This window comes from Arcobacter sp. F155 (assembly GCF_004116455.1).
Taxonomy (GTDB): domain Bacteria; phylum Campylobacterota; class Campylobacteria; order Campylobacterales; family Arcobacteraceae; genus Halarcobacter.
Window position 1 is genome coordinate 346,028 of record NZ_PDJU01000001.1, and the last position, 57,384, is coordinate 403,411.

The window sequence follows — 57,384 nt, forward strand, 5'->3', positions numbered from 1 at the left end:
CAGCTAAGTTAAATGATCCACTAGAGTGTAGAATTGGAGAAATTCCAGCTAAATGGGAAGAAGAAACTATTCGTACGCTTGAAAAGGCTCAGTTAATGGGTGTGTTAATGCAACATCACTCACTTAGACCACCTAAGTGTTTATTTTCACTTAGTGAGAAAGAAACTAAGCGATGGATTAAACGCTTTACTAAAATGGATCATTCAAAAAAAGTTAAAGCAATGAGAAAACTATACTCTGACCATGGAATAATACTGTCAAGACCAGAGAATATTATTAAAGATATGCGAGACCGTATATCTAATGTTGGTATTTTTAGTTTGAGTGAAGACCATTCAAATGAATTAATGTGGGCTCATTATGGGGCAAATCATGAAGGTATTGCTCTAGGATTTAGTACTTTAAGTGACTGTAAACTTTCAAATCAAAGGCATTGTTTACCCGTTATTTACTCTCCCGTAAAGCCAACATTTAAAGCAGGCTTTAAAAATGAGGTACAAATTATGGCACCAGGTTCTGGACAGGCAAATATACAACGTGTCTCATTTGAAGATGAAGTATTTCGTTCCACTATCAGTACAAAAACACCAGTATGGAACTATGAAAAAGAATGGAGATATGTTGAAGAAAATTATGGGCTATTTGATTTTCCTGGCATATTAACTCAAGTAGTTTTTGGTTCACAAATGAAACAAGAGAGAAAAAATTACTACAAAAAGCTAGTTTCAGAAAATATAAGTAATCATGTTGACTTTTATGAGATTGTAGAGAGTAAAGGTTTAAGTACATACATAATTACCAAAATCTAAATTGAAAATTATCTGATTTTCACCATATTTAAAGAAAAAGGATTCCATGTTGAAAAGTAAAATTTCATTATCAAATCCAATATGGACAATTGCAATCTTTAAATAAAAATTTTTATTATAGATAATGGACATAATCTATAATTTAAAAAGGTAGTTTAATAGGTATTTTATACTTTGTCCATTTTCTTAAATATTTTCGTATAATAGGGAACACGTAATTCCTGCTGAAAACTTTGGAAGACAATTTACTTGCTGGAGAGAGGGAAATGAAGCTTGTGTTAAAAAGAGTGGTAAAGAGTACAAAGGAAGAAGATGTTGTACAAAAGTAAATAAACAATATCGATTGATGCAAGCAGATATGCATAATTTAGTTCCAGCAATTGGGGAATTAAATGCAGATAGATCAAACTTTAGATATGGCTTCATTGATGGAGAAAAAAGATTTTATGGTGAGACAATTGATTTTGAAGTAGATTTTAAAAGAAGAGTTGCAGAACCAGCAGATAATATAAAAGGAAATATTGCTAGAACATATTTTTATTTTGAAAAGCAGTATGGAATGAAAATTTCTAAAAAAGATAAAAAACTATTTATAGCTTGGGATAAACTTGACCCAGTAAATAATTGGGAAAGAAAAAGAAATAATCTTATTTCTAAATATCAAGGTAATAAAAATCCCTTTGTAAAATAAAATATTTAGACACAAAAGTGTCTAAATATTAGAATCCTGCAGAGTAACCTCTACTTGAGTGACTCTTAATTAAACCATAATAAGTTTTATCTCTTATTTGTTTAATCATATTTCTTAATGTAAAGATAGAAGTATTTTTATCTTTCCAAGCATTCTTTTTAATTGTTTCTACATCAACAATTGTTCCTTGGCTTTTTAAGATAGTATGGAAAATGTTCATTTGTGTTTTAGTAAGACCCACATCAACATTTTTTCTATCAAAAACTTTTTTAAGAACTTTATCATAGTAGAAACCTTTTCCAAGATCAATTCTACTATCAACTTGTTGGCTTAAAATCTCTTTTAAAGTCTCTTCAAGAGGTAAGTTAAACTCTCTTGCTTTACTCTTTAGAAATCTTTCCATTTCTTTCGTTAAATCTATTGTAATATTGCTGCTCATAATGACACCTCATATTTTTATTTTAATTATAACACATATAATTATAGGAAAGCTTAAAATTGAGACAATTGTGAGACAATTCTTTCCAAAATTTTAAAAATGTGACAAATATAATAAGAAAGTGTCTTATTTATTTTTATTCCAGAGTTCTAGAAACTCTTTTCTATTATAAATTTTTGCACCTAAATCAGTCTTGTATTGTAGCTGTGGATGCCCTAAATTCCACATTTTATAATTATTACTTTTCAAATAATCATTTAATAGAACCAATTGTAATTTTCCCCAATTGTTATATTTTTTATTTTTTGTAGTAAATCCAGATAATGATGTATAAATTGAGCCAATTTGGTAGCCAATCTCTCCAGAAATGAGTTTTTTGTCATTTTTTTCGTATAATTCTATGCTAAATAAATTAAAGTTATCATATAAGCTAGAATTAATTTTAATGTTATTTAATATGTTTATATACTCTTGTGTTAACCATGAATTGGGGTGGTAAGCATTTATTTTGTCTAAAACTTTTTCAAGATTTTGACTTATATCAAGAATATAGTTATTTTCCTTTATCAATTTTTTTACTTTTCTAGGGACTTTAATATCATCAAAATGTAGTACAGCATAGTCAAATTGTATTTCAGGGAGTAAAACAAACTCTTCTTTATCATACATAGAAGTAGTAATGAATCCTTTTTTAGCAGCTTCAATATAGAACTCACAAGATAAGTCATCACTCCAGTAGTAGTTCTCTTTCATATTAGGATAAATATGCTTATTTAATATTTCTTCATCTTGTAAATCTTCTAAAGTTAAATAGTAAATAATAACTTATCCTTTATATTAATTGTTTTTTTACAAAATCTAAATAATGACCTTCTTCCTCTTCTAGTTCATCATGGGTTCCACTTTGAACTAGTTCTCCATCATTTAAAACATAGATTTTATTTGCATTTTTTACAGTACTTAATCTATGGGCAATTGTTATAACAGTTTTATCTTTTAAAAATTCTTTTAAATCATTAAATAGTTTTGCTTCTGTATGTACATCAAGTGCAGAGGTAGATTCATCAAAAATAACTACGCTAGGGTTTGCAATAATCATTCTAGCAATAGATAGCCTTTGTCTTTGTCCTCCACTAAGTCTAATACCATGTCTTCCAACAATAGTATCTAAACCATTTTGCATACTTAAAACAGTATGTTTTAATTGGGCTACTTCTAAAGCTTTAAAAATCATCTCTTCACTAATGTTTTCATTTCCCATTGTTATATTAAATCTAAGGGTGTTATTAAATAGTATGGGCATTTGTAAAACTAAGAATATAGACTCTCGTAACGATTTTTTGTCAATGTTATCACTACTAATACCATTGTATTTTATATCTCCAGAGTCTTTTTCGTAAAAACCAGCAATAATCTGACTTAAGGTAGTTTTACCACTTCCACTTGCACCAATAAGGGCTATTTTGTCTTTAGGTTTAATTTCAAAAGAGATATCTTGTAAAGTTTTTTTATCTTTATTATATGAAAAGTTTAGATTTTCTATTTTTATATGTATATTTGCATCTTTTTCTAATACTTCTTTTCCTGTGTGTTCTTTTTTTAGAGTAAATATTTTATTTATTCTTTTCATAGCAGCACTTGCAGTAGTATATGAGTACTGCATTGAAAGAATATCTTGAACTGGTGTCATAATAAACCAGATATATCCAAACATTGCAAACATCATACCAATACTAAGGTCACTATATGCAACCATAAGTAGTCCTGAGGCTCTAAGGATTTCAAAAGAGGCTAAAAAAACAGTAAATGAAAATCTTTCATAAGCAACACTTTTATAGTTATATTCATTTGAAGTATTTTTTATATTGTTAGCTTTTGTTATTGAGTTTTCAAAAAAGTAGTTTTCTTTATTGCTTGCTTTTATTTGTCCAAATAGTTCTAGGGTTTCTCCAATATCATTTTGAAACTCTTCAATTGCTTGGTTCTCTTCTTTTTTTAGAACACCAACTTTTTTCGCTATTTTCTTTGAAATAAGCATTATGATTGGTTGAATTAACAAAATCATCAATCCTAATACCGGATGAATAGCTATCATTACAATAGATACAGCAATAAGTGTTAAAACTGAAGCTACAAATTTACTAGCTCCTTTTATAATAAAGTCATCTAAAGTATTTACATCAGTTACTAAGTTTGCTGCAATAGAACCACTTCCTAAGCCTTCATACTCATTCATGCATACTTTTTCAAGATGTTTAATCGCTTTTTTTCTTATTTCAAAGGTTATGTATTTTGAGATTTTAGTAAAGATTTTAGTTGTAATGACATTAAAAATAAAGTGTAAAAACCTTAATAGTATAACGGCTATAGTTACAATAGCAATATAATAAAAGGCATTTCCAGCTCCAATATTAGAGTTGATTGTATTTAAAAAAAAGTCCGGCTTATTTAAAAGTACTTCATCTACTAAAGCAGGTAGCATTAATGGAATAGGAACACTAATAGCAATAGCAATGATTGTTACTACTTGACCAAGAATAAGTGCTTTCTTGTTTTCAAGTAGTAGTTTAAAAAGGTATTTTAGATTTATTTCTTGCATTTAAGAGTTTATTTGCTAAGTTTTTCGCAAATATCTAATTTCATTCCCTCGTGGTATTCACAGTTTAATCCACATTGATAAGTACCTCTTGTACTTAACTCTAGTCTGTCTAACTCTTTTTTAGATTCAACTTGACATTGTTCTAAAGTTTTGTAAACTCCATGCTTTTTACTTCTTTTTTCATTTGCTTTATCTGGGTAAATTAATGATGTCCATGTCTCTTCTTTTTGTTGTCCACCAAAGCATCCTGACAAAATAACTGATGCAAAAATAGAAAGTAGTAGTGTTTTTTTCATATATCTCTCTTTTTTATGTTTTATAATAGTTCGTTTACGATTTTTCTACAATTAATATGTTATCATATCAAAAATTATTTAAGAGAATAGTATATGAGAAAACACTTAAGTATTTTAATTATTGCACTTTTCGCTACATTTGCACATGCAGAGAACTTTTCTGAGATGAGTACTCAAGAACTTATTTCAATCATGGGTTATGTTGATAATAAAAATAAAAAGAAATTTGAAAATGAATTAAGAAGTAGAATTTCAACTATGACTCCCAAAGAAAAAACTATGTATCAAAAGAACTTAAAAAAGATGAAAAGATAATGAAAACTAAACTATTACTTCTTGAAGATGACTTAACACTTAGCGAGACTATAGTTGAGTATTTTGAAGAGCAGGGTTTTAATGTAGTGCCTGCTTATGATGGTGATGAAGCAAATGAACTTATCTATGAGCAAAACTTTGATCTTTTCTTACTTGATGTAAATGTTCCTTCAATGAACGGCTTTGAACTTTTAAAGCAAGTTCGAAGTGAAGGAAATAAAACACCAGCAATATTTATTACATCTTTAAACTCTATGGACTCATTAGAAGAAGGTTTTGAAAGTGGTTGTGATGATTATATTAGAAAGCCTTTTGAATTAAAAGAATTGCTATTGAGGGTTCAAACAATTATAAAAAGAGAGTATTCTCAAAAACAAGAGTTACTTGATATTACTGAAAATGTAAAGTTTAATACTCAAACAAATGAATTACTTAAAGACAATGAAATTATTCCTTTAAATTTTAAAGAGCTTAGATTACTAAAGTTCTTTTTACAAAATAGTGATGAACTACTTATTCATGAACGAATACTTGAGAATGTTTGGGATTATGATGAGGAACCAAGTGATAACTCACTTCGAACATATATTAAAAACTTACGAAAAATAGTAGGAAAAGATAAAATTGTTAGTCTTAAAAAGCTTGGATATAGATTTAACTCAAAGTGAGAAGAAGACACTTTTAGGCTTCTTAACTTTATACTCTTTTTTTACAATAGTTATATTACTATTTATTTCATTTTTGTATTACTCCTTTCAAAAAGACTTGATGCTTCAACAAAAAAGAGCTTCAATGCAAGATTATTCTAGTGAATTAATATTTAGATTAAAAGATTTACATATCAACTTTGATAAATATAAGTTTTATCCAAGGGATGAAAATTTTAATTCTGCTATTTATGATAGTGATAGAAAACTTATTTTCTCAACTTTAGAGTCTCAAAATGTAGATTTTAATAGTGAAGTTTATACAACTGATTCTAAAATACACTTTGTTGAGCAACCTGAATCATACTATTTAGGAGCAAAATATGTGGTCTTAGAAATCAAAGATGATTTACTTTGGTTTGAGAACTTAAAAAAAGAGATTGCACTATTTATTTTAATAGCTTTCGCTTTTATGGTTTTTTTTGGGTATTTTTTATTAAAGCTATTTTTAAAACCAATGAGAGATGCATTACACTTGCTTGATAGATTTATCAAAGATACAACCCATGAATTAAATACTCCTGTTTCTGCTGTAATTACAAATGTAGAGATGATAGATATTGAATCTTTAGATGAAAAGTTAGCTAGAAAAATAAAAAGAATAGATACAGGAGCTAAAACTATTTCTAATATCTATGAAGACTTAACCTATCTTACATTAAATAATAAAATCATTTCTCAAGATGAGAATATAAATCTTTCAAAAATAGTAAGACAAAGGGTTGATTATTTTAAAACCCTTGCTGATGTTAAAAAAATAGAGATAAGAACTTCTATAAAAGAAGATATATTTATTTTTTGTGATAATAAAAAAATATCAAAACTAATAGATAATCTTCTTTCAAATGCAATAAAATATAATAAGGTAAAAGGGCAAATAAAAGTCTCTTTACAAGAGAATAGCTTAATAATTGAAGATAGTGGAAAAGGAATGAGCCAAACTCAAGTTGAGCAACTATTTGAGAGGTATACACGATTTGATAAGAGTGTAGGGGGCTTTGGAATAGGCTTAAATATTGTCTCAATGATAGCAAAAGAGTATAATCTTAAAATAAATGTTCAATCTCAAGAGAAAATTGGAACAAAAATGGAAGTAACATGGCAAAAATAGTTTTTACTCTTTTTTCTTTAGCCTTATTTTTAAATGCAAATGATATTTACGAAAACAATTGTGTATCTTGTCATAAAAGTTTGCCTGTATCAATTGATAAATACTTTTATAGATATCTTTTAAAATATAGTAGTGAACGTAGTGTAAAAGAGGCTATGACTACTTATTTAAATAATCCGACTAAAGAGACTACTATTATGCCAGAAGCTTTTATAAAGAGGTTTGGAGTAAAAAAAGCTACAAAATTAAATGAAGAACAACTTGATAAAGCTTTAGATATTTATTGGGATAAATATAAAGTATTTGGGAAACTAAAATAGTAAAATAAAATCTTCACAATCACTTCACGATTAACTTTTATACTTCTTCTATAAAAATTAAGGAGTATGATATGAAAACTACAAAAATCTTAATGAGCTTAGCAGTAATCGCAGGAACATCTTTATTTGCAAGTGATGGAGCTAAAATTTATAATTCATGTGCAGGGTGTCATGGTGCAAATGCTGAAAAAGCAGCTTTAGGAAAATCTGCTGTTATTAAAGGTTGGGATGTAGAAAAAACTGTCGCAGCTTTAAAAGGATACAAAGATGGTTCTTATGGAGGACCAATGAAAGGTGTAATGAAAGGTCAAGTGACAAGACTTTCAGACGCAGATATTAAAGCAGTTGCTGAACATATCAGTAGCTTAAAATAGAGACCTAAAGTTTATTTTAGGTCTTAAAAAGGTTTTATTATGAAAAAGTTAGTATTAGCAACAACACTTTTAGTAAGTTCACTTTTTGCAGGAGGTGATAGATTTCATGATTTTGCAAAAGTAAGATATTCTGAACCAGTTTATGAGTATGTATATGAACAAGAGCCTCAAAGACAATGTGATAAGGTAAGAAAAAGAGTTAGACATTATGACCAAGGTTCACATGTAAGAAATGATAGTCTGGGAATTGATACATTAGTTGGTGTAGCAGCTGGGGCAGTTCTAGGAAGTCAAGTTGGAAAAGGTAATGGTAGAGTAGCAGCTCAAATAGTTGGTGGTCTTCTAGGTGGTAAAGTTGCCCATGAGATTAGAAATAACTATAACTCTTCATCTAATGCAGATTATAGATATGTAACAAGAACAGAATGCTATGATACTTATAAAAATGTTGAAAGAAAAGTTATAACTGGATACAAAAACTACTTTGTTTACAATGGTGTAGAACACTATAAAGTTACAAAAAGACCTAAAAAAAGAATTAGAATCACTCACTCAATAAGTTTTTAAAGCTAAGGAGTTATCCCTAGCTTTATGTAAGTAATCTAGTAACAATATTTTGATTTATATTGCTTGATTGAGCTGCCCCATAAGCTCCTATTTGAGCTAAAATATTTTGTTTGTTAAAATCACTTATCTCTTTAGAATAATCTAAATCAGCAATTGTTGAACCCGCTTCTCTTGTAGATGTAACTTGTGTAAATAAGTTTCTTCCTGAACTTTGAAGCTGATTTTGAACAGAACCTAAATCTCCTCTATAATCATTTAATTTAGTTAATGCTTCATCTACATCCCCTAAGTAAGCTCTTGCAGTACTTGCATCAAAAGAAGAAGGGTCTTGATTAACTAAACTTTCTAAGCCAACTCCTACTGTATTTGATTGAATAGAGTCTGTTTCAATTATATCTTCAGAAGATGTTCCTACTTGAAACTGTTGACTTTGACTTGCTGCTTTGTCTTCACTAGCATTTTGTAACAAAGTTTGCTCGTTATAATTAGTGCTAGAAGCAATATCATCAAAGTTTTGTAACAAGTCTTTGATTTCTGTTAATATTTGATCTCTTCCTTGTTGAGAAGTAGTATCAGTAGATGCTTGTAATAGTTTCTCTTTTACTGTATCTAAAATATTAGATTGCTCACTAATAGATTTATCAGCAATTTGAAGTGAAGCTAAACCACTATTTACATTATCAATAGATTGAGTTAGTCCACTTGCTTCTGTTCTTAGTTTATCAGATATTGATAGAGAGGAAGCATCATCTGCAGCACTATTAATCTCTTTTCCTGAAGAGATTTTATTTAGTGACTGATTTAAATTTAAATAAGGCGATTGGTCAAGTTGTACATTATTGATTTGCATAACTACCTCCTTACGGTATATAACAAATTGTATTACTCCTTTGTTTAAAGTAAAATTAAGTCTGAGAATTAGTTCTTTAAAAATAATTTTATAATAAGCTGATATATAAATTAAAAAATAATTTTAATAAAACTATATATAGTTAAAATATATTATGAAATGATACTATTATGGTACTAACTGAAGGACTTGGCATGAAAGTATTAAAAAAGAAAGATAAAATGTTGTTTAATAATAATGATATTTCATTTGGCAATGTTAGTATTGAAAATGATACATTGACTTTAGAAATAATAAAAACTCTACCTGCTTTTAGAAACCTAAAGTATGGAACTGAAACCCTAAAAGGTATTTTAAAATATATTTCAAAACAGAGTAAATATAAAAAGATTTATTTAAATCCTTTGCCTTTAGATTCAAATGGCTTAAATCTAGAAAAACTTATATCTTTTTATAAAAAGTTTGGTTTTAAAAAAAGTAGTAAAGCTGATATCTCTTATCCATTCTTAATGGAAAAAACTTTAGTTTTCTAGAGTGTTGACTTCTTGGGGAAGCTTTATGATGAAACATGCTCCTTTATTTTTATTTTCGACTTTGATTGTACCGTTGAAACTTTCTTGAATAATTCTCTTTGATATTGTCAATCCAATACCTGTTCCTTCTTTACTTCTTGTTGTAAATCTATCTTCAAATATTTTATTTATATATTCTTCTTTGATTCCACCAGCTGTATCTTCAATTTCTATAACTATTAAACCTTCTTTTTTATAAGTACTTATTTTAATACTGCTATCTTCTGTTTTATTTTTTTCATTAAATTCATCAAGGGCATTATTGAAAATATTTAAAAGCACTTGGCATAATTCACTTTTGTATCCATAAATTCTAATATCTTCTTCAACATTGTTTATTACTTCAACTTTTTGTTTTCTAAAGCGTAAGAATAGGATTTTTAAAATCTTATTAGTACAGTCTTTTATAGTAAATTCACTTTTAATCTTATCGGGAGATAAAAAAGATCTAAAATCATTTGCCGTATCACTCATAAAGTCTACATTTTCTATAATAGTTTTAATATAGTATTCTCTTTGTTCTTCTGATAGATTTTTCATCTCTAGATTCATTTCAAGGGCTTGTGAAGTAACTTTAATAATACTTAGTGGCTGTTTCCACTGATGAATTATATTATCAATCATATTTCCCATTTCTGCAAGTTTAGCTTTTTGTGCTAATATTCTTTCAGCTTCTAATCTTTTTTCTAATTCTTCATCTACTTTTTTCTGTAGTTGTTCATTAAGAGTTTTCATTGCAGTGATATCAATGGCTATACCTAAAATATATGTTTTATTAAAAAGTCCAAAGAAAGAGATTTTTATAATTCTTGTATCATAGTAAAGTTTTTTATTGTTTTTAAGTGTTATTGTATCTACAAATTTTATTTTTTGTTTTTTTAAAACATCATTATCTTTCTCTTTTGATGTATAAGGAAGACTTCTATGGGTAAACTCATAAGATTTTTTACCAATAAGTTGTTTTTTTGAAGTACATCCATATAGTTTAATTAATGACTCATTTACTAATAAAAATACTCCATTTTTATCTTTTAAACAGATAGGGAAGGGGATATTATTAATTAATCTATCAAGTATTTCCATTCTTATTGATTGGAAATATGCTCCTATGAAAACAAAAGGAATTGAAAATAAAAAGATTACAACAAAGAAAAGAATTATATTTCTAGTTGCTTCTTCTATATAGGCATCATATAATTGCTCTTTTATAGAATAGATTATATAAAACTTATTATCCGTTATATCAATAGAGTTTATATAATAAAGCAGTTTTTTATCTGAAACCTTAGTATTTTCATTTTCTATTAGTTTATATATATTTGGTATTTCCTCTTTTACTTTATAATTAGTTCCTCTTTGTGTACTCCAACTTTTGTTTTCATCTGGGTGTAATAGAAAATTGTTTTTATTGTCCATGAAGTAAACATCAAAGGATTCTTTGTCTTTAATACTATCAATTAAATCATTTGCTAAAAAATTTATAATAATAATTCCCTCAAAGGAGTTATTTCTGTATATTGGTGTAGAAATTCTAATTGTAGGTTTAAAAGGAACCTCTATTTTCCCATGTTCTATATTTAAATCAAAATTAGAGATATAGAACTCTCCTTCCTTTAGATTCATAGTTTTTTTAAAGTAGTATCTTTTAGCTTTGTTCTGTAATTTCTCAGCAATTTTTATAATCCCATTCTCTTTATCAATTCTAATTATTTCATTTCCATCTTTATTGATAAATCTTAATTGAAAGATATTTCCATTTGCTTTAACGAAATCACTTAGGTCTTCACTTAAATATTTTATGATGTTTTTTTCACCATTTAGAAATCTTTTTAAGTCTTTATTGTCCTTTATAGTGTTTAAAACTAACTTGTAATGGGTTATTTCAGAGTTTATTTTTTTATTAGTTTCTTTAAATTCAGTTTTTGCAATATCTATTTTTGAGTAATAAAGCAATTCATTTTGCTTGTTTTGAATATATAAAAATACGATGATTGCTAAAACTGTGTTAATAATACCTATAGTAAGTAAAAAAAGAAAAGTGTTTTTTCTAATAGAAGTAATATAAGACATAATAAACTCCTTGTTAAATATAATAACAAGAAATATCATTAAAATAAGTAAAAAATATAATAAATTTATAAATTTAATCTAAAGTTAATTTGTAATGTAGTGAATATGCTCATCTAGTTTTTCAAAAAAGTTTGTTCTTCCTCTTCTTATTAGTTCATCTAATTCAAAGACACAAGAGGCTGCATCAAGACTTTTTAGCATAATAAGTTTATTATCAATAAATCTATAAATATATAATCTAGTATCAACACTTGAATTATTGTGTACTATAATTGAATAGTTTTCTATTAGATTATTAGTTTTTATAACTTCTTTAAACTTCTCAAAACTATACTCTTTATCTATATATCTTGCTTGAATATAGTAAACGTTGGTTTCTTTAATATTGTTATCAATATAACTATTTTCAAACTCAATAAACTCTGTCTTTAAAAGATTTTTATCATAATATTTGTAAGTTCCATCTACAAGTTCAATTTTTACTTCCTTTTCTTCTTCTTGTTGTGTATTTTGAACTGCTGTAGTTTCATTTGTATTTTCTATATTTATTTGAGTTTTTTCTTTATCAAACTCTATTATGTTTTCATAACCTTTGTTTTTTAAAAACTCTTTTAGCAATTCTTCAAATGTCTTATAATCAATTGATGAATCTTTTTTATTTCTAGCTTGTTTTAAAGAACCACTTTCTAATAATATATTGTAAATTTTAGTTGAAGTTGGTTTCTCTTCTTGTGTTAAATAATGAGCAATAGATTTTATATTTCTAAAAAGTAGGGTATTCAATAAACCTTTTTCATACTCTTCTTTTAAATATTTTTTACAATAGTTTTCATAGGCACTTCTTGAAATCTCTTCAATCTCTTTTGAATAAAGTTCTATTTGTTTTTTAGTTGATAATCCAGAAAATAATAGTTTTTTTACATAATTAAGGTTTTGAAGGAATCTATCTTTCTTTGAAAACAGGGTGTGTTCAGTATCTAAACATGAAACTAAGTCATTAAAAATCTTTTCTTTATCATTCATTTTTACTTCTTTTTTAATTTAAACTTATATAAAACTATATAGTAACTATTATTAAACTTATATAAAACTATAATATATCTATATAATTTAATATTTTTTATGAAAATAGAAGTTATTTTAAAAGTGTGAAGTGATAAATTAAAAAAGAGTAAAAATAGAAATAGAATAAATAAAATAATTTTTTAGAAAGAGTGAAATTTAGGCATAAAAAAAGGATCCATCCTAAGATGAACCCTTCATAAGTTGAATAGAAAGTAAAATTACTTAGCTACAGCTTCTTTTAAAGCTTTACCAACTTTGAATTTTGCTACAGTTGTTGCAGGAACTTTAACAGTTTTGTCTGTTCCAGGAACTTTTGCAGTTCTTTCAGCTCTATCAGCTGTTGTAAATGTTCCAAATCCAATAAAACTAACAGATTCTCTTTTTACTAAAGTTTCTGTAACAGTTTCTAATACTGCATCAACAGCACCCTTCGCATCTTTCTTAGAAAGACCAGCTTTTGCAGCAACTGCATCAATAAATTCAGCTTTGTTCATAGACGAACTCCTTGTGTAAGATAAAAATTTAATAAACTTTATAGTAACTAACCTTTAAAATAGCTAAAAAAGCTGATATATTGGGGTTAAAATGCTATAAAATTTAACTATTTATTATTTATATGTTGATTTTATACTTAAAAGTCGACAAGAATTCTCTAGAATTGCGATTCTTTTTACAAGATTATTGATATCCCTGTCATAAACGTATGTACCAACACCTTTAATAACAATTATATGTTCTTGTGACTCTTTTAAGTATTTTGTTATCTCTAGAGCATTTCTATCATACCATGAATCAAAATCTCCAGGGTCATATACTTTTATCTTAGAAAATTCTGTTTTCCCAAAATAATCATCAAAAATAATCTCATCATGTTCAAAGGTATAAGCAGTCGTATAGATTGGCATTCCAAATGCAATATATTTTGCTTCATGTATATTATTATATATAGTTGCATGAATTTCTGATTCAATACTAGCAACATTCCATCTATAATCTCTTTTATTCATATTAAGCTTACATAATGATTTTTCTGTCATTTCATCAAAGATTGCATCAGAAGTATTAATAATAAATGTATTATGGTCTACTTTTGAAGATATTGCACCATGATAGATACCAAAGAAATTTTTTCTAAACATTGTTAAAGATAAGTCACTTAAAAGTTTAACTGTATTTGGGTCTATCATTTTAAAAAACCTTAAATAATTTTTTCGCTATTATACATAAAAACTACTAAGGACAAATTTAATGCAAATTCCCCATATTCCAGTGCTTTTTCAAGAGACTTTAGATGCTTTTGAAGATATAAATGATGGATATATTATTGATTGTACTACTGGTTATGGTGGCCATAGTGAAGGATTGTTAAAACAATATCCAAATATAAAGCTAATATGTAATGACCAAGATGATGAAGCTTTAGCATTTTCAAGTAATAGATTAAAAGAGTTTGAAGATAGAGTTACTTTTAATAAAGGAAACTTTGAGCATGTTATTGAAAAGTTTAAAAATGAGAATATAAAAGGTATTTTAGCTGATATTGGTGTTTCTTCTTTGCAATTAGATAAAGAAGATAGAGGTTTTGGTTTTGAAAGTTCAGTTTTAGATATGAGAATGAATCAAAACCAATCTTTAGATGCCTCTGTTGTTGTAAATACTTACTCTCAACATGAACTAGAAAGAGTATTAAAAGAGTATGGAGAAGTAAGAGAGTATAAAAAGGTTGCTTCTTTAATTGTAAATAATAGACCATTTTCATCTGCAAAAGAGTTATCAACTCTTTTATCAAAAAAAATGCACAAAGGAAAAATTCACCCTGCAACACTTCCTTTTCAAGGTATTAGAATAGAAGTAAATGATGAGCTTGGAGTTCTTGAAAGACTTTTTGATTCAATAGAGAGTGCAAACCTTAAAGACTGTACTATTGCGATTATCTCTTTTCACTCTTTAGAAGATAGAATTGTTAAAAACTATTTTAAAAAATGGAGTAAATCTTGTATTTGTCCAAATGATGCATTTAGATGTACTTGTGGAAATAATCACTCTTTAGGTAAGATAATTACAAGAAAACCAGTTATTCCTACAAAAGAGGAAATAAAACAAAACCCCCGAAGTAGAAGTTCAAAATTAAGGATTTTCAAATTTGATTAAACTTAACCCTAAAAATTCTCTTTTAATAGTATTAGGTACCTTAGCATTAGGTCTTATACTATTTTTTCCAAAGATTTTTTTAGCAAATAATATATATTATGTTAGTAAAGATATTAATAAACTTTATGCCCATTATATCTCTTTAAAAGAGGAAAATAAGTTTTTGGCTCAACAATTAGAAGATATGAAGTTTAAAAATCAAATTGAAGACTCTTTAATAATATATTCAATAGAAGAAGCTTATGATAAAAACAATAATTGAGTTCGCACTTAGAAAACCTATATTAAACCACTTTTTACTCTTCTTTTTATTAGTACTTTCAGTTTTTGCATATTTTAAAATACCAAAAGAGATTTTTCCTCCTGCTTCACTTGATGCCGTTGCTATTACTGGAACTTATGCAGGAGCAAGTTCTGATTTACTTGACAAAATGGCAGTTGAGGATTTAGAAGATGAACTTGTATCTTTAGAAGAAGCAAGTGACATTACCTCTATAGTTAAAAATGGATTTTTTTCTATAAATATAAAGTTAAAAAGAGGCTTTGAAGCTTCTGATGTACTTGATGATGTAAAAGATATAGTTACAAAAACAAAAGTAAATCTTCCAAGTGATATGGATGAACCTATAGTAAAAGAAGTAATAGGTGAGATCCCTTTAATTACAGTTGTTATTTATGGTGAAGATTCTAAAGAGAAACTTCTTGATGTAGCAGATGATGTTAAATCAAGAATCTCTGCACTTAAAGATTTAAGTTCTATTTCTATTTGGGGAGATTCAGATAAAGAGTTATTGGTTAAATTTGATGAAAACAGAATCTTAGCTTATGGCTTAAATCTTCAAGATGTAGTTAACTCTGTTCAAAATATAAGCTCTATTTTTCCTGCTGGTATTATAAAAGATAGTACACGACACTACTATTTAAGTACTTTTAATGGTGAAAAAGACATTAACAAGATTAAAAATACAATAATAAAAATAAATAACCAAAGGGTTTTATTAAAAGATATTGCAAATGTTGAGTTTAAACTTGCTGATGTAAATAATATCTCCCATTTTAATGGAAATAGAGATGTTTCTATTGGTATAAACAAAAGTGATACTGGTGATGCAATTGAGTTAGTAAAACAGATAAAAGAGATTTTAAAAGAAGCAAAAAGAGATTATCCTTCTTTATCCTTTGATACTCATACAGATACTTCTGTGTGGATTAAAAATAGACTTAATACTGTTGTTTCAAATATTTTGTTTGGACTTTGTCTTTTATTTATGGCCTTGTTCTATTTTATTAATGTAAGAATTGCCATTGTTATTGCAATTGGTATTCCAACTTCATTTATGATAGGGTTGATTTCAGCAGAAGCTATGGGTTATAGTTTAAATATGCTATCTCTGCTTGGGGCTTTAATTGCTCTTGGTATGCTAGTAGATGAAGCTATTGTTGTTGGAGAAAATATTTACAGACATATGGAGATGGGTAAAAATAGACTCCAAGCTTCACTAGATGGAGCATTAGAAGTTTATCCGGCTGTTTTAACTGCAACTGCAACTACTATCTTTGCTTTTTTACCAATTCTACTTATGACAGGTGAAGTAGGGAAGTTTATGAAAGTATTGCCAATTATGATTACAATACTTTTATTATCATCTTTAGTTGAAGCTTTCTTTTTCCTTCCTTTACATGCAAAACAGATATTTGATGTTCACAAAAAAGAGAAAAGATCAGATAGAATTTGGGAAGTAAATAAAAAAATCTATAGAACTATACTTAGTTTTCTACTAAAAAGAAAATATTTAGCAGTTATTGTTATGGTTATTTCTATTCTTATCTCAACTGTATTTATAGCATCACAGTCAAGGTTCCAGTTCTTACCAGATTTTGATTCTACACAACTATATATAAATGGTTCTGTTGGCGTTGGTAAAAAAATAGAGCAAACAGAAAAACTTGTTGAGCAAATAGAAAGAAAGATTATTGATGAATATGATTTTGCAAATAATATTGACTCTATCTCTTCTGTTACTGGTATGAAACTTGATGGTAAAAACCTTCCTCAAAATGAAGAGTTCTATTTTCAAATATTTGTAAATCTTTATGAAAGAGCTCCTCAAAATATTTTTGATAAATATATAAACCCTTATTTGTCTCCAAAATATGATGATACAAATATGATTAGAGAGAAATCAGCCCAAGAGGTTGAAGAAGAACTAAGGGCTCTTTTACAGCCTTTAATTAATAGTGGAAAATATGAAGAGTTTAAAATTACAATACCAGGTGCAGGTATTGTTAAAAATGATTTAGAGTTAGCTATTTCAGGAGCAAATACTAAAAATGTAAATAACTCAGTTAAAGTTATAAAAGATAAATTAAATGAAATAAATGGTGTTTCAAATGTAGCTGATGATATTTTAGTTGGAAATATAGAGTTAAAATTCAAAGTAAATGAGTATGGACAAAAGCTAGGTTTCACTGAAAACTATATTATCTCTGCTGTTAGACCTTTTTATTTTAAAGGCGCTTATTCAAAAATGTTTGATGATAAAGGTATTGTTGAAGTAGTTTTCCAAAGTAAAAATAAAGATGAATTATCTTCTTTAGATAGATTTGAAGTTCTAATTCCTGGAACAGCTCAAAAAGTACTTTTAAAAGATGTTGTTACTATAGTTAGAAAAAATGCTCAGTCTCAAATTTTTAAAGAAAACTCTAAAAGAATAGTTTCTGTAACAGCAAGTATTAATAAGGTTACTTCATCTGAAGTTTTCGAACAATTAAACCCAACTCTTGAAGAACAAAAACAGTTTGTAAATATAGATATAAAAGGGGAACAAGAAGAGAATGAAAAGGTACAAAAGGAGATGGCACAAGCTGCTTTATTAGCTATTATTTTAATCTTCCTTGCTTTAATATGGATGTTTGATTCTTTAGTTAAACCTTTGATTATAATTTCAACTATTCCTTTATCTATTTTTGGTGTTTTATTAGGTCATATAGTTTTAGGTTTACATATAACTATGCCAAGTTTAATAGGAATGGTAGGACTTGCAGGTGTTATAGTTAATGATGGAATTATTATGATGGATTTTATTAAAAAAGCTAAAAATTTAGATGAGATGCAAGATTATGCACTTATGAGATTAAGACCAATTTTATTAACATCAATTACAACAATCTTAGGACTTGCAACTTTAATGTTCTTTGCTTCTGGACAAGCTTTAATTTTACAACCTATGGCAGTTGCTTTAGGATTTGGTATTTTATGGGCAACAGTTCTAAACTTATATTATGTACCGATGGTATATAGACTTATTTATTTAAGAAAAGCAGAATAGTTAAAACTTTTCTGCTTTTTTTATGATTGATTTAATCATATTATTAAAAACTAAATAGTGAATTGGAATTAAACTATACCAATAGATTCTTCCAAATAATCCTTTTGGATAGAAGTAGGCTGATTGAATAAGCTTATTATCTTCAATTTTAAACTCAAGCCATGCAGTTCCTGGAACTTTCATTTGTGCATAAAGTAGTAGTCTTTCATTCTCTTTTATATCAACAACTTTCCAAAAGTCTAAACTCTCTCCTACACTAAGATTGTATTGATTTTTTCTTCCTCTTTTTAAACCAACTCCACCAAGCATTTTATCAATTAAACCTCTTATTTCCCAAAGAAAATCAAAGGCAAACCAACCATCTTTTCCACCAATACTAGTAAAACTTTTAAAGACTTGTTCTTTTGATAAGTCTTTTAATAGTAACTCTTTTCTATCTAAGAAAATTGCATCAGCAATCTCTTTATCGTGGTTTCTATCCCAGATTTTGCCAGAGTTGTCAGTATCGGACCAACGACTTATTACTTGATTGGTTTCAATCTCTTTAACAGCTCTTTTAACCGCTTCTATGTAAGAAATAGGGTGTATTTTTGGGAAGTATTTTTTTGCATTGTCGTTTTGAATAACAACTTCTGATTTTAGCCCTTCAATCAAAGCTTTAGCTACTTTAAACTGTACAGGAGTAAATAGGTTTAACCAATATGATGAAACATTTATAGAAAGAAAAGGTAAAGGTATTAAGACTCTTTTTAATCCTAAAGCTTTTGCTGTTTCTAGCATCATTTCTTTATATGTTAGTTGCTCACTTCCTATGTCAACTATTAAGTTTTCTTTTTCTTTTAGATAAATAGATTGCTCTAAGTAGTTTAAGACATCATCTACTGCTATAGGTTGAGCTTTTGTATTTACCCATTTTGGAGTTGTCATTATTGGAAGTTTTTCAGTTAGATTTCTTATTATCTCAAAACTTGTACTTCCTGAGCCTATAATAACTCCAGCTCTTATCCAAATAGTTTGGATATTTTTACTTGAACTTAAAACTTCACCAGTTTCTATTCTACTTAATAAGTGCTCACTTGTTTGTTCATTTTTAACTCCTAAACCTCCAAGATAGATGATTCTTTTAACACCACACTCTATAGCTGCATCTAAAAAGTTTTGAGCTGATTGTTTATCTAGATTTTTATAATCATTTCTTGAAAGAGAGTGAACTAAATAAAAAGCTGTATCTACATCTTTTAAAGCTTCTTTTAGTTTTTCTTTATTAAAAGTATCACCTTCTACAACGTCTATATTTGAAGGAAGGTTTTGAGATAAGGTTTTTTTATTTCTAACATATAATCTTAAATCTATATCTTGATTTTGTATGAGTCTTTGTTTTAATCTTCTACCGATATATCCAGTTGAACCTGTAAGTAATACTTTCATGATATATCCTTTTTTATTTTATTATAACATTAGAAAATATCTTTTAGTATGAATTTTATTACATTTAATAGTGAATTTATATATAGTCTCATAAAAGAGACTATATATTTAGAAGTTAAATTTTCTTTTTAGTTTAAAGAAGTAGATAATAGTTTTATATTGAATAAATATAAATGGAATCATTAGTAAAAAGTATGCAATAGAGTATTTTTCTACTACATTATTAAAAGTTAGTCCAAAATTGATAAAGAACATACCAAATACAAAAAATGCTACTCCTGGACAAATTAGAGCAAAGGATACTGAAGACCTTGTTTTTTCTTCATCAACATATGTTTCAAAGTATTTATTCATTTTCATAACTTTATAGCCTAAAATACCAAAGATAATTTGGATAGAAAGGATAGTAGAAGTTAGAGTAAATAAAGAGGATTTACTCATATTTGAATCAAAGTTATGGTCAAGTCCAAAAGATACTCTAATCATCATAATTCCTAAAAGAGTTAAAATAGGTAAGATAATCCATAATGAAGGACTAGCTTCTATTGAAATACCTTGTTCAAACATATTTTTGAATCCCATTGTTATTTTAATGATAAGTAATAAAATAGCAAAAGAACCAAAGAATATAGCTCCAAATATTCCTAATGCATTTATCACAATATTATGACTCATAGCACCAGGTGCCGCAAAACCAACTGAAACCATTGCCAATGCGAAGATTGAAATCATTTGAGAAAGATTATTGTTTTTTGTAAAATCAAACTCTCCTTTTACTAATAGTCTTGAAAAGTAAGTAAATATTATCTTCAATGCAAAATATCCAGCTACTACAAAACCAAGTAGGGCAAAAGGAAACATAAACTCAACTACAGACCATAAGTTAGGTACAAAAACAGCTCCTAAAACAAAACAAACATTAATTGTCATTGCATAAGTTAAAGGAATAGTCATAAGTGTGATTTCTGCATTTGAGTTCACAAGTGTTTTATAGTTGTCTGTTTTTTTATACATATTAAACTGTTTTGTATTCCAAATAAGTAGTTTAAAGTGAAAAAAGGCAAATAGTATAATACCTAATAAAGCAATTGCAATAGTAATAGATAACCATGTTCCTTTTATAAGCTCAGGAAATATATGGTTAAATGTTGCCATTGGTGTATCTTTGTGTGGAACTAAAAACATTAGATACATAAAAAATGATACAGATAGCCCACCGGAACCTAATGAAGCTAAAAAACACATAGGGTTGAATTTTTCTCTCAAAGTCATTTATATCCTTTAAATATAATTTTAAATTATGGAAATATACTTTAAAAACTATTAAAAATAGATTAGTAGTATTATAAGTTTAAATTATAAATATTAATTTGTAATTCAAATATTAAGGGCATACTTGATAATATTCCATATGTATAAAATTTCTGTCAGTAAAGAACTATTTAAAGATATCCAATTAAAAAAATTAAAGGTTTTAGAAAAGAGTACTTCTTCTTATTGGAAGAGAGAACTACTTGAGCCTAAAATTATAAATGACAAAATAAAATATAGTATTAAACAAATTGATAAAATAAAAATAACTAATGGTTTAGGTGAAGAGAAACCTCAAATGATTATTGAGTGTGAGAAGATAGATTATTCCTTTAAAAAAGACTTGTTTGAGTTTTATTTAGGAAGAATTATTGAACAAAAAAACTCAGACCTTGATGAAAACTATAAAGATACTTTAATACAAGAGTTATTAAGGGAAAGAGCTTTATTAGAAGACAATATGAATAGAGACCATTTAACAGGCATTTATAATAGACGTAAAATGGAAAATGATTTGTCTATGTTTATAAATCAAAACAATAAGGATTTATTAACTGCTATTTTTATAGATGCAGATAGATTCAAAAGTATAAATGATAATTTTGGTCATGATACAGGGGACAAAGCTTTAACTTATCTTGCTAAAAAAATAGAAAAGTATGCAGGCTTTTTAAATGGTGAAGTATACAGATACGGTGGGGAAGAATTTTTAATTTTATGTTTTCTTCCAAGATATGAAATAGAATCTAAACTAAATGAAATGAAAGAAGAGATAAAAGCTCACAAAATTTATCACCCAAAACAAGATGTAACTTTAACTGTTAGTATTGGAGTATCCTTTTTTAGTGATTGTAAAACAAAAGATGAAATGCTAAAAAGGGCAGATAGTGCAGTTTATCGAGCTAAAGAACAGGGTAGAGATACTATTATTTATAATTGATTAGAGAAAACTCTTACTTGACATAAAAAAAATAGTGGAGTATGATTATAAAATAAAGGAGTTTGTCATGAAACTGCTTGTTTTATTTTTTACTTTAACTATTGCTCTTTTTGCTTCAAATATTACTCACTTTGTTTATGAGGGAGCTATAAATCCTGCAAGTAGTGCTTTTGTTAAAAAATCTATCAAAGAAGCAAATAAACAAAACTCTCAACTTATAATTTTCGAACTTAACACACCTGGTGGTTTAGTATCTTCAACAAGAGATATTGTTACACAAATTTTAAATTCTAAAATACCAATTGTTGTTTATGTATCTCCTAAAGGTTCTAGAGCTGCAAGTGCAGGAACTTTTATCTTATATGCTTCACATATTGCAGTTATGTCTGAAGGAACAAATGTAGGAGCAGCAACACCTGTACAACTAGCATTTACAGAAGAAAAAAACAGTAAACTATCAACTATGCAAACAAAAACTATAAATGATGCAAGTGCATATATTAAAAGTTTAGCAAAACTTAGAAATAGAAATATACAGTGGGCTAAAGAGAGTGTAACAAAAGGTGCAAGTATAGATTCCCAAAAAGCACTAGAGCTTGGTGTTATTGATTTTATAGCAAATGATATGACTTCTCTTTTAAAAAAGCTCAATGGGTTAAAAGTTCAAATAGATAAAAAAACAGTTAAATTAGATACCACAAACTCAAAAGTAAACACTATAGAAGAGGGCTTTAAAATAAAGCTTTTATCTTATCTTTCTAATCCTAGTATTGCTTATGGCCTAATGCTTTTAGCTATTTATGGAATCTTTTTTGAGTTGATGAATCCTGGTTCTATTTTCCCTGGTGTAACAGGCTTAATAAGTGGTGCTTTAGCACTATATTCACTTAATATCTTACCTTTTGAGATAGCTGGCTTACTTCTTATTTTAATAGGACTTGTTCTTATGATTGCAGAAGTATTTATAGTAGGTTTTGGAATATTGGGTATAGGTGGAGTTATTGCCTTTGTCTTTGGTTCTTTAATACTATTTGATGAAAAGACACTAGGTATTGATATCTCTTTATCTTTAATAATTGCTTTTGCTTTAGTAAGTACAGCTATTTTTATATATTTACTTAGAATAATAATTCAAGAGAGGAAACAAAAAGCAAAAACAGGTATTGATGAAATGATAGGAGCTGTAGCAAAGGTTATCAAAAAGAAAGATGATATTTATAAAGTTGAAATTCATTCAGAAGTATGGAATGCAAAAAGTAATGAAGAGCTTGAAAAAGGTAAAGAAGTTATAGTAGAAAGTATTGATGGTTTAATACTTCAAGTAAAACCTAAAAAGGAGTAAGTTATGTTTATGACAGTTATATATACTGTTTTTATTGTTATAGCAATAATTGCAGCTTCAATTAGAATTTTAAAAGAGTATGAAAGAGGTGTAATCTTTACATTAGGAAGATTTACAGGAGTTAAAGGACCTGGTTTGATTTTGGTGATTCCTTTTATTCAAAAGATGGTAAAAACAGATTTAAGAACTATTGTACATGATGTTCCATCTCAAGATGTGATTTCACAAGATAATGTTTCTGTAAAGGTTAATGCTGTTGTTTATTATAGAGTAGTTGACCCTGAAAAGGCAATTATTCAAGTTGAAAGTTTTAATGATGCAACTTCTCAACTTGCACAAACTACTTTAAGGTCAGTTCTTGGAGGACACGACCTTGATGAAATGTTAGCAGAAAGAGAAAAATTAAATGAAGATATTCAAGAGATACTTGATAAACAAACAGATGCTTGGGGAATAAAAATCTCAAATGTAGAGATAAAACATATTGATTTAGATGAAAGCATGATACGAGCTATTGCAAAACAAGCAGAAGCTGAACGGCAAAGAAGAGCTAAGGTCATCAACTCAAAAGGTGAGCTTGAAGCCAGTCAAAACCTTTTGGAAGCAGCTAATGTGTTAGCAAATAACCCACAAGCACTACAATTAAGATATCTTCAAACATTAAGTGATATTTCAAGTGATAAAACAAATACTATTGTATTTCCTTTTGGAAGTGATTTAGGTAAGTTTTTTACTCAGAAAAGTTAGTGGTATAAAAATAGGGGAGTTAGGTGTAAACTAGAGTTTAAAAACTCTAGTTTTAAGATTACTTAGCGATTTGGTTAGCAATTGCTTCGATATCAGCATCAGAAAGACCAGCAACTTGACCTTTCATTAAACCTTTCATAGGTCCTCCGTAAGATCCATCTTTATAACCTTTCATTGCAGCAACAAATTCAGCTTTAGTCATATCTTTGATAATCTTAGATTTACCCATAGCAGCTTTTTCACCATTTGCACCATGACACGCAACACACTTTGCATATGGATTAGCAAATGCTGCACATGCAAGAATTGAAGTTAGAAGTAAAATTTTTCTCATTAGAGATCCTTTTTTTTAATTATTTCTTAGAATTTTAACCTAATAAACTTAATTTTGCTTTGATTTATATCAATACTAAATTAATTTTAAGCTAAGTAATTAAGAACGTTACTTTTGTACCAGATTTTATAAATTGATTGTGTAGAAATTGTGGAGTATTTGGGTGGTTGAGAACTAATATAGTTAAACTATATTAGTTGTCTTTAAGAAGCTCTTCTTTTAGTTCTTCTTTATTAATTTTACTTTTGTCACTAGGAACTAAAGGTAAAGATTTTTTATAAATTATTTTATTTGGAATCATATATGAAGCTAAGTGTTTTTTTAGTTCAAAGATTATCTCTTTTGAAGCAATCTCACTTCTTGCACTATAAACCATAACTATCTCTTCTTCTATCTCTTCATTTGGTATAGAGAAAATAGCACATTGGTCTATTTGAGGAAGATTGTTTGCAACAACTGATTCTATTTCAAAAGGACTTACTCTAAATCCTCTTGTTTTAATCATATCATCATGTCTTGAAACAAAATAGAAGTAACCTTCTTCATCTTTATAAACATAATCTCCAGTTGCGACAACAGTTTCATCTGTAAGTTGTCCTTCTAGGTTGATTACATCTTTTAAGATTTGAATAGATTTAAATCGTTCTTTTGTTTCTACAGGTGCATTCCAATATCCTTTATAGATATATCCACCTCTATGAATAAGTTCACCAACTTCTCTTGGTTTACACTCTTTTCCTTCTTCATTGATTACATATAATTCAACATCAGGAATAGCTTTACCAATAGAATCAGGTCTAATCCAGATTTGTGAAGGTTCTAAGTATGTTGATCTAAATGCTTCTGTAAGTCCATGCATTGAATAAAACTTTGCATCAGGGAAGTAGTTATCTAAATCTTTTAGCATCTTATGTGTAACATTACCACCAGAAGAAGTTAATACTCTAACTTTAGCTAGTAAATCTGCACTTGGAAGTCTATGCTCATCTTCATCAAACATAGAAGAAATATTAATAGGCATTAAAGGTACAACTGTAACTTCATCATTGATTAAGTGATTAAAGAAATCTCCCGCAAGAATAAATCTATGTAAAGCTAAAGTAGCTCTTTTATATAGTGAGCAGAAAATTTGATTTAATCCATAGTCAAGATTGAAAATAAGTGTTCCAGATATAACGTCATCTTCTTTTAAATCTAAGTATTGACTTACAACTCTTGCAGAGTCAATTAGGTTTCTATGAGAAATAACAATACCTTTTGGAGTACCTGTTAATCCAAATGAGTAAGTAATAACTGCATTATCATGACCACTTATTTCACAAGTATATGGTTTATTATAGTATTTGAAAATCTCTTCAAATGAAGCAATATCTTTGTGAGTAGTTTCATAAGATACAATATGTCCATCAAAATTAATCTCTTCAATTGACTCTAATTTTAATCTATCAGTAATAATACATTTGATATCACAATCTTTGATTATGTATTCAACTTGTTCTGACTTTAAAAGTCTAGTTAATGGAACAAGCACATAATCAGTAGATAAAATTGCAAGTATAGCAATTACTTGTTCTATACTTTTTGTAGAGTAGATACCAATTCTACTACCTTTTGGTAAATCTAATTCTCTTAAATAAAATGCTATTTGATTAACTTTTGTAAATAACTCTTTATACGTTATCTCTTTTTCATTAAATTTTATTGCAACTTTTTCTGGGTGAGATGCTTGTGCATCTTCAATAAGTGTTCTAATACAGTTAATAGACATAGTAATCTCCTTTACTTCTCTAACATTCCAAGAGTCCATACATCGTAATTATTATCCATTACAATTGTAGGGTTGTGTTGTGAATTTAATATTTTTTTATAGAAGAATGTTACTATATCTTCTATTTCTTCTTGTTTTAATACTTTTGTAATTCCACCTGTTAAAACAATAGAGTTTAAAGCATTTAGTTTTAAGTTTACATAGGCTTGTCTATATGCTGATACTTTACAAAGTACTAAGAAAATAGCAAGTTGCATTAAAACTCTTGTTGCTTTTTCACTTGTTTCATCAAAAATATGTTCAGTAACTTTTAAATGAGCTAATAGTTCATAAACAAACTCATTGTTTTTTGCTGCAAAGATTAAAGACTCTTTTGATTTGAAAACACCAAGTTTTTTAAATACAAGTCTATCATACTCATTTTCAGTTACCATATTCTCTTCAACTAAGTCTTTAGAGTAGTGAATATCCGTAGTTGCTCCACCAATATCAATTAAAATATATGGGTCAGCAACCTTAAATTTTGAATCAATCATAGGTAGAGTTTTATTTACAATATATGGAGTAGAGAAAATCTGATTAGAAGTAATATCATATAGGTGTTTGATATCTTCTTTCCCCATAATATCAGCTTGATAAAGGTTTGTTAAATACTCTTTTAGGTTTTCTTCTTCAACATGAAGTTTTTCATTTATGATATTTGGTAGTACTACTACATTTTCAATATTTTCTTTTAAAAATGCAGAGTCTTTTTCACTTCCAACATATACGATATTTGAGTAGTTTAAACCATCTAAGAACTTAAATAGTCTTTCATCAAAGATATTTGAAACAGAGTCAATTCCTCCAACAACTATTACTACATCAATTAACTCACTTGGAATAGAAGTTTTTTCAATATCTCTAAATAAAACAGTATCAATAATATTAATACCAGAATTAAAGGCAATATTTGTTGCATATTTTAAAGAAAAAGAATTCGTAACTCCAATAATAAGAGTACTTAAACCTCCATTTGCAGAAGAACAAATATGAATATTCTCTTTATCATAATCTTTGATGATTTCACCACATTTATAAGTTAAATCATCATAAATATCTTTGTTAAAGTCTCTAAAGTGTTGTTGTACATTATCTTTAGTACATAGTTTAAAGTATGTACTTCCTACATCAATTAATAGTTTATTTTCTAATTTACTCATTGCATAATTCCTATGTCATGGATGATATCATTTACAATAGATGTTGTATCTTTATTTAAATCACATTGATTTTTTTCATATTCAAAACATCTATCTGGAATTGGAACTTTTCCTCTTTTTATGATTCTAATATTTTTATTTCTATCTCTTACAGTAATCATTTCATTATTATTGATGATATGTGGAGAGAATGGCACATCAATTGTTCCATTTTTAATAGAGTTGAATACTTTTCTCCAAAGTGTATCTGCTGGGTCATTGAATACAGCTTCCATAATAGCCATAACTTCAGCAGTTAAAATCTCTTCTTCTTGCTCATCTACAATATTTGGTAAACCATTTAATATTCTAAGTAAATATTGTGTATTTGCTACTGTTTCTGCATTTGCCTCTTTTGTAGGAATACCAGAAGCTTCTTGTTTTGTTTTTGTAATAATCTTATTTGCTCCAACCATAGAGGCAATTACAGTACTCATATTTATAAGTTGAGATGCAAAGTTTTGATCCATTGGGAATGCTCCCATCCATTGGTGATAAACTAAATGTATATCTGCATCTGTTACACCAATTTGCTCAGAATAATGCTTAGCTAGTTTTCTAATAACTGCACCCATAACTATATCTTGATTCATAGAACCAGTTTGAGAGAATGATACAGAGAATGATTTAACACCTTCTTCTAAAGATAATAGCATCTCTAATAATTGAATTACAATAGTAATACAAGGAGGAACAAGTGTAGCTGTTAATGGTCCAAATGATTCTCTATTTATTGGTTCATTTAGTTTTGAATACTCAGCACAAACTCTTTCTACATATTTCCAGTAAAGGAATGCTTTATCTAAAGGAAAGTTTTTAGAGTAAGGTAGTAAATATGTAATTGGTCCACCTTCAATCTCAAAAATACCAGAAGCAATGGCAGTTTCTATTAAAAGTCTTGCATCAGGAGTACCATGTCTTAAAGAGATAGGTTTATTAAAGTGAGTCATCATTTTTCTTGATGTTCTATATCCATGGTTGATAAGTGGGTATCCATTTAGCATATCAACTTCATTTTCTTCACTAAGTCTTAGCATTTTCTTTGCAGTTGTATAGTCGTTTAATCTTGTATTTGAATCAATAGTACAAGGTAATACATCTACATCTGCTTTATCAAAAAACTCATAAAGTGCAAACATCTTGTCATATGTTGGGAAACCACCTCTTGGTTGAACAAGCATTTTGTTTTTTGTTTTGAAGTTGTAAGAGATAAATAAATCTTTTGAAGCATTTTTTACAAACTCTTCAACTTCTGCAAAATCAAAGTTATCAACGTATTCGTTGTTTAATATGATATTTCTTTCTTCTTGTAGTAAACTCATTAATTTCTTTCCTTCATGAATTTTTCTAACTCATCTAATCCTGTATTTAAATCAACTTGGTGAAATACCAAATCAAATCCATAGTTTTTAAACCTAGGAACAATATCAGAAGCATCCCCAGTTCCTACAACTAGGTTTCCACCAATCATAAATACTACATTATCAAGAAGATTTCCATACTTTGCTTTTAAGATTTTAACTTCTCTACACCAACCTTCAGCTTCTCCATTTAATGAAGAGATTAGAAGAATATCTGCGTTAGTTTCTACCACTGCATCAACAAACTCTTCTAAGTATGTATTTACACCTAAGTTAAATACTTCAAAGCCTCTAGCTTGCAGTGAAAGTTCTATAAGTCTGTTTGCTACAACGTGGATGTCGTTTCCAACTACACCTGTTACTACTTTCATTTGATTACCTACATTTTGATTATTATTAAAAGGCAAATAGTTTAGCTAAAAGTAGGTTACATTTCTATTAGAATGATTTATGAAAGTACCAAGAAACCACAACTACTTACTTTGTTTCGTAAAAGTTGTGAAATTGTTTTAAGTTAATTGTTTACTAAAGAATATTTAGATTAATGTCATTTATTGAGTCTTTTGCTATTTTTTTAGCTAATTTAGTGTTGTACTCTTTTATTAGTTCATCTTTATTTGCAGGTATATGATATGTTGGGTTAAAAGAGTATTTTATGTTTTTACATACATTTTTAGAAAAGGATTGTTTATAAACTTTAGAGAAAAGTACTTCTTTATTTTTTGATATTAAATCTATTTTTGTTTCTAGATTAAACTCTTTTTTCTTACAAGGGATTTGTACTTTTCCATATTCTATACATTTTCTTGAGTTGTTCACAATTTTATAGTTTAAACATTTTTCAGTATTTGTAGGTTTATAAAAGTACTCAAAATTCATATTTGAGTTTAATATCTCAGTTTTAATAGTTGCATCTGTTTTTTCTTTTTTTGTTGCCAGCTTTTTATTGTTTTGTTTGCTAATCTCTTTTGTAAGATGCTCTTTTAAGTTTAAATTGTCATTTTCTATATGACTTATGTAAATAGCTTCGATTTTTTTAGTAACTTTTGTTTCTTTTGCATTTGTTAAATCATTTTTTTTGTTACTACAAGAAACTATAAATAGTGATAAAACCACTATAAATAGGGTGTTTAATACAGTTTTCATAAAATCTCCTTGCTATTAGAATTGAAATTATAGTATAAAAAAATTAATTAATTAAGATAATTAACACACAATTAACATTTTTATATTAAACTTACACCATAAGAAAATTAAAAACCTCCTACTACTAAATAATTTTAATTTTCGTCATCATTACAACTGAATATAATTGAATATAGCCTCACTTTCTTAAGTGGGGCTTTTTTTTTCTTGATTTTAATACAAATTGATATATCATTATCAAAATTTTTTAGGGAAATAATGGAAAGTATTAGTATTCTAACAATTATTACAATAGCATTTTTAGGTTCTTTTGGACACTGTATAGGTATGTGTGGAGGAATTGTAGTTGCTTATTCAAGTACAAAAGTAAATAGTACTTGGAATAAAACTAAACAAGCAAGTTCTCATGTTCTTTACTCATTTGGAAGAATTACTACTTATGTGATATTAGGTGCTATTTTTGGTTTTGTTGGTTCTGTTGTAACTTTTGATAATACAACTAATGGAATACTTCTCATTGTAACTGGAATTTTAATGGTTTTAGTAGGGCTTTCTCTTAGTGGAAAGTTGAAGTTTCTAACTTCTATTGAGCACTCTGTATCGAAATCTGAACTTTATCAAAAAAGTTTTAGAAAACTTTTGAGTTCTGATTCTTTGTTTAGCTTCTATTTTCTTGGTATGTTAAACGGTCTACTTCCTTGCGGTTTTGTTTATGTTTTTGCAATAACAGCAGCAAGTACAGCAAGTGCTATTTGGGGTGCTTTTGTTATGCTTATATTTGGTCTTAGTACTCTTCCTGCGATGTTCTCTTTAGGTTTTTTTGTTGGGATTTTTAAACAAGTTGCTCTAAGAAATTTATTTATTACTTTAGCTTCTATCTTAGTAATTTTATTTGGAGTTTATACTATTTACAATGGTTATAACTTCATGAATGGTGAAACTAAAACTATACTTACACCTTCTAATTAGTTTGTTACAACTAGATTACCTTTATGTTTATTACATAGAATTCCACAAAATTTATAAGGAGGTAATAAAGTATGGTTAAAAGTTTTAAAAAATACTTCTCATTTTTTGGTATATTAAATGCCACTACAAGCGTAAAAATAAACTCACTTCTTAATAGTTTAAACTACCTAATAAATATTGATATACCAAAGATTATGAAAAAACTTCATGTTTCGCAATTAAAACCCATCAAACTTTATTCTACTAACAAATGCAACACACAAGGAAAAAATTAATGCAAAAGAAAACTACATGTTTAAGCGTAGTTGCTTCGCTTTTTTTAGCAACAAATCTTTACTCGCAAACTGAACAATTATCAAGTATCGAAGTTACATCTTCTTATTTAAGTTCAAATGAAAAAACAGCAACATTCTCAACTGAAATCTATACAAAAGATGAAATAGAAAAATCAAAATCTAAAGATGTATATGACTTTTTAAATTCACAAACATCAATTAATATTGCACCTAATTACGGTAATACTTTTACTCAAAAAATTGATTTAAGAGGATATGGTATTGGTGATGGATATCAAAATGTAGTAGTAACAGTAAATGGAAGAAAACTTAATAATATTGATATGCAATCACAATTATTATCTTCAATACCTTTAGAAAGTATTGAAAAAATTGAGATTATAAAAGGAAGTGGTTCTGTTCAATATGGTGATGGAGCAAATGCAGGAGTTATAAACATCATAACAAATGGTAAAAATGATAACTATGTTATGGCTCATATGGGAAATGATGATACAAAAGGTGGCACTTTAAGTTTAGGTTTCAATAATGAAAACCTAATTATTAATGCTTTAGTAGACTATAGTTCTACGAATGGAACAAGAGAAGATAGTTTAAATAATAAAGACTCAAACCATAATAGAAATAGAAAAGTTGAAGTAATCTATTTTCCAACTGAAAACTTAGAGTTAAGAGCAGGAAGAACACTTTCTGATATGCGTTTAAAATATGCAGGTCCTTTAACAAAAGATAAATATAAAAATAATCCAAATCAATCAAATGGTTTTACGGAACAGTATTTTAATAGTTATTTAACAACTTTAGGTACAACTTATAACTTGAATGAAAACTACTCATTTGATGTAAACTATAATAGAGAAGATAAGTTGAGTAAATTTGTTGGAAGTTCTGAATCTCAATATGAGTATGAATCATTTAATACTTCTTTTAATATAAAAAAAGATAATTATTCTATTGTGATTGGAGCAGACACTTTTGATGGAGATAGAATAAAATCTACAAATGTTACAAACAAGACAAATAAAGCACTATTTGTATCTGCTGATTATCAGTTTTCAAAAGATTTAAAAGTGTCAGCAGGTCTTAGAAGAGAAAAAGTAGAGTATGACTATAATCCGTCATCAGGAGATAGTTTAAGTACAGCTGAGTATTTAAATGCTTATGATGTAGGGATTAATTACTCTTTATCTGATTCTTCATCTATTTTTGCAAACTATAACAGAGCTTATCAAACTCCTGATATTGATAGGTTTTTTTCTTCAACTTTGACTAATGTAGGAGGTACATGGATTGAAACAGTATCTTCTTTTAATGGTTTTATTGATTCGGCAAGAGTAAGAAATTATACTATTGGATATAATAATATTCAAAAAAATAATAAGCTTAAGGTTTCAATTTTCAGAAGTGAATTAACTAATGAAATTTATTACTATAAAACAGGACCTTTTAGTGGTATTAATACAAATATTGATAAATCTCATAAATATGGTATAGAGATTTTTGATAAATATATAATTAATAAAAATTTATATACTTCAATTAACTACTCTTATATTATTTCAAAAATTGATAAAGAAGATGAAGGAAACGGAGCTTATAATGGTAAGGACTTACCTGGGGTATCTAAGCATAATCTTACACTAAATTTAGGATATACTTACAAAAAATTAAATACAATATTATCTCATACTTATAGAAGTAGTGCCTATGCCGCAAATGATTTTGAAAACAATTTTGACCAAAAACAAGAAGCTTATAACTCAACAGACTTAAGTGCTTCTTATAACTTTAAAAATATTGAGCTTTTTGCAAAAATTCAAAATCTTTTTGATAGAAAAAATGGTTTATGGATAAGCGATGACAATATCTATCCAGTTAACTTTGAAAGAACATATTATGCAGGAATCAAGTATAAATTCTAATGAAAAAATATTTATTAACTCTTCTTTTTATTGTTAATTTATCTGCCAATACTCAAAGTGAGCAAAGAATTATAACACTATCTCCTTCTTTAAATGAGATAGTGTTTGCTCTTGGTAGTGGTAAAAATATAGTTGCTAATACACAGTATTGCAACTATCCTGAAGAGTCTAAAAATATACCTAAAGTTGGTGGTTATGCTTCAATATCATTAGAAAAAATGTTAAAAGCAAAGCCAACTTTAGTTCTTGCTCAAAACTATGATGAACAATTACTTGCAAACTTAAAAAAACTAAATCTAAACTATCACTCTTTTAAAACTGATAATTTATCTTCCATAAAAACTACAATCAATAGTGTGTCAAAACTTGTTGGAAAACAGCAAAAAGCAGAAGAACTTATTTCAAATATTGATAAAAAGTTAAATGAAGTTTCAAATATAGTAAAAGACAAAGATATTTTAATAGTAATTAGCCCAAGAAAAGACTTGAATAAATCTATTTACGTAACAGGAAACAATCTATATTTTAATGATATAATTAAAGCTTCGGGAAACAAAAATGCATACAAGTCTAAAAGTCTTGCTCAGCCTGTTGTAAATGTTGAGAAGATAATACATATGAATCCTGATATTATAATTTTACTTGCACCTTATATTCACGACAATAAGATTAGTTTTGATGAGTTAAAAAAGCCTTGGAGAAAACTTCCCGTAAAGGCAAGTAAAAATGACAATATCTATATTATAGATAAAGAGTATGCAGGAATTCCTAGTCACAGAGTAGTTTATTTTATGGAAGATTTTAAAGATATATTAGTAAATGTTAGAGATAAATAGTTTTTCAAATCATATTTTAAAAGATATTTCATTTTCTTTGAAAGAGAATGAAAATCTTATAATCCTTGGTGCCAATGGAGCAGGGAAATCAACCTTAGCAAAAGTTCTTTCAAATCTTATCTCAAATGACAAAGTAATACTACAAAATAAAAATATTACTTCTTTAGATGATAATCAAAGAGCAAAATTAATAAACTATATTCCTCCAAAACTTGAAATATTTGATGAGTATATCTCTGTTTACGAGTTTTTAGAATTATCTTTTATAGAGAACATAAATAAAGAAAAAATTGATAAAACAATAGCTTTACTAAAACTAGAAAAAATCAAAAATAGGGCTTGTAATGACCTAAGTTCTGGGGAAAAACAGCTTTTATTACTTGCTTCAAGTATTATTCATAATGCTAAGATTACTATCTTTGATGAATTAACTGCAAATATGGATATCACAAGAGTAAAAGAGGCTTTTGAGATTTTTAATTCACAGTATTTACAACAAAAGATAATCATAACTCATAATTTAGACTTAGCTTTTCATTTAAAATACAAAGTTTTATATTTAGATGATGGAGAAGTTAAGTTCTTTGGAGAAAGTTCTGAGTTTTTCTCAAAAGAGATTTTAGAAAAGATTTATCATAACTGCCTAGAAGTAGTAAATAATCACTTGGTGGTTAAATTATGAGTTCAATGAAATATTTAGCTTATACTTTAAGTGTGGTATTGATTTTTTCTTCATGTTTTATTGGAGAAACTACTATTTCTTTAAATGAAATATTTGATAGTTCAACTACTTCATATATGATATTTTGGGAGCTTAGAGTTCCAAGAATTATCTTAGCCTTTTTTGTTGGAGCTGTTTTAAGTCTTAGTGGGCTTATTTTCCAAACTATTTTTAAAAATATTTTAATAACACCTTATACTTTAGGAATAGCAAGTGGAACAACACTTTTTACAGCTATTTCAATAGTGTTTTTTCCTATGGTAGCTCTTTATATCTCAGGTATATTAGGCTCTTTTATCACTATTTTTATTCTATATTTTATTTCAAAACAGATAAACAAAAATGCAACTTTTGCTTCAACTAATTCTATTCTTTTAATAGGTATTGCTTTATCGTTTTTCTATTCATCAGCATTGATGTTGATATTCTTTTTAAGTACTTTGCAAGAGAACTATTCTATTGTAAGGTTTACCCTTGGAAGTCTTGATGTAGTAGGGTATAACAGCTCTTTAGCTGTGTTTTTAGTTGCCCTTATTCTTTTAGTTGTATCAATGATAAAAAGAAAAGATATAAAACTTTTACTTCTTTCAAATGATATTGCATTTTTAAAAGGACTAAATGTAAATAGATTAAATCTAATACTTCTTATGACTATCTCTTTAGCTGTTGGAGTTAGTATTAGTTTTGTAGGTCCAATTGGTTTTGTAGGACTTATTATTCCACATATTTTAAGACTTATTTATAAACAAAGTGCCGATAAACTTATTTTGCCAGTATTCTTCTATGGTGGTGTGTTTTTAGTGCTTTCTGATTTGATTTCAAGGGTTTTAAATACGGCTTCTTCTTTACCTATTGGAGTTGTTACTTCATTTATAGGTGCGCCGTTTTTTGTATATTTACTATTTAGAAAACATAAGAAAAAAACTTAAAACTATAAGAATAAAGATATCAAATCTTAGTTTGAAATCTAGTGCTTTTTTTACATCTTCTTTTTCTATATTTTTTTTACCATCTCCAAAATAAGGCTTTTCTTTAACTTTTCCAAAGTACGAAGTAGGTCCTCCTAAAGAGACATTTAAAACTAGTGCCATTGCTGAGATTGGATGTCCAGCATTTGGACTTTCATGTTTTTTCCCGTAGTTATAAAATGCTTTAAAAGCTTTTTTTGAAAAGAAAAGTAGGGCTATTAAAAGTGCAGTTATTCTAGCTGGAAAGAAGTTCACTACATCATCAAGTTTAGCTGCAAACTTACCAAAGTTTTCGTATTTTTCATTTCTATATCCAACCATTGAGTCTAAGGTATTAATTGCTTTATAAATGAAAGCTCCTGCAAGTCCAAAAAAGAGCATGTAAAATATTGGAGCAACAACCCCATCACTTAAGTTTTCAGCATAAGTTTCAATGGCAGCTTTATTTATATCACTTTCACTCATTTCCTTTGTATCTCGACTTACAAGCATAGAGATGGCATGTTTAGGATTGTCTGAGGATATTACTTCTTTTACACTATCATAAAGCATTTTAGAAGAGATAGTAAAAGAGCAAAGTAGGGCTTGAAAATATATATTATCAATTTTACTTAATAAAAAAGTAACTATAAAAACAAGAGACAATAAAGAGATAGTTAATAAAAAACCTCTAAAGATACAGTCTTCATAAAACTTTTTTTCAAACCACTTTATATAGTTTCCAAAAAGAATAATAGGGTGATAAAGAGTTTTGATTATATGAAACTCTCCAAAAAGAAAGTCAATCAAATATGCGAAAAATAGTAGTTCTAAATACATTTTTCTATTTCACTAAAGGCTTTTTCTAAAAGTTTGATACTCTTCTTACTTTTTACTGCAATTCTTACATGATATTTACCTAAAAAATCAAAGTTAGAACAGTCTCTTATCATGATTTTATAGGGTATTAGTTTTTCTTGTAACTCTTTTGCTTTAATACCTTTTATTTTTACTAAAATATAGTTAGCTTCGCTTTTATGTATCTCTTTGATAAAAGAGTGTTTCTTAACTGTAGAATACAATAATTCTAGGTTTTCTTTATTTTTCTTTTTAGCTTTTTTGTAGAAGTTTTTATATTTTAAAACCTCTATTAAATAGGTCATATCAAAAGTAGAAAGTTTCCACATGGGCTCTTTTTCTTTTAGTTTTTTGATATTTTCTTTTGATGAGATAATAGTTCCAACTCTAATTCCGGCACTTGAATAAAACTTTGTCATAGATTTTAGAATATAAAGTTTGTCATACTCTTTTAAGTATTTTGTTGCTGATTCATGGTTTGTAAACTCTAAAAAGCTTTCATCTATCAAGATTGCGCACTCTTTTTTTATCCATTGTTTTAGTAGTTTCTTTATGTCATAACATTTTGCATCAGGTGTTGAAGGATTTACAAATATTACAAATGAACCTTTTTTAACTTCTTTATTCATATCTTTAAATCTATTGATTAAATCAATTTCATATTCAAAGTTTAGTGCTGCTTTTTTGTATTCTAAGTATGCAGGAGAGTAAATAGTACAATGCTTTAAGTTCAAATTTTCAAAGAGTTTGAAGATGGCAGAACTACCACCATTATATAGTTCAATTTCTGACTTCATTACGTTGTAATGGTTTGAAATAGCCTTATAAAGCTTGTCATAATTCGGGTATGAAGATATATCTAAACTATTAAAATCAATATCAAGTTTTGGTTTTAGAAAGTTTATATTTGAAGATAAATCAATTACTTCTTCAATTTGACACTTTGCTTTTTTTGCAAAACTTTTTATATCTCCACCATGTTCAAACTTTTTCATTAGTTTTCTAAAACCTCTCCTGTTCTTAGAGCATGTGCCCAATCAGGTCTTCCATTATCTTCTGCTTTTTTTGCTGCTTTTTCATAGTCATATGCAACTCTTACTTGCTCAACACTATATTGATTTTCTTCTACTGTTAAAATAGTATAGGCTGCATGTGGTGTATGGTTTTGCATTTTATGTTTAATTGGAAGTTCATCTTCATATGCTTGTAGTCCTACAGAACCTGGATTTATAACTATTTGCCCAGAGTTTAACTTATGAACTCTAGGTAAGTGAGAGTGTCCACAAAAGATAAAAGGGGCTTTAATATTATCTGTTAGTTTGATAATCTCTTCATCACTTCTTAAATTTATTTCGCCATTTGAAATATCTTCTAATAAGTACTGGCTATCATCAAAGTATGTTCCATGAACCATATAATATGTACCACCAATGATTTTTTCAAACTGCAAGTCTTGAATCCAGTATAAAACTTCTTCTCCTAAGTCTTCATATGTATATCTTAAAGTAGGGTTTTCTTCTAGTTGAGCAAGACTTGCTTCAAGGATTTCTCTATCTTGATTTCCACAGATATTTATGAATTTATTCTCTCTTATAAGTTCATATGTAGCCCTTGGTTCAATTGGTCCATAAAACATATCTCCAAGATTTAAAACTACTTCAATATTTCTATTTCTAATATCTTTTATTACTTCTTGTAAAGCATAAATATTTCCATGTATATCAGATAAAATTGCTATTTGCATTAATTTCCTTTTTGTCTTATTATTTTTTAACTTATTTGTTTTTTAACTCTCCATCAAGTTCATATTTGTTTAAATATCCTCTTGGTGTTAAAACTTTTCCATTTTTAGTTAGTTTTGAATTTGAATTGCAAATTATAATAAGTGTTGACATAGAAACAGCTGGATGTTCAATATCTTGGTCTATTAAATCTTGGGTTGTAGTAACTGTTATTTTCTCTTTTTCATCTCTTCCTACATGTGAAGCAATAATTGCTATTCTATCTTGATACCCATCTTCTAAGGCTCTTAAGAAATTTTGATAAGGAAGAATTCTTTTTTTAGACTTTGGATTATAAATACCTAAAACAAAGTCACAATCAAGTGCTGCTTTTACTCTTTTATCAATTAAATTTATATCTGTAAGTCTATCAGATAGTGAGATGATAGAAAAGTCTTGTGATACAGGTGCTCCAACTTTACTTGCTGCTGCTAAAAATGAAGTAACACCAGGAAGAGAGATAAGTTCAACTTCATCCCATAAATCTTTTTCATCCATAATTTCAACTATTAGTGTTGCCATTCCATAAACATTTGCATCTCCATTTGATACGATACAAGTAGTTTTGCCTTGGCTTGCATATTCAATTGCTTGATTACATCTTTCTATTTCGTGTGTCATTCCTGATGTAAATAGCTCTTTTCCTTCAATTAACTCTTTTAACTCTCTTGCATATTTAGTATATGAAACTACAACTTCACATTCTGCTAATGCATTTCTAGCTTCTGGAGTGATATAAGATGTTCCACCAGCTCCTGAACTAACTATATATAATTTTTTTGCCATTTATTTTTCCTTTTATACTGCGGCTGCTATTGTGATTTTTTTCTCATACACATTTTTAGGTATGATAAGTTCGTTATATTTTGAAACTAACATCGATGAAGGTTCACTAACACCTTTGAGTCCAAAAAACTTTGTTGCCTGAGATGGACTAAATTCACCTTGTAGTGAGTTTATCTCTGCTTCTTTGTAAAATTTGATATCAAAATTGTATTTTGAAGCAAACTCTAAAAGTCCTTTTTCATCTGCTTTTGCTTCAAAGGAAGCTATATTTTCTATTTGTTCTTTTTTTAGATTATGTTTTTCTAAAAACCAAAAAAATGAAGCCTCAATATCTTCAAATGCTGTATCTCTATTACAACCAATACCTAAATATACTTTTGGTTTTAAGCTTAGGTTATCATCTGTAAATGGAGTTATATTAACGCATAATTCTGAACTTTGTTCATCTACTCTTTTTAGATTTGTTTTATTAGGAATTGTCTCAAAGATACTTTCATAGGTTTTTACTTCTACTTCCTTTTTATTTAGAAGTGAGTTAGAGATTTTTGCTAAGCATTTTAAGTTCTCTATTTCAAGATTGTTTTTCTTTGCAAACATATCAAAGGCAAATGTATTTGTTTGGTCTGTTGCTGTTGAAACAAAGTTCATACAGTTTGGAAGTCTTGATGCTAATAAATCACTCAGTTCATTTGCTCCACCAATATGACCGCTTAGAAGTGGAATAACCTTTGTTAAATCCATACTCATAACAATAATAGCTGGGTCAGTTGCTTTACTTTCAAGTAGAGGTGCAATTTTTCTAACAACAATTCCCATAGCCAAAATACAAATAATAGCATCATACTTTTTCCAACCATCTTCTAAAACAGTATCTATTTTTTCATATGTTTTTAGGTTTTTTAAATTGTGTTCTAAATCTTTTTTACCATAAACATCAACTTCAAAATCTTCTAGGTAATCTAAAAGTTTGCAAGCAGAGTTTAGACTTGGTTGGTTTATTGAAACTAGAGCTATTTTTAATTTACTCATTATTAGCCTTTTGTTTTTTTGCTTCAATTAGCTCTTTTACTAGTGGTTTTACATAAAGATGAGATTCTTCTGTTTCTTCTTGTTTTAAAAAATCACCAAATAAAATCAATGCAACACCTTTGATATGTGAAACTTGATTTTCTATATCAGAAATAGTTCCTTTAAAAATCTCTTCTTCTTTCCAAGTAGCTTTTTCAACTACCCAACAAGGAGTATCAGGAGAGTATCCCATTTCAATTGCTTTTTTCTTTAGTTTTTTAAGAAGTAAAATTGATAGGTAAAACACTAAAGATGAATTTTTACAAGCAAGAATATTTTCTAGTTTCTCAGGATTTGGAGTTTTACCTTCGACCCTTGATAAAATTATTGTTTGAGAAACACCTGGAATAGTGTACTCAATTCCAAGACTAGCAGCCGCACCAAAAGCAGCTGTAATACCTGGTATTACTTCATATTTAATATTTTGTTTTTGTAAAAACTCTATTTGCTTTGCAATTGTTGAATAAATAGAAGGGTCACCTGTATGAACTCTTGCTATTATTTTATCTTTATATTTTTCTAAAAATGCAAATATCTCTGGATATTTCATCCCTTGTGAGTCTTCTATTATAGCTTCTTCTTTACACCAAGAAAGTACTTCTTTTGGAACTAGTGAACCTGTATATAAAACTACATCAGCTTTTTGAAGTATTTTCTGTGCTTTTACTGTTACTAAATCTGGATCCCCGCAACCTGCACCTATAAAATAAACCATTTTTAGTTTTCCTCTTCTTTATTCTTTTTGTATATCTTTATTTGAAATAGTTGTCTTTCAGGCTCTACTAAATCAAGTTTTCCTTTATAAGTTGTAAGTGAGATTGAGTGGATTTCATACTCTATTTTTGCTTCATTTAAAGCAGTTAACATTAGGTTTAAATGTTTTAAAGTAATTGCATTTATAAGCATAATTCCATCATTATCCAACTTTTCATAAAGCTTTGGAAGTTGTTTTATAACTTCAACTCCACCACCACCTACAAAGATTCTTTGTGGTATTTCTTCTAAACTGTCAAAGTACTCTTGGGCTTCACCAATTAGTAGTTTTGTATTCACAACATAATGATTTGTTAGATTTTGTTTTATAAACTCTACTCTTGTTTCATTTTTTTCAAAAAGTGTAGTCTTTACTTTGTATCTTTTGTAAGCTTCTATTGCACAAGAACCACTTCCTGCACCAATATCCCATAAAAGATTGTTTGGTTCTAAATCAAGGTTTTGTAAAGTAAGTTGTCTTTTATACTTTTTTGTAATCATACCTCGTTCAGTTTCAAACTCTACATCTTCACTTATGATGTTTTTAGATTCAAACTCTTTTTTAATAAGTAATACAAAAGGTTGAGATAAATCAATAGAATTTTCATCAAAGTTAAGTAAATCTATCTCTTCTATTTTTTCATCTACAAATCCTAGCTTATAGCCTATAGTTGTAGTTATACTTTTAGCTTCAAAAAAAGAAAGGGCAGATTTTAATCTTGCAATAGTAAACTTATCACAAAGTACAAAAGTATATTTGTTTTGTAAGAAGTTTTGTAAATCAAAATCAACTCTTCCGTGTAAAGAAATAACATCAACTTCAGTTTCACTAATAAAAAGTTTCTCGCACATATAGGTCTTAGAAGATGTGTTATTTACGATTTTTACTCTGTCTTTTGGCAAGTTTTTAGCAATAATTGTTCCAGCAGAAAAAAATAGAGGTGAACCAGTAACTACATATAAAATCTCTTCTTTGTCATAGTTTTCTAAAAGATACTCTTTTGCTTCTTTATATTTTAGTTTTAAAATATTTGAAGCCTCTTCCTTGAAGTTTGAATCACAGATAATCTTATCAAATCTGCTAATATCAAAGTCTAAATTTGTAAAGGTATAATCTCCCATACCATTACCAGCTATTGTTACCATGTTTTTACCATCCTAACACCTCTTTTTGTTCTAATATTATGGCTTTTACATTTGATGTTTTAAACCATTGTTTTATTTGTTCATTTGCTTTTTTTGTAATCATTTCATAAAAAGCATCAAGTAATCCCACTTTTTCAAGCTCTTGGGATATTCCTTTTACTGTTAAAGTTGCTTCAATATCAACTTCATAGCCTAGGTTCTCTTTTATATCTAACTGAAGTTTTGTAAAGTCAATTACTCCAAATCTATTGTGGGTATTTTTAAAGCCTTGGTAGACTTTTGTCATCTTTCCAATCCCACATAAAAAGATTACCTCTTTTGCATCTTGTTTTGTTGCAAGTTCAACTGAGTCATAAACAAAATTTCCTATTTCTATGATTGCCTCTTCATCTGCCTTCGAACAAGCTACTTTAAAAGCAGAATTTCCAAGGGTAAAATATATAGTCTCATAGTTGTTTTGTATAGCAAACTCTATTTCAGTTTTTACAGAGTCTATATACGCTGAACTTGATACAGGTTTAACAATTCCTGTTGTTCCAAGGATTGAGATACCTTCAAGTACTCCAACTTTTGAGTTTGCTGTTTGTTTAGCTATTTCTTGACCATTTGTAACGCTTACACAACATTTTAGATGCAGATTTTCTTTCTTATTTGTTTTTATCTCAAAATATTCTTGCATAGCTTCTAATGGAGCAGGGTTTATAGCAGGATAGGGCGCTTGTATTTTTAGTCCCTTTTTTGTTACCACTCCTACACCAAGACCTGCATAGATTTCCAAACTATTTGTTCCACAAGAAAATATTTGAGGTTTTTGAAAAGTTGGATTTAATAAAAAGTTTTCAATATCAAAGTCCAAAGATACAACTATTTCACAGCCTTTTGTTACATCTAAATCATCATTGTCTATTTTGTTTGTTTTAGTTGTTGTTTGAGAGTTTGTAACTAAAAATGTATCTAAACAAGACCTAAATGCAGCAACTGTGTGAGTTCCTGTTGTATAACCTTTTCTTAAAACCTTTTTTTCAGACATAAACTATTATTGAATCTCTTTCATTGCGTGAATTGTTCTTCCAATAAATAGTATTGCAGGAGTAAGTTTTTTTAACTCTTCAAAGAACTCTTCATTTTGATTGTTTACCTCATCAAGGCTAAATATTCTTTGAGAAGAACTATTTGTTGTTCCTTTACTTAGAACTGATATTGGTAAATCTTTTGGAAAATCGATACTTAAAAGATACTCAACGATATTTTTGATATTGTGAACACCCATCATAATAATTAGATTTTCTCTATCATGGTATGATTTAACTATACTTTTGAAAACATCAATATCATGCCCTGTTATAGTTCTATATGAGTCATTAAACTTTCTATCAACTAAAGGGAGCATAAAGCTTTCTGGTACTGAAGTTGTTGAACTTACTCCTGATACAATCTCTACATCAAAGCCAGCTTCTTTTATAGCTCTAACTTCTTCATATCCTCGACCGAAAACAAAAGGAGTTCCACCTTTTAGTCTTACCACTACTTCATGTGTTTTTGCATAGCCAACTAAAAGGTCATTTATCTCTTCTTGTTGTTTTAGGTGTTTACCTTTTCTTTTTCCTACATTTACTTTTAGGCAATTCTCTTTACAGAACTGGAAAACTTCTTCGTTTACTAAAGCATCATATAAAATTACATCTGCTTGTTCTATTATTTTTACAGCTTTTAGTGTAAGTAAGTCTAATTCTCCAGGTCCTGCGCCAACTAAATATATTTTTTTAATCATTTTTGTATGTGTCCATTTCTGACATAGGAACTATTTTAAATTCTGCCATGTCAAGTTTTTCATTATTGCTTAATGCTTTAAATAATTTTACCCACTTTTCTTTATCATACTGATGAACATTTTTAAGCCAAATAGCATTATTTTCTAAATATCCATTTCTTTGTGTATTTTCATAGATATTTGCAACAGATCTAAATCTACAAGCTCCAAAACAACCAGTTCTTACAACTTTGATTCTTTCTTCACCCTTTGATAGAGCTAGTTCTTTTATAACCTCTCTTAAAGTTGCAGCTACATCTTTTCCTTTGTGAGCCTTTGAACATCTCTCATCATCACATAAAAAAAGTTGAGTTTTAAAGTGCATAATAGGTTTACTAGCATCGAACTGTTTTGGTTTGCAAGTAAAACCTTCTGCTACCTCACTTCCCATAGTATTGAAAAGTTTTTCGTTTTTATTTTCCATTATATTTCTCATCTTTATCATAATCTTTGATTAGCTTATAGATTGCATGAAGAGTTGCTACTGTCATAGTAGAACTTCCAAATCTTCCTTCCATAATAATCCCTGCTACATCAAAATGGTCACAGAACTTTCTACCATAAGCCTTTGATTCAACAACATTTACAAAACCTACTGGAAATAGTAGAAAAGCAACATTGTTTAAATCTACTTTTTGCTCTATTAAAGTATTAATTGCAGCATAGATAAAAGTAGGGGCATTTCCACAAGCTAAAACTAGTGGCTCATCTTTATGTTTTTTAATAGCTTCTACAACTGCTGCATAGCTTCTTGTAGTTTTGTTTTTTTCTGCCATTTCATATGTAAAAGGTTCATTGATATAACATACAACTTCATTTTCATACTGCTTTAAATAAAAGTCACTAAGTCCAACTTTAATCATATTTACATCAACTATTATCTTTGCTTTGTTTAATAGTAGTTTTTGCACCCTTTTAATTGCATCTTTTGAAAAGTAAATATTGTTTAATACTTCATCAAAACAAGTAGTAGTATGAATAAGTCTACTTATTACCTCTTGTTGTCCTTTATCAAACTCATTTATCTTTTCATAATCTTTTAATTCTTCACTAATCATTTCAAATGATTTATTTGAAATATCAGCACCTATATTTATTGGTGGTTGTTCTAGTTTAAATTCCAAAGTAATCCTTTAATATATTTATATTATTTCTAAACATTGTATGTAGATAAGTTCCATATACATTTTTTTTCTTCCAAGCTCCTACTTCACCTTTTGAGTTAATCTTTTTACTTAAAATATCACAGCCCAAAGAAGTATCAAGGGGTTTTGTATAGTGAAAAGCATGACCTTTTAAACCACTTTGACTATGGTAATAGCCAAGGCGTACTCTTTTATCAGCAAGTGAAAAGCTTACCTTTAAGATTTTTGCCATCTCTTTATCATCTACACTATTACTTAGATATAAAAGCCCTGCACATTCTGCATAGATATGTTTGTTTTTATTTGCATGCTCAATTAATGATGCTTTGAAGTTTTGAGAAGTTTTAACTCTTTCATAGGCTTCATTTGTTTCTACATAACCTCCTGGTATAAAGACTAAATCACTATCAGAACTAATCTTTTCATCTTTAGTTGAACTAATAAGCTCTACTTCATTAAATAACTCTTTTAAAGTTTCTAAATTATCATGGTATAAAAATGAGAAGTTTTCATCATAAACAACAGTAGCTTTTTTGTTTATCTTTTTTATCTCTTCAAAGGGATAATTAGTAATATCTTCTTTTTCATATAAAGATATCTCTTTTAAAGTTTCTAAATCAATATTCTCTAAAACCTCTTTAGAGATATTTTCTAAGACCTCTTTTTTCGCATCTTTTAAATCTAAGCCTAAGTGAGTGTCTCTTAAACTTGGTAAATCTTTTTTTATCCAACCAAGTACTTTTATTTCATCTTTACCTTGGAAGTCTTGTTCTATTTGTTTTTTGATTAATTCAAAGTGCATTTTTGAAGAGACTTTATTTAAAACTACAGCTTTTATAGTGTTATCTTCTTTATAGGTTTTAAGACCTTTTAATACAGCACTAATAGTTATATATGAACCACTAGCATCAAGAAGTAAAACTGTAGGAGTGTTTAATAGTTTTCCTACATCATAGGCTGAACATCCTTTATCCATACCATCATAAAAGCCCATTACTCCTTCTAAGATAGAAACTTCTTTATCTGAGTATTTATTAAATAGCCATTTTACTTGAGGTTCATTCATTATAAAGGTATCAAGGTTTATTGATTTTGTATTGCAAACTATTTCATGAAATTGTGGGTCAATATAGTCTGGACCAATTTTAAAAGGTCTTACACTCTTTTTAAAGTAGTATAACAATGCAGTAGAAAGAATAGTTTTTCCCTGATTTGATGAAACAGCAGAAATAAGAATTGAGTTCACTTTTACCTCTATATAATTTTTTTTAGCTATAATTCAGCCATGAAAAATCTTAGAGGGTATAATAAACGTTACTTTAAATTGTCAACAATTGCGATGTTCTCGACAATTAATAAGTTATGTAGTGTAGAAACTAATAGCAATTTATACCATAAAAGAGCTTATGAAAACGAAATAAACTCTTTAGATCCCCCAGAAAATTCTCAAATTTTACTAACATTAACAAAATAATCAATTTTTAGATTACAAATTTTACTTTACATTTTAATTTTTTAATAAAGGACTACCTATGCATATAGAAGCAGGTGTTGTGCATGGCGCAAAAATGGCTTTAAGTTATGGGACGGCTGCCGTTTCATTTGGTATTGCTGCAAAATTAGCAGTTGATACAATCAAAGAGAGTGGGTTTTTACCTACAATAGTTAAAACATTAGTTGCTACTATTTTAGTATTTATGTTTTTTGAGGTACTTCCTCATCACCCAGTTGGTGTATCTGAGGTACACTTTATCTTAGGTTCAACGCTATTTTTAATTTTAGGAGCTACTCCAGCAGCATTTGGTTTAGCAGCAGGTTTATTACTTCAAGGTCTATTTTTTGCACCATTTGATTTACCTCAGTATGGAGTGAATGTTACAACACTTTTAATGCCTTTATTTGCAATGATGTATGTAGCAAATAGAATTATTCCTAAAAATACAGCATATAAAGATATTAACTATAAAGATGCTTTAAAACTATCTGTAATGTACCAAGGTGGTATCGTTACTTGGGTTGCTTTTTGGGCGTTATATGGACAAGGTTTTGGTGCAGAAAATTTAAGTTCTGTATTAACATTTGGAGCAGCTTATATGAGTGTTGTTATTTTAGAACCATTTATTGATTTAGCAGTTCTTGCAGGTGTAAAAGCATTAAGTAGTTTAAAATCAAGTCCTTATGTTGAGGCAAGATTATACAATAGCACAAAATAATGAAAAGATTTAGACATTACAATAGAAAAAGAGCTATTGTATTAGCTTGTTTTGGTTCAGTTATTGAACAACAAAAATATTTGGACTTAGAAGCTAAAGTAAAAGAGGAATACCCAGATTGTGAGGTATTTACCTCTTTTTCTTCAAGAATGGTAATTAAGCTTTTAAAGAAAAAGAAAAAAGAGATTTATAAAAACCTTCCTCAAACTCTTGCTGATGTAGATATGCAAGGATATAAACATGTGGTTGTTGTTTCTGTAAATATCTATCCTACTGATGAACATGAGTTTTTAAAGAAAATTGTTGATGGATTTAAACACTTTTCTATGGCAAACCTTGGTATTACTAATGCTTTATTAACAACTACAAAAGATACAACTTCATATTTAAAAAATTTAAATGAGCAAGTAAGTAAAGAGGATACTGCAAACTTATATATTATTCATGGAACACCAAAATTAAATACAGTTGGAATTGATTCTATTTCTTATACAAGTGATTTACTTGAAATGATTGACGAAAGAAATTTTGCCTGTTCTTTAGAGGGAGCTTTCCCATATTTTGCAATTAATGATGCAATAAAACAAAAGATTAAAGCAAAAGGCTTTAAAAAGGTTCAAGTTGTTCCTTTACTTTTAGTTAGTGGAAATCATTATATTAAAGATATGTTTGAGATAAAAGATGATTTAAGTGATGAATTTGAGTCTTTTATTGCTCCTTCTTTAACACAAAGTGAGAACTTTAATCTTTTAGAGTTACCTCAAACACAAGAGATTTTTATAAAAAATATCAAAGAGTCATTTAAGATGCTTGGTATTAGTCATAAAACAATGACATATTAGGAAAATATATGAAGTTATATATGGTATCTTTAGGCCCTGGTGATTATGAACTAATCACTTTAAAGGCCTTAAAAGCTTTACAAACATGTGATGCAATTTGTATTCCTACAAAAAGTGCAGATAATAGTTTTACTAGGTCAATGACTTATAAAATAGTTAAAAAACTTATGGATGAGTATGGTTTTGAAAAAGATATTATTCCAATGTATACTCCAATGAAGTTTAAAACTAATGATTGGCAAAGACAAGTTGATATAATCGAAGACTCTTTTAAAAAATATGATAGCTTGTCTTTTGTAACTTTAGGAGATAGTGCTGTTTATAGTACTGTATACTATTTACTGGATATTATAAAAGAACAACATAAAGAAGTTTATGAAAACAGTGAGGTTATTCCTGGGGTTACTTCTTTCTCTCATGCCTCTGCAAAGGTTAAAAAACCACTTTGTGTAGGTGATAGTAGTTTTATTATAAGACCTTTACATAAAAGAAAAGTTCCATTTACAACTGTTTACATGAGACCAAAAATTGGAATGACTACAGATAAAATAAAAGAAAAAAATGATATATATACCTTTGAAAATCTAAACTACAAAGGTGAAACGATTTTGGAACACAAAAAAGAGAAGGTTGATAAGTACATGACGTTATTTATTGATTTTCATAATAGAAATGAACAAGTTTAATAAAAAGGCTATTTCCTCATTAAAAGCTATTATATCATCAAGAAGAGACATAAGAGGAAATAGATTTTTAAATAAAAAGATTGATGATAAGATTTTAAATGAATTATTAGAGGCTGCTAATAATGCTCCTTCAGTAGGTTTTTCTCAACCATGGAAATTTATAATAATTGAAGATAATAAAAAAAGAGAAAAAATCTACAAAAACTTTCAAAAAGAGAATAAAAAAGCAAAAGAGATTTTTAAAACAAATGAAATATACCCAAACCTAAAACTTGAAGGTATAAAAGAATCATATTTGAATATTGCTGTTTTATATGAAAAACCTAAAAAAGATATTTTAGGACAAACTACTCAAAAAAAGGTTGGAGAGTACAGTGTTGTTTGTGCTATTCAAAACTTTTGGCTTATGGCTAGAGCTTATGGTATTGGAGTAGGTTGGGTTAGTATTCTAAAACCAAAAAAGATTAAGAAAATATTAGATATAAATGATGATTATAAATTGATTGCATATTTAACAGTTGGATATGTAAAAGAGTTTTTAGATGAACCAGAACTTAAAAAAATAGGCTGGGAAAAGAAAAAAACTTTAAAAGAAATAAAAAAATTATAGGAAGTATTTATGATAAAAAATATTGTTGGCACAAATGATTTTATAGAGTTTTTAAGAGGTAAAAGTGCTACATTTTTATTAGCAGTAAGTAATACAAAAACTGCTGATATAGAGGGTATTACACAAGCTGGGATTCCAGGAAAAATATATTTAACTCCTACCTTGGATAGTGAGTTTTTAACATGTGGAGAAGTTAGAAGTTTAGAATCTATTGCAGAAACTCCTAAAGGCGTACCAACTCCGGCATTACTTACAAGAGCTACTCATCTTTTAAAACCTTTTTCAAATATTGAAATCTTAAATTTAGGGATTCAAGTTGCTCCTAAAGTTGATTATTTTAAAACACATAATTTTAGTATCTCTGCTTCAGGAGACATCTCATCTCTTGCAAATATTGATGCAATGGATGTATTTAAAAAAGGTTTAGATTTTGGTCAAAACTTTGAATGTAAAGATGAGTATATTATCTTAGCTGAGTCTGTACCAAGCGGAACTACAACAGCTGCTGCTACTGCTTTAGCTTTAGATTATGATTGTAAAGAGATGTTTAGTAGTAGTTTTAAAGATGTTCCTAATGATATTAGAAATAAAACAATCCAAAGTGCTCTTTCAAATATAAAAGAGAGTGATGATATCTTTTCAAGACTTTCAAAAGTATCTGATAATATGCTTATTTTTACTGCTGGGTTTATTTTAGGCCTTAATAATCAAGCAAAAGTTATCTTAGCAGGTGGAACTCAAATGGCTTGTGCTTTATTGATTGTAAACTCTATTTTAAAACAGATGCAAGGACATTTAGAAACTTCTAATCTTGCTCTTTGTACTACAAAGTGGGTTTATGAAGATGAAAAAAGTGATATAGAAGGGCTTTTAAAATTAAATGATTTAAAAATCAATGCTTATTATGCAGATTTTGATTTCAAAGATTCTTCACATCCTGCATTAAAGCTTTATGATGATGGTGAAGCAAAAGAGGGTGTTGGAGCAGGAGCTGCTTTAACTTATGCACTTTTAAATGGTATTTCAAAAGAAGAACTTACTAAAAAAATAGAAAGCCTATTAGGATAAATGAAATAAAATGAAAATTCTTTATTTTGGTGGACAAAAGTCTGGTAAATCAAATCTTGCAGAACAAAAAACTTTAGAAATAAGTTCTAAAAAACCATATTACCTAGCAACTTATGATAATAGTTTCAATGACAAAGAGATGCATAAAAGAATTGATAAACATAAGCTTCAAAGAAAAGAGCAGTTTACGATAATAGAAGAACCAAAGGATTTACTAAAGGTTTTACCAAAGAGTTTAAAATCTGAGGAAACTTTTTTAGTAGATTGTATGTCTATGTGGCTATTTAATAATATTCAAGAAGATGAAGAGTATCTAATCAATCAATTAGAAGAGATTTCAAAGCTTGATGCAAATATTGTTTTTGTTTTAAATGATGTAAACTCTGGAATCATTCCTTTTGATAGTGAAAGTAGAAAGTTTGTAGATATGACAGGAATAGTGGGACAAAAATTAGCTCAAATCTGTGATGAAGTTTATGAAGTAAAGCTTGGCTTAGCAAGTAGATTAAAGTAAAGAAATGAAAAATATCTCAATCTTTGGTACAAGTAGCGATGCAGGTAAGTCTACAATCACTTTTGTAATAGCAAAAATTCTACAAAATATGGGCTATAGTGTAGCTCCTTTTAAAGCACAAAATGTCTCAAATAATGCTTTTGTTTGTGATGATGGAAGTGAAATAGCAGTTGCTCAATACTTTCAAGCAAAAGTTTTAGGAGTTGAAACCTCATATCATCTAAATCCCGTACTTTTGAAATCAGGACGAGGAAGTTCTGCTTCACTTATAGTTGAAGGTAAAGTTGTTACAAATAAAGATGTAAGAGAGTATTACAGAGATTTAGACCTACTTAAACCAGCTGTAAATAGATGTTTTAACTATCTTAATGAAAAGTATGATTGTGTAGTTTGTGAAGGTGCAGGAAGTCCAGTAGAGCTTAATCTTATGGATAAAGACCTTTCAAATATCTACATGGCTGATGAGTTTAATACAAAAATCATACTTGTTGCAGATATAGAAAAAGGTGGAGTTTTTGCTTCTATTTATGGGGTTTACCATTTATTGCCTAAAAAACTTCGTAAGAATGTAATAGGAGTAATAGTAAACAAATTTAGAGGAGATTTAACTCTTTTTGACGAAGGTGTTAGAATCATTGAAGATGATTTTAAAATACCTGTTTTAGGGGTATTGCCTTATACACCTTTTAATTTAGGTTTTGAAGATTCACAAAGCTTAAAAAACTACGCTCAAAATAGTAAAAATGCAATTTTAAATATTGCAGTTATCTTTTATCCATATATGAGTAACTACAATGACTTTGAGCCTTTAATAGCCCATGAGCAAATCAATTTAGAGTTTGTGGAGACGAATATCTCTTTAGATAAATTTGATATGGTCATAATGCCTGGTTCTAAACTTGTAATCAAAGATTTAAAATGGCTAAAAGAAAATGGCTTATTTGATAGAATAAAAGCATATAAAGGTAAGCTTTTAGGTATCTGTGGTGGTTATGAGATGATGTTTGAAGTCCTTGATGATTGTTATGCTTTAGAAAATAGTGAAGCTTCTAAAGAAGAAGGCTTTGGCTTTATTGATGATGAAATAGTTTTTGAAAAAGAGAAAACATTAGAAAAAGGAAACTATGAAATCTTTGGTGTGAAGCTTGAAGGTTTTGAAATACACCATGGGAAAAGCAAAAAATATCCACTTTTTTATAAAAATAAAAATATCTATGGAACTTTTGTACATGCAGTTTTTGATTCAGATGAATTTAGAACTTATCTTTTCAAAGATTTACATCATGATTATAAAGAGTTTGACTTTAAAGCCTATAAAAAAAAGCATATAGATAGTTTTATTAGCTCTTTAGAGAGTAGACTTGATGTGCAAAAAATTAAAGATGAAATAGAAGAAAGAGATTAAATGAATAAAGATTTGATATTAGGACTAAAGTTTGCCTTTAGTTACTTTTCAATAATACCAATAAAGTTTGATAATAATGTAGATTTATCAAAAAAAGAGATTATCAACTATTTAATGTTTTTTCTTCCTTTTGTGGGAGCTGTTTTATCTTTTGGGGCTTGTATAGCTTTTTATCTTTTAGAAGATTTGTCTTATCTTGGGGCAATCATTTGTGCTTTTTTATATATGATGTTTTATGGTTTTATTCATACAGAAGCTATTTTAGATGTAGTAGATGCTTTATATGCCAAACATAGTGGGAAAGATGCCTATGAAGTTATAAAAGAGCCTACAATTGGAGCTATGGGCTTTTTATATGCTTTAGGTTTTGTTTGTATTAAAGTAGCAGCCTTAGTGATGCTTTTTTTAAATCAAATGTACTTAGAGATAATTGCAATAGCTATTATAAGTAGAGTATCAGTACAGTTTATGACAAAAACAAATGAGTTTAAATCCTCTTTTGTAGGTTTAATGAAAAGTTCATTTACTAGCTTTAAAACAGCCTTTGCACTTTATTTTATAGTATGTTTAGTTTTTATTGGTTTTAAAGCCTTTACACTGTTTTTTATAGCTTTAGTTTTTACTTTTTTATTCTCACTATTTTTAGAAAAGAATCTTGGCTTTTTAAATGGAGATACTTTAGGTTTTAATTTAGAACTGACTGAGATAGTTCTTTTTATAACTGTTTGTCTACTTTGGTTAGACTAAAAGAGAATCAATGGCTACAATAACTTTTCTAAGACATGCTCCACTAGCTTTAAAAAATCAAAAGTGTTACAACGGACATATTGATTTAGAGATTGATACAACACTAGTAGATTTCAAACAGATTGAAACTATACAAAAACAAAAATATGATTTAGTCTACTCTTCTGATTTAAAAAGATGTACTCAAACACTTGATTTACTAGGCTTTTCATATAAAAAAGATGAAAGATTAAGAGAAGTAAGGTTTAAAGATGAGTTTGAGGGGAAATCTTTTGATGAGATTTCAAAAATGCCTATCTATGATGAAAAATATTTATCTTCTTTTGAGTCTTGGCATGAATTTATTGCCCAAGAATCAATAGAAGAGTATAAACAAAGAGTAAACTCATTTTTAAATAAACTTCCTAAAAATAACGATATCTTAGTGTGTTCCCATGGTGGAACAATTAAACTAATTCACTCTATCTTAACAAATACAGAATATGAACAAAGTAGATACTCTATCTCTTATTTAGAGACATTCAAGTTCAATATATAAGTTTAGATTATAGTACTATAATAACTTTAATTAATAATACTTTTAACTTATTTGATTTATAATTTGATATTATAATGGTTTGATTTTTGATTTAATACTTTTAGGTAAGTGTGCAAAAACAATATTGCTATCTTTGATATATTTACCGTCTTCCCAAATGGTTATATCAATAGTCATGTTTTTTTTATTGAAAGCTACTAGTTTTATTGTTTGATTATTTTGTTCATACTCAATACCTTTAGTTTTTAAATCTATGATTGGTTTTTTATTAGCCATTCTTCTCCTTCTTGATCAGACCATTATATGCTTATTTTTAAAAAAGGTATTTTACATGAACCAATCTGAAACTATCAAGCATATCCCCTCAAATAGACTTCAATTTTTTCCAATTATGATGTTTGCTGTTGTGATGGGCTTTTCTGGATTATCATTAGTTTTTGAAAGACTTGAAGAGGTTTTATTTTTCCCTTCTTTTATTTCAACTGTTTTTACTCTTATTTCTACGGTTTTATTTTTTATAATCTTGTTTTTTTATACAAAGAAGTTTATAAAGTATAAAGAAGAAGTAAAAAAAGAGTTATCACATCCTATAAGAGTGAACTTTTTTGCTGCATTTTCTATTTCAATGCTTCTATTATCACTTTTATATAAAAATTCTATTTCAGAAGTTTCTCATATCTTCTTTATTTTTGGGGCTGTTGTTCATATCTTTTTTACTTTTTATACGATTAAGTTTTGGATAAACAATAATCTTGAAATACAACACTCAAATCCTGCTTGGTTTATTCCTATTGTTGGTAATATCATTGTTCCAATTGCAGGAAAAGGGTTTGTAAATGACTCTATTTTATATTTTTACTTCTCTATTGGTATTTTCTTTTGGATTGTTTTATTTGCAATTATTTTAAATAGAATTATCTTTCATAAACAGTTTGCCCCAAAGTTTATGCCAACACTATTTATTCTTATTGCGCCACCTGCAATAGGATTTATTTCATATATCAAACTAACTTCATCTTTAGACTTTTTTGCACATATTCTTTATAGTTTGGCTATGTTTTTTACTATCTTAGTATTTGTGATGTACAAAAACTATATAAATATCAAGTTTTTTATTTCATGGTGGGCATTTACCTTTCCTATGGCGGCTGTTACACTAGCTAGTTTACTTATGTATGATTTAACTTCTTACTGGTTTTATGCTTTCATATCTTATATTTTAGCTTTTATTACAACTTTTGTGGTATTTTTAGTAGCAAAAGAGACTATTAAACATATGTTTAAAAAAGAGATTTGTATAATGGAGTAATCTTCTTTTTGAAAGGAAAATAATGGAATATAGATATATAGGAAGAAGTGGTTTAAGAGTTACACCAATTTGTTTAGGAACTATGACTTTTGGTTCTACTACAACAAAAGAAGAAGCTTTTAAAATTATGGATAAAGCATATGATAGAGGAATAAATTTTTTAGATACAGCTGAACTTTATCCAGTACCACCAAAAGCAGAGACAGCAGGTATTACAGAAGAGATAGTAGGGGAGTGGTTAAAAACAAAACCTAGAGAATCAGTTATTTTAGCTACAAAAGTAGCTGGAGCTGCATCAGGATGGTTTGTGCCACCTATTAGACATGGTCTAACTGCTATTGATTCATTTCATATTAAAAGAGCAGTTGAAAAAAGTCTTAAAAAGCTTCAAACAGATTATATAGACCTTTATCAAATGCATTGGCCTGATACTGTTGTACCAGTTGAAGAGAGTATGAAAGCTTTTGATGAGCTTGTAAAGGAAGGAAAAGTAAGATACGTAGGAACTTCAAATGATACAGCTTATGGTTTAACAAAAGCAAATGAAGTTTCAAAATATGAAAAACTAGCTAGATTTGAATCTATTCAAAATAACTTTTCACTTTTAAATCCAAGATTTCATGATGAACTAGCAAATGTTTGTAGAAGAGAAAATATCTCACTACTTCCATATTCACCAATTGGGGGAGGTGTTTTAAGTGGTAAATACAATGGAGGTTTCTATCCAGAAGACTCAAGATTTGGTATTTACATGAAAAACAAAAGCAAAAGAGTACAAGCTATGGCAAATAGATTTGTAAATGATAAAACATTAGAAGCTACAAGTAGATATATGAAGCTTGCAGATGAGTATGGAGTTTCTCCTGTAACACTAGCAGTTGCTTATTCTATGCACTTTGATTTTGTTGCATCAACTATTATTGGAGCAAGAGTATTATCTCAGCTTGATGATTCATTTGCTGCCTTTGATTTTAAAATTGACAATGAGTTAATGGGGAAAATTGAAGAGATACAAAAAGATATTTTATATCCAATGGGATAGTAATTTATAGGGAGTTTTCCCTATAAATTTATTCAGTGATATCATCATCTTTTACATGAATCTGATGCCCATCTCCTGCATCAAATACTGCACTATACGAACCACTTGGAATATTGAAAGTAACTTCACTATCTTCATTCATTCTTGTATCAAGTATCTTTTTATCATTTTGTAAAACAAAAAACTTTACACCACTTGCGCTACTTCCATCACTAAAACCACCTTCACAAGTAATAGTATTATCTCCATTGTTAAAACAACTCATTAAAGCTGTATGGGCAAATAAAGAATTAGCAAGTAATGCTAAAACAAATAACGATTTTTTCATTATAACTCCTTTTTATTTTTTAATTTAATTCCACCATTCCAGTTGATGTTTTTTTGAGGAAATAGGGCAATAGCAATAGTTAATAAAACAACACTTACATAGAAGTATGTCATAGCCTCAAAACCACTCCAAGAGAAGATATTCCCTAAAGTAAATACCAATGATGATAAAACAATTCCTAGACCAATAGGAAAGAAAATTGCAAACATCATCCACTTGTAACTGTTTGTTTGCATCTTAACTACAATCATTGTTGCAATACAAGGTGGTGTTAAAAGCATAAAGATAATAATAGCCGTAGCATGTAAAGGTGTGTATCCACTATTTAAAGCCATAGCTTCTTCTGCTCTCATATTGTCAGCTTTATTGTTTTCATATAAAGACCCAAGAGTTGCAACAGCACTCTCTCTTGCAGCAAATGAACTTAAAAAAGCAACATTTATCTTCCAGTCAAAACCTGCATATTGAGTAACAGGTTCCATAGCTCGTCCAGTCATACCAAGAATAGAGTTTTCTACTTTTTCATTTTTTATTTGTCTTAAAATAGCTTTTCTTTTACTTGATAGTTTTCTAAGCTCTTTGTTTATTTTTCTAGCTTCTTTATCTCTTTTTGGTTTTATATATTTATAAAAAGTTTTGTTCTTAAGTAAAAATCTTTCATCAACTCTTTTAGCTGCATCTTTTGAAGTGGCTGTCATTCTTTTTGTTCTATATTCATCATAATAGTTTAGTAAAGCAGATACTTCTTCTTTAGTATCAAACTCTTCATAATAAATAGAAGCTTTAACTTTTGTATCAAAAAAGCTTAAAGCCTTGCTTGATTTATCTTCAAATTTTATTTTTGACTCATCACTTAAACCAGGGAATTGAAGCATTGCAAAAAGTATAACCGCAACTGCTAAAACAATAGTTACAACTTTTTTAATATATACCCAAACCCTTTGAGAAGCTCTTATTATCACTCCTTTGAAAGTAGGGATATGATAAGGAGGTAACTCCATTAAAAATGGTGCTGTTTCCCTTGTCTTTAAAATAGTACTTGTAATTAGTTTTGCGACAATCATAGCTATAAATAAGGTAATAGTAGAGATAAAAAACATCATAATAGCCATATCTGGTTTGAAAAATGCTCCTAAAATAAGAGTATAGAAAGGAACCTTT

The 57,384-nt window shown here is 28.2% G+C and carries 63 protein-coding genes (2 of these 63 only partly in view); 31 read left to right on the plus strand and 32 right to left on the minus strand.

The genetic code is table 11. The features are described 5' to 3' along the window. Positions 1-809, plus strand: the 3' portion of a protein-coding gene (locus tag CRV03_RS01700; protein ID WP_129083407.1) for a DUF2971 domain-containing protein. Its footprint begins 88 nt before the window's first position; 809 of the gene's 897 nt are visible here — the last part of the coding sequence; the start codon falls outside the window, past its left edge; it ends in the stop codon at positions 807-809. 190 nt (positions 810-999) lie between these two features. Beyond that, a complete protein-coding gene (locus CRV03_RS01705; protein WP_129083408.1) occupies positions 1,000-1,500 on the plus strand; it encodes an endonuclease I family protein in 501 nt (166 codons plus the stop codon). 28 nt (positions 1,501-1,528) lie between these two features. Here the strand turns inward: CRV03_RS01705 and CRV03_RS01710 are convergent, their stop codons facing one another. From CRV03_RS01710 to CRV03_RS01725, 4 genes are all read right to left on the minus strand, one after another. Beyond that, positions 1,529-1,939: a hypothetical protein gene (locus CRV03_RS01710; RefSeq protein ID WP_129083409.1), complete on the minus strand. Its 411-nt coding sequence runs from the start codon at positions 1,937-1,939 to the stop codon at positions 1,529-1,531. A gap of 126 nt (positions 1,940-2,065) precedes the next feature. Next, positions 2,066-2,692: a hypothetical protein gene (locus tag CRV03_RS01715; RefSeq protein WP_129083410.1), complete on the minus strand. Its 627-nt coding sequence runs from the start codon at positions 2,690-2,692 to the stop codon at positions 2,066-2,068. A gap of 79 nt (positions 2,693-2,771) precedes the next feature. Next, positions 2,772-4,538 (minus strand): ABC transporter ATP-binding protein, encoded by a 1,767-nt coding sequence (locus CRV03_RS01720; RefSeq protein ID WP_129083411.1) that lies wholly within the window; start codon positions 4,536-4,538, stop codon positions 2,772-2,774. A gap of 8 nt (positions 4,539-4,546) precedes the next feature. Then, complete coding sequence (locus tag CRV03_RS01725; protein ID WP_129083412.1) at positions 4,547-4,834, minus strand: hypothetical protein; 288 nt, start codon at positions 4,832-4,834, stop codon at positions 4,547-4,549. Positions 4,835-4,927: 93 nt separating this feature from the next. Here CRV03_RS01725 and CRV03_RS01730 point away from each other — a divergent pair, with 93 nt between their 5' ends. From CRV03_RS01730 to CRV03_RS01755, 6 genes are all read left to right on the plus strand, one after another. Next, a complete protein-coding gene (locus CRV03_RS01730) occupies positions 4,928-5,149 on the plus strand; it encodes a DUF1104 domain-containing protein (RefSeq protein ID WP_129083413.1) in 222 nt (73 codons plus the stop codon). After that, positions 5,149-5,817: a response regulator transcription factor gene (locus CRV03_RS01735; protein ID WP_129083414.1), complete on the plus strand. Its 669-nt coding sequence runs from the start codon at positions 5,149-5,151 to the stop codon at positions 5,815-5,817. The genes CRV03_RS01730 and CRV03_RS01735 overlap by 1 nt, the downstream gene beginning before the upstream one ends. Positions 5,818-5,941: 124 nt before the next feature. Then, on the plus strand, positions 5,942-6,967 hold the full coding sequence (locus tag CRV03_RS01740; protein WP_309109179.1) for a HAMP domain-containing sensor histidine kinase: 1,026 nt from the start codon (positions 5,942-5,944) through the stop codon (positions 6,965-6,967). After that, positions 6,955-7,287, plus strand: coding sequence for a hypothetical protein (locus tag CRV03_RS01745; protein ID WP_129083416.1), 333 nt, complete (start codon positions 6,955-6,957; stop codon positions 7,285-7,287). The genes CRV03_RS01740 and CRV03_RS01745 overlap by 13 nt, the downstream gene beginning before the upstream one ends. Before the next feature lie 71 nt (positions 7,288-7,358). Then, positions 7,359-7,661 (plus strand): c-type cytochrome, encoded by a 303-nt coding sequence (locus CRV03_RS01750; protein ID WP_129083417.1) that lies wholly within the window; start codon positions 7,359-7,361, stop codon positions 7,659-7,661. A 39-nt stretch (positions 7,662-7,700) separates the two neighbouring features. Continuing rightward, positions 7,701-8,228, plus strand: a complete 528-nt coding sequence (locus tag CRV03_RS01755; RefSeq protein ID WP_129083418.1) for a glycine zipper 2TM domain-containing protein — start codon at positions 7,701-7,703, stop codon at positions 8,226-8,228. Positions 8,229-8,250: 22 nt separating this feature from the next. Here CRV03_RS01755 and CRV03_RS01760 read toward each other — a convergent pair whose 3' ends face one another. Further along, positions 8,251-9,078: a flagellin gene (locus CRV03_RS01760; RefSeq protein WP_129083419.1), complete on the minus strand. Its 828-nt coding sequence runs from the start codon at positions 9,076-9,078 to the stop codon at positions 8,251-8,253. A 194-nt stretch (positions 9,079-9,272) separates the two neighbouring features. On the opposite strand from CRV03_RS01760, the gene CRV03_RS01765 reads away from it, so the two are divergent. Further along, the gene (locus CRV03_RS01765) at positions 9,273-9,611 is read left to right on the plus strand and encodes a hypothetical protein (RefSeq protein WP_129083420.1); all 339 of its coding nucleotides are present in this window, start codon (positions 9,273-9,275) and stop codon (positions 9,609-9,611) included. Here CRV03_RS01765 and CRV03_RS01770 read toward each other — a convergent pair. From CRV03_RS01770 to CRV03_RS01785, 4 genes are all read right to left on the minus strand, one after another. Further along, a complete protein-coding gene (locus CRV03_RS01770) occupies positions 9,600-11,720 on the minus strand; it encodes an ATP-binding protein (RefSeq protein ID WP_164968597.1) in 2,121 nt (706 codons plus the stop codon). The two genes, CRV03_RS01765 and CRV03_RS01770, sit on opposite strands and share 12 nt — an antisense overlap. 84 nt (positions 11,721-11,804) lie before the next feature. Beyond that, positions 11,805-12,743 (minus strand): hypothetical protein, encoded by a 939-nt coding sequence (locus tag CRV03_RS01775; protein ID WP_129083422.1) that lies wholly within the window; start codon positions 12,741-12,743, stop codon positions 11,805-11,807. A 260-nt stretch (positions 12,744-13,003) separates the two neighbouring features. Then, positions 13,004-13,279, minus strand: a complete 276-nt coding sequence (locus CRV03_RS01780; RefSeq protein ID WP_129008301.1) for an HU family DNA-binding protein — start codon at positions 13,277-13,279, stop codon at positions 13,004-13,006. Between the two features lie 114 nt (positions 13,280-13,393). Next, positions 13,394-13,972, minus strand: coding sequence for a class II aldolase and adducin N-terminal domain-containing protein (locus CRV03_RS01785; RefSeq protein WP_129083423.1), 579 nt, complete (start codon positions 13,970-13,972; stop codon positions 13,394-13,396). Positions 13,973-14,033: 61 nt separating this feature from the next. On the opposite strand from CRV03_RS01785, the gene rsmH reads away from it, so the two are divergent. The 3 genes from rsmH to CRV03_RS01800 are packed head-to-tail and all read left to right on the plus strand — an operon-like array spanning position 14,034 to position 18,265. Continuing rightward, positions 14,034-14,936, plus strand: coding sequence for a 16S rRNA (cytosine(1402)-N(4))-methyltransferase RsmH (gene rsmH, locus CRV03_RS01790; RefSeq protein WP_129083424.1), 903 nt, complete (start codon positions 14,034-14,036; stop codon positions 14,934-14,936). Further along, the gene (locus CRV03_RS01795) at positions 14,929-15,198 is read left to right on the plus strand and encodes a hypothetical protein (protein ID WP_129083425.1); all 270 of its coding nucleotides are present in this window, start codon (positions 14,929-14,931) and stop codon (positions 15,196-15,198) included. The genes rsmH and CRV03_RS01795 overlap by 8 nt, the downstream gene beginning before the upstream one ends. After that, a complete protein-coding gene (locus CRV03_RS01800; RefSeq protein ID WP_129083426.1) occupies positions 15,179-18,265 on the plus strand; it encodes an efflux RND transporter permease subunit in 3,087 nt (1,028 codons plus the stop codon). The genes CRV03_RS01795 and CRV03_RS01800 overlap by 20 nt, the downstream gene beginning before the upstream one ends. Here CRV03_RS01800 and CRV03_RS01805 read toward each other — a convergent pair whose 3' ends face one another. After that, the gene (locus CRV03_RS01805; RefSeq protein WP_129083427.1) at positions 18,266-19,693 is read right to left on the minus strand and encodes an SDR family oxidoreductase; all 1,428 of its coding nucleotides are present in this window, start codon (positions 19,691-19,693) and stop codon (positions 18,266-18,268) included. Positions 19,694-19,801: 108 nt separating this feature from the next. Beyond that, complete coding sequence (locus CRV03_RS01810; RefSeq protein WP_129083428.1) at positions 19,802-20,965, minus strand: hypothetical protein; 1,164 nt, start codon at positions 20,963-20,965, stop codon at positions 19,802-19,804. A 124-nt stretch (positions 20,966-21,089) separates the two neighbouring features. On the opposite strand from CRV03_RS01810, the gene CRV03_RS01815 reads away from it, so the two are divergent. From CRV03_RS01815 to CRV03_RS01825, 3 genes are all read left to right on the plus strand, one after another. Further along, the gene (locus tag CRV03_RS01815) at positions 21,090-21,944 is read left to right on the plus strand and encodes a GGDEF domain-containing protein (RefSeq protein WP_258238976.1); all 855 of its coding nucleotides are present in this window, start codon (positions 21,090-21,092) and stop codon (positions 21,942-21,944) included. Positions 21,945-22,011: 67 nt separating this feature from the next. After that, positions 22,012-23,286, plus strand: a complete 1,275-nt coding sequence (locus CRV03_RS01820) for a nodulation protein NfeD (RefSeq protein WP_129083430.1) — start codon at positions 22,012-22,014, stop codon at positions 23,284-23,286. 3 nt (positions 23,287-23,289) lie between these two features. Beyond that, complete coding sequence (locus CRV03_RS01825; protein ID WP_129083431.1) at positions 23,290-24,033, plus strand: slipin family protein; 744 nt, start codon at positions 23,290-23,292, stop codon at positions 24,031-24,033. A gap of 58 nt (positions 24,034-24,091) precedes the next feature. Here the strand turns inward: CRV03_RS01825 and CRV03_RS01830 are convergent, their stop codons facing one another. The 6 genes from CRV03_RS01830 to CRV03_RS01855 all read right to left on the minus strand — a co-directional run bounded on the left by CRV03_RS01830 (position 24,092) and on the right by CRV03_RS01855 (position 29,883). After that, complete coding sequence (locus CRV03_RS01830) at positions 24,092-24,367, minus strand: c-type cytochrome (protein ID WP_129083432.1); 276 nt, start codon at positions 24,365-24,367, stop codon at positions 24,092-24,094. Between the two features lie 193 nt (positions 24,368-24,560). After that, positions 24,561-26,135: an AMP-binding protein gene (locus CRV03_RS01835; protein WP_129083433.1), complete on the minus strand. Its 1,575-nt coding sequence runs from the start codon at positions 26,133-26,135 to the stop codon at positions 24,561-24,563. Between the two features lie 11 nt (positions 26,136-26,146). Beyond that, the gene (locus CRV03_RS01840) at positions 26,147-27,337 is read right to left on the minus strand and encodes a glutamate mutase L (protein ID WP_129083434.1); all 1,191 of its coding nucleotides are present in this window, start codon (positions 27,335-27,337) and stop codon (positions 26,147-26,149) included. Next, on the minus strand, positions 27,334-28,698 hold the full coding sequence (locus CRV03_RS01845; protein WP_129083435.1) for a methylaspartate mutase: 1,365 nt from the start codon (positions 28,696-28,698) through the stop codon (positions 27,334-27,336). The genes CRV03_RS01840 and CRV03_RS01845 overlap by 4 nt, the downstream gene beginning before the upstream one ends. After that, positions 28,698-29,108, minus strand: coding sequence for a methylaspartate mutase subunit S (glmS, locus tag CRV03_RS01850; protein WP_129083436.1), 411 nt, complete (start codon positions 29,106-29,108; stop codon positions 28,698-28,700). Before glmS ends, CRV03_RS01845 begins: the two co-directional genes overlap by 1 nt. A gap of 154 nt (positions 29,109-29,262) precedes the next feature. After that, positions 29,263-29,883: a hypothetical protein gene (locus tag CRV03_RS01855; RefSeq protein WP_129083437.1), complete on the minus strand. Its 621-nt coding sequence runs from the start codon at positions 29,881-29,883 to the stop codon at positions 29,263-29,265. A gap of 258 nt (positions 29,884-30,141) precedes the next feature. Between CRV03_RS01855 and CRV03_RS01860 the strand changes: the two genes are divergently transcribed. The 5 genes from CRV03_RS01860 to CRV03_RS01885 all read left to right on the plus strand — a co-directional run bounded on the left by CRV03_RS01860 (position 30,142) and on the right by CRV03_RS01885 (position 35,556). After that, entirely contained in the window at positions 30,142-30,852 is a 711-nt protein-coding gene (locus CRV03_RS01860; RefSeq protein WP_129083438.1) for a sulfite exporter TauE/SafE family protein, read from the plus strand. 274 nt (positions 30,853-31,126) lie between these two features. Continuing rightward, positions 31,127-33,070 (plus strand): TonB-dependent siderophore receptor, encoded by a 1,944-nt coding sequence (locus CRV03_RS01870; RefSeq protein ID WP_129083440.1) that lies wholly within the window; start codon positions 31,127-31,129, stop codon positions 33,068-33,070. Next, positions 33,070-33,906: an ABC transporter substrate-binding protein gene (locus tag CRV03_RS01875; protein ID WP_129083441.1), complete on the plus strand. Its 837-nt coding sequence runs from the start codon at positions 33,070-33,072 to the stop codon at positions 33,904-33,906. Before CRV03_RS01870 ends, CRV03_RS01875 begins: the two co-directional genes overlap by 1 nt. Next, on the plus strand, positions 33,890-34,588 hold the full coding sequence (locus tag CRV03_RS01880; protein ID WP_129083442.1) for an ABC transporter ATP-binding protein: 699 nt from the start codon (positions 33,890-33,892) through the stop codon (positions 34,586-34,588). The genes CRV03_RS01875 and CRV03_RS01880 overlap by 17 nt, the downstream gene beginning before the upstream one ends. After that, the gene (locus CRV03_RS01885) at positions 34,585-35,556 is read left to right on the plus strand and encodes an iron ABC transporter permease (protein WP_309109180.1); all 972 of its coding nucleotides are present in this window, start codon (positions 34,585-34,587) and stop codon (positions 35,554-35,556) included. Before CRV03_RS01880 ends, CRV03_RS01885 begins: the two co-directional genes overlap by 4 nt. On the opposite strand, the gene cbiB is transcribed toward CRV03_RS01885, so the two are convergent. The 12 genes from cbiB to CRV03_RS01945 are packed head-to-tail and all read right to left on the minus strand — an operon-like array spanning position 35,527 to position 46,167. Next, the gene (gene cbiB, locus CRV03_RS01890; protein ID WP_129083443.1) at positions 35,527-36,414 is read right to left on the minus strand and encodes an adenosylcobinamide-phosphate synthase CbiB; all 888 of its coding nucleotides are present in this window, start codon (positions 36,412-36,414) and stop codon (positions 35,527-35,529) included. The two genes, CRV03_RS01885 and cbiB, sit on opposite strands and share 30 nt — an antisense overlap. Further along, entirely contained in the window at positions 36,405-37,427 is a 1,023-nt protein-coding gene (locus tag CRV03_RS01895) for an aminotransferase class I/II-fold pyridoxal phosphate-dependent enzyme (RefSeq protein WP_129083444.1), read from the minus strand. The genes cbiB and CRV03_RS01895 overlap by 10 nt, the downstream gene beginning before the upstream one ends. Next, positions 37,427-38,176, minus strand: coding sequence for a metallophosphoesterase (locus tag CRV03_RS01900; RefSeq protein WP_129083445.1), 750 nt, complete (start codon positions 38,174-38,176; stop codon positions 37,427-37,429). The genes CRV03_RS01895 and CRV03_RS01900 overlap by 1 nt, the downstream gene beginning before the upstream one ends. Before the next feature lie 31 nt (positions 38,177-38,207). Next, entirely contained in the window at positions 38,208-38,999 is a 792-nt protein-coding gene (locus tag CRV03_RS01905) for a precorrin-3B C(17)-methyltransferase (RefSeq protein WP_129083446.1), read from the minus strand. 12 nt (positions 39,000-39,011) lie between these two features. Then, complete coding sequence (locus CRV03_RS01910) at positions 39,012-40,028, minus strand: cobalt-precorrin 5A hydrolase (RefSeq protein ID WP_129083447.1); 1,017 nt, start codon at positions 40,026-40,028, stop codon at positions 39,012-39,014. Further along, complete coding sequence (locus tag CRV03_RS01915; protein WP_129083448.1) at positions 40,021-40,782, minus strand: cobalt-precorrin-4/precorrin-4 C(11)-methyltransferase; 762 nt, start codon at positions 40,780-40,782, stop codon at positions 40,021-40,023. The genes CRV03_RS01910 and CRV03_RS01915 overlap by 8 nt, the downstream gene beginning before the upstream one ends. Before the next feature lie 2 nt (positions 40,783-40,784). Continuing rightward, positions 40,785-41,966, minus strand: coding sequence for a precorrin-6Y C5,15-methyltransferase (decarboxylating) subunit CbiT (gene cbiT, locus CRV03_RS01920; RefSeq protein WP_129083449.1), 1,182 nt, complete (start codon positions 41,964-41,966; stop codon positions 40,785-40,787). A gap of 4 nt (positions 41,967-41,970) precedes the next feature. Beyond that, entirely contained in the window at positions 41,971-42,996 is a 1,026-nt protein-coding gene (cbiD, locus tag CRV03_RS01925) for a cobalt-precorrin-5B (C(1))-methyltransferase CbiD (protein ID WP_129083450.1), read from the minus strand. A gap of 6 nt (positions 42,997-43,002) precedes the next feature. Continuing rightward, a complete protein-coding gene (gene cobA, locus CRV03_RS01930; protein ID WP_129083451.1) occupies positions 43,003-43,737 on the minus strand; it encodes a uroporphyrinogen-III C-methyltransferase in 735 nt (244 codons plus the stop codon). Then, positions 43,730-44,200, minus strand: coding sequence for a (2Fe-2S) ferredoxin domain-containing protein (locus CRV03_RS01935; RefSeq protein ID WP_129083452.1), 471 nt, complete (start codon positions 44,198-44,200; stop codon positions 43,730-43,732). Before CRV03_RS01935 ends, cobA begins: the two co-directional genes overlap by 8 nt. After that, a complete protein-coding gene (locus CRV03_RS01940; protein WP_129083453.1) occupies positions 44,190-44,900 on the minus strand; it encodes a precorrin-8X methylmutase in 711 nt (236 codons plus the stop codon). The genes CRV03_RS01935 and CRV03_RS01940 overlap by 11 nt, the downstream gene beginning before the upstream one ends. Next, positions 44,890-46,167 (minus strand): cobyrinate a,c-diamide synthase, encoded by a 1,278-nt coding sequence (locus CRV03_RS01945; RefSeq protein WP_129083454.1) that lies wholly within the window; start codon positions 46,165-46,167, stop codon positions 44,890-44,892. The genes CRV03_RS01940 and CRV03_RS01945 overlap by 11 nt, the downstream gene beginning before the upstream one ends. A gap of 286 nt (positions 46,168-46,453) precedes the next feature. On the opposite strand from CRV03_RS01945, the gene CRV03_RS01950 reads away from it, so the two are divergent. Genes CRV03_RS01950 through CRV03_RS01990 form a run of 9 tightly spaced genes read left to right on the plus strand, consistent with a single transcriptional unit; the run spans position 46,454 to position 53,544 of the window. Next, the gene (locus CRV03_RS01950) at positions 46,454-47,134 is read left to right on the plus strand and encodes an energy-coupling factor ABC transporter permease (protein WP_129083455.1); all 681 of its coding nucleotides are present in this window, start codon (positions 46,454-46,456) and stop codon (positions 47,132-47,134) included. Then, positions 47,134-47,976 (plus strand): sirohydrochlorin cobaltochelatase, encoded by an 843-nt coding sequence (locus CRV03_RS01955; protein WP_129083456.1) that lies wholly within the window; start codon positions 47,134-47,136, stop codon positions 47,974-47,976. The genes CRV03_RS01950 and CRV03_RS01955 overlap by 1 nt, the downstream gene beginning before the upstream one ends. An 8-nt stretch (positions 47,977-47,984) precedes the next feature. Next, on the plus strand, positions 47,985-48,662 hold the full coding sequence (locus CRV03_RS01960; RefSeq protein ID WP_129083457.1) for a precorrin-2 C(20)-methyltransferase: 678 nt from the start codon (positions 47,985-47,987) through the stop codon (positions 48,660-48,662). Beyond that, complete coding sequence (gene bluB, locus CRV03_RS01965) at positions 48,649-49,272, plus strand: 5,6-dimethylbenzimidazole synthase (protein WP_129083458.1); 624 nt, start codon at positions 48,649-48,651, stop codon at positions 49,270-49,272. The genes CRV03_RS01960 and bluB overlap by 14 nt, the downstream gene beginning before the upstream one ends. A 9-nt stretch (positions 49,273-49,281) precedes the next feature. Beyond that, on the plus strand, positions 49,282-50,340 hold the full coding sequence (locus tag CRV03_RS01970) for a nicotinate-nucleotide--dimethylbenzimidazole phosphoribosyltransferase (protein WP_129083459.1): 1,059 nt from the start codon (positions 49,282-49,284) through the stop codon (positions 50,338-50,340). A gap of 10 nt (positions 50,341-50,350) precedes the next feature. Further along, positions 50,351-50,854 carry a bifunctional adenosylcobinamide kinase/adenosylcobinamide-phosphate guanylyltransferase gene (locus CRV03_RS01975; protein ID WP_129083460.1) on the plus strand — a complete coding sequence of 168 codons (504 nt, stop codon included), beginning with the start codon at positions 50,351-50,353 and terminating at the stop codon, positions 50,852-50,854. Positions 50,855-50,858: 4 nt separating this feature from the next. Then, entirely contained in the window at positions 50,859-52,259 is a 1,401-nt protein-coding gene (locus CRV03_RS01980) for a cobyric acid synthase (RefSeq protein ID WP_129083461.1), read from the plus strand. After that, complete coding sequence (locus tag CRV03_RS01985; RefSeq protein WP_129083462.1) at positions 52,260-53,006, plus strand: adenosylcobinamide-GDP ribazoletransferase; 747 nt, start codon at positions 52,260-52,262, stop codon at positions 53,004-53,006. Positions 53,007-53,016: 10 nt separating this feature from the next. Beyond that, positions 53,017-53,544 carry a histidine phosphatase family protein gene (locus CRV03_RS01990; RefSeq protein ID WP_129083463.1) on the plus strand — a complete coding sequence of 176 codons (528 nt, stop codon included), beginning with the start codon at positions 53,017-53,019 and terminating at the stop codon, positions 53,542-53,544. Positions 53,545-53,613: 69 nt separating this feature from the next. On the opposite strand, the gene CRV03_RS01995 is transcribed toward CRV03_RS01990, so the two are convergent. Beyond that, on the minus strand, positions 53,614-53,820 hold the full coding sequence (locus CRV03_RS01995) for a malate dehydrogenase (RefSeq protein WP_129083464.1): 207 nt from the start codon (positions 53,818-53,820) through the stop codon (positions 53,614-53,616). Positions 53,821-53,875: 55 nt separating this feature from the next. On the opposite strand from CRV03_RS01995, the gene CRV03_RS02000 reads away from it, so the two are divergent. Further along, complete coding sequence (locus tag CRV03_RS02000) at positions 53,876-54,853, plus strand: SLAC1 anion channel family protein (protein WP_129083465.1); 978 nt, start codon at positions 53,876-53,878, stop codon at positions 54,851-54,853. A 22-nt stretch (positions 54,854-54,875) separates the two neighbouring features. Next, complete coding sequence (locus CRV03_RS02005; protein WP_129083466.1) at positions 54,876-55,895, plus strand: aldo/keto reductase; 1,020 nt, start codon at positions 54,876-54,878, stop codon at positions 55,893-55,895. A gap of 28 nt (positions 55,896-55,923) precedes the next feature. Here the strand turns inward: CRV03_RS02005 and CRV03_RS02010 are convergent, their stop codons facing one another. Together CRV03_RS02010 and feoB are read right to left on the minus strand one after the other, a co-directional pair. Next, positions 55,924-56,226: a hypothetical protein gene (locus tag CRV03_RS02010; RefSeq protein ID WP_129083467.1), complete on the minus strand. Its 303-nt coding sequence runs from the start codon at positions 56,224-56,226 to the stop codon at positions 55,924-55,926. Beyond that, positions 56,223-57,384, minus strand: the end of a protein-coding gene (feoB, locus tag CRV03_RS02015) for a ferrous iron transport protein B (RefSeq protein ID WP_129083468.1). The gene runs 1,322 nt beyond the window's last position; the window shows 1,162 of its 2,484 coding nt (coding positions 1,323-2,484); its start codon lies off the right edge, out of view; the stop codon is at positions 56,223-56,225. Before feoB ends, CRV03_RS02010 begins: the two co-directional genes overlap by 4 nt.

Excerpts from the sequence above, each read along its gene's own strand:
- CRV03_RS01710 (WP_129083409.1), bottom strand. The coding sequence starts at position 1,939 with ATGAGCAGCAATATTACAATAGATTTAACGAAAGAAATGGAAAGATTT.
- CRV03_RS01715 (WP_129083410.1), bottom strand. The coding sequence starts at position 2,692 with ATGAAAGAGAACTACTACTGGAGTGATGACTTATCTTGTGAGTTCTAT.
- CRV03_RS01720 (WP_129083411.1), bottom strand. The coding sequence starts at position 4,538 with ATGCAAGAAATAAATCTAAAATACCTTTTTAAACTACTACTTGAAAAC.
- CRV03_RS01725 (WP_129083412.1), bottom strand. The coding sequence starts at position 4,834 with ATGAAAAAAACACTACTACTTTCTATTTTTGCATCAGTTATTTTGTCA.
- CRV03_RS01730 (WP_129083413.1), top strand. The coding sequence starts at position 4,928 with ATGAGAAAACACTTAAGTATTTTAATTATTGCACTTTTCGCTACATTT.
- CRV03_RS01735 (WP_129083414.1), top strand. The coding sequence starts at position 5,149 with ATGAAAACTAAACTATTACTTCTTGAAGATGACTTAACACTTAGCGAG.
- CRV03_RS01740 (WP_309109179.1), top strand. The coding sequence starts at position 5,942 with ATGCAAGATTATTCTAGTGAATTAATATTTAGATTAAAAGATTTACAT.
- CRV03_RS01745 (WP_129083416.1), top strand. The coding sequence starts at position 6,955 with ATGGCAAAAATAGTTTTTACTCTTTTTTCTTTAGCCTTATTTTTAAAT.
- CRV03_RS01750 (WP_129083417.1), top strand. The coding sequence starts at position 7,359 with ATGAAAACTACAAAAATCTTAATGAGCTTAGCAGTAATCGCAGGAACA.
- CRV03_RS01755 (WP_129083418.1), top strand. The coding sequence starts at position 7,701 with ATGAAAAAGTTAGTATTAGCAACAACACTTTTAGTAAGTTCACTTTTT.
- CRV03_RS01760 (WP_129083419.1), bottom strand. The coding sequence starts at position 9,078 with ATGCAAATCAATAATGTACAACTTGACCAATCGCCTTATTTAAATTTA.
- CRV03_RS01765 (WP_129083420.1), top strand. The coding sequence starts at position 9,273 with ATGAAAGTATTAAAAAAGAAAGATAAAATGTTGTTTAATAATAATGAT.
- CRV03_RS01770 (WP_164968597.1), bottom strand. The coding sequence starts at position 11,720 with ATGTCTTATATTACTTCTATTAGAAAAAACACTTTTCTTTTTTTACTT.
- CRV03_RS01775 (WP_129083422.1), bottom strand. The coding sequence starts at position 12,743 with ATGAATGATAAAGAAAAGATTTTTAATGACTTAGTTTCATGTTTAGAT.
- CRV03_RS01780 (WP_129008301.1), bottom strand. The coding sequence starts at position 13,279 with ATGAACAAAGCTGAATTTATTGATGCAGTTGCTGCAAAAGCTGGTCTT.
- CRV03_RS01785 (WP_129083423.1), bottom strand. The coding sequence starts at position 13,972 with ATGATAGACCCAAATACAGTTAAACTTTTAAGTGACTTATCTTTAACA.
- rsmH (WP_129083424.1), top strand. The coding sequence starts at position 14,034 with ATGCAAATTCCCCATATTCCAGTGCTTTTTCAAGAGACTTTAGATGCT.
- CRV03_RS01800 (WP_129083426.1), top strand. The coding sequence starts at position 15,179 with ATGATAAAAACAATAATTGAGTTCGCACTTAGAAAACCTATATTAAAC.
- CRV03_RS01805 (WP_129083427.1), bottom strand. The coding sequence starts at position 19,693 with ATGAAAGTATTACTTACAGGTTCAACTGGATATATCGGTAGAAGATTA.
- CRV03_RS01810 (WP_129083428.1), bottom strand. The coding sequence starts at position 20,965 with ATGACTTTGAGAGAAAAATTCAACCCTATGTGTTTTTTAGCTTCATTA.
- CRV03_RS01820 (WP_129083430.1), top strand. The coding sequence starts at position 22,012 with ATGAAACTGCTTGTTTTATTTTTTACTTTAACTATTGCTCTTTTTGCT.
- CRV03_RS01825 (WP_129083431.1), top strand. The coding sequence starts at position 23,290 with ATGTTTATGACAGTTATATATACTGTTTTTATTGTTATAGCAATAATT.
- CRV03_RS01830 (WP_129083432.1), bottom strand. The coding sequence starts at position 24,367 with ATGAGAAAAATTTTACTTCTAACTTCAATTCTTGCATGTGCAGCATTT.
- CRV03_RS01835 (WP_129083433.1), bottom strand. The coding sequence starts at position 26,135 with ATGTCTATTAACTGTATTAGAACACTTATTGAAGATGCACAAGCATCT.
- CRV03_RS01840 (WP_129083434.1), bottom strand. The coding sequence starts at position 27,337 with ATGAGTAAATTAGAAAATAAACTATTAATTGATGTAGGAAGTACATAC.
- CRV03_RS01845 (WP_129083435.1), bottom strand. The coding sequence starts at position 28,698 with ATGAGTTTACTACAAGAAGAAAGAAATATCATATTAAACAACGAATAC.
- glmS (WP_129083436.1), bottom strand. The coding sequence starts at position 29,108 with ATGAAAGTAGTAACAGGTGTAGTTGGAAACGACATCCACGTTGTAGCA.
- CRV03_RS01855 (WP_129083437.1), bottom strand. The coding sequence starts at position 29,883 with ATGAAAACTGTATTAAACACCCTATTTATAGTGGTTTTATCACTATTT.
- CRV03_RS01860 (WP_129083438.1), top strand. The coding sequence starts at position 30,142 with ATGGAAAGTATTAGTATTCTAACAATTATTACAATAGCATTTTTAGGT.
- CRV03_RS01870 (WP_129083440.1), top strand. The coding sequence starts at position 31,127 with ATGCAAAAGAAAACTACATGTTTAAGCGTAGTTGCTTCGCTTTTTTTA.
- CRV03_RS01875 (WP_129083441.1), top strand. The coding sequence starts at position 33,070 with ATGAAAAAATATTTATTAACTCTTCTTTTTATTGTTAATTTATCTGCC.
- CRV03_RS01880 (WP_129083442.1), top strand. The coding sequence starts at position 33,890 with ATGTTAGAGATAAATAGTTTTTCAAATCATATTTTAAAAGATATTTCA.
- CRV03_RS01885 (WP_309109180.1), top strand. The coding sequence starts at position 34,585 with ATGAGTTCAATGAAATATTTAGCTTATACTTTAAGTGTGGTATTGATT.
- cbiB (WP_129083443.1), bottom strand. The coding sequence starts at position 36,414 with ATGTATTTAGAACTACTATTTTTCGCATATTTGATTGACTTTCTTTTT.
- CRV03_RS01895 (WP_129083444.1), bottom strand. The coding sequence starts at position 37,427 with ATGAAAAAGTTTGAACATGGTGGAGATATAAAAAGTTTTGCAAAAAAA.
- CRV03_RS01900 (WP_129083445.1), bottom strand. The coding sequence starts at position 38,176 with ATGCAAATAGCAATTTTATCTGATATACATGGAAATATTTATGCTTTA.
- CRV03_RS01905 (WP_129083446.1), bottom strand. The coding sequence starts at position 38,999 with ATGGCAAAAAAATTATATATAGTTAGTTCAGGAGCTGGTGGAACATCT.
- CRV03_RS01910 (WP_129083447.1), bottom strand. The coding sequence starts at position 40,028 with ATGAGTAAATTAAAAATAGCTCTAGTTTCAATAAACCAACCAAGTCTA.
- CRV03_RS01915 (WP_129083448.1), bottom strand. The coding sequence starts at position 40,782 with ATGGTTTATTTTATAGGTGCAGGTTGCGGGGATCCAGATTTAGTAACA.
- cbiT (WP_129083449.1), bottom strand. The coding sequence starts at position 41,966 with ATGGTAACAATAGCTGGTAATGGTATGGGAGATTATACCTTTACAAAT.
- cbiD (WP_129083450.1), bottom strand. The coding sequence starts at position 42,996 with ATGTCTGAAAAAAAGGTTTTAAGAAAAGGTTATACAACAGGAACTCAC.
- cobA (WP_129083451.1), bottom strand. The coding sequence starts at position 43,737 with ATGATTAAAAAAATATATTTAGTTGGCGCAGGACCTGGAGAATTAGAC.
- CRV03_RS01935 (WP_129083452.1), bottom strand. The coding sequence starts at position 44,200 with ATGGAAAATAAAAACGAAAAACTTTTCAATACTATGGGAAGTGAGGTA.
- CRV03_RS01950 (WP_129083455.1), top strand. The coding sequence starts at position 46,454 with ATGCATATAGAAGCAGGTGTTGTGCATGGCGCAAAAATGGCTTTAAGT.
- CRV03_RS01955 (WP_129083456.1), top strand. The coding sequence starts at position 47,134 with ATGAAAAGATTTAGACATTACAATAGAAAAAGAGCTATTGTATTAGCT.
- CRV03_RS01960 (WP_129083457.1), top strand. The coding sequence starts at position 47,985 with ATGAAGTTATATATGGTATCTTTAGGCCCTGGTGATTATGAACTAATC.
- bluB (WP_129083458.1), top strand. The coding sequence starts at position 48,649 with ATGAACAAGTTTAATAAAAAGGCTATTTCCTCATTAAAAGCTATTATA.
- CRV03_RS01970 (WP_129083459.1), top strand. The coding sequence starts at position 49,282 with ATGATAAAAAATATTGTTGGCACAAATGATTTTATAGAGTTTTTAAGA.
- CRV03_RS01975 (WP_129083460.1), top strand. The coding sequence starts at position 50,351 with ATGAAAATTCTTTATTTTGGTGGACAAAAGTCTGGTAAATCAAATCTT.
- CRV03_RS01980 (WP_129083461.1), top strand. The coding sequence starts at position 50,859 with ATGAAAAATATCTCAATCTTTGGTACAAGTAGCGATGCAGGTAAGTCT.
- CRV03_RS01985 (WP_129083462.1), top strand. The coding sequence starts at position 52,260 with ATGAATAAAGATTTGATATTAGGACTAAAGTTTGCCTTTAGTTACTTT.
- CRV03_RS01990 (WP_129083463.1), top strand. The coding sequence starts at position 53,017 with ATGGCTACAATAACTTTTCTAAGACATGCTCCACTAGCTTTAAAAAAT.
- CRV03_RS01995 (WP_129083464.1), bottom strand. The coding sequence starts at position 53,820 with ATGGCTAATAAAAAACCAATCATAGATTTAAAAACTAAAGGTATTGAG.
- CRV03_RS02000 (WP_129083465.1), top strand. The coding sequence starts at position 53,876 with ATGAACCAATCTGAAACTATCAAGCATATCCCCTCAAATAGACTTCAA.
- CRV03_RS02005 (WP_129083466.1), top strand. The coding sequence starts at position 54,876 with ATGGAATATAGATATATAGGAAGAAGTGGTTTAAGAGTTACACCAATT.